Origin of the sequence: Streptomyces sp. 142MFCol3.1, from assembly GCF_000424945.1 — a bacterium.
GTDB lineage: Bacteria > Actinomycetota > Actinomycetes > Streptomycetales > Streptomycetaceae > Streptomyces > Streptomyces siamensis.
Map to the genome: position 1 here is coordinate 171,232 of NZ_AUKV01000015.1, position 57,671 is coordinate 228,902.

The 57,671-nt window shown below is 71.7% G+C and carries 40 protein-coding genes and 2 pseudogenes (1 of these 42 running past the window's edge); 28 read left to right on the forward strand and 14 right to left on the reverse strand.

Annotated features, from left to right (window positions below):
• From H305_RS0123240 to H305_RS0123255, 4 genes are all read left to right on the forward strand, one after another.
• Window positions 1-438: the 3' portion of an ABC transporter permease gene (locus H305_RS0123240; RefSeq protein WP_028802503.1), read on the forward strand. 363 nt of this gene lie to the left of the window's left edge; 438 of the gene's 801 nt are visible here — the last part of the coding sequence; the start codon falls outside the window, past its left edge; its stop codon occupies window positions 436-438.
• Between the two features lie 21 nt (window positions 439-459).
• A complete protein-coding gene (locus H305_RS0123245; protein ID WP_028802504.1) occupies window positions 460-1,887 on the forward strand; it encodes an NAD(P)/FAD-dependent oxidoreductase in 1,428 nt (475 codons plus the stop codon).
• Window positions 1,888-2,072: 185 nt separating this feature from the next.
• Window positions 2,073-2,525: a hypothetical protein gene (locus tag H305_RS0123250; RefSeq protein ID WP_028802505.1), complete on the forward strand. Its 453-nt coding sequence runs from the start codon at window positions 2,073-2,075 to the stop codon at window positions 2,523-2,525.
• A gap of 109 nt (window positions 2,526-2,634) precedes the next feature.
• Entirely contained in the window at window positions 2,635-4,455 is a 1,821-nt protein-coding gene (locus tag H305_RS0123255) for a chitinase (protein WP_028802506.1), read from the forward strand.
• Here the strand turns inward: H305_RS0123255 and H305_RS0123260 are convergent.
• Window positions 4,394-5,248, reverse strand: a complete 855-nt coding sequence (locus tag H305_RS0123260; RefSeq protein WP_078629197.1) for a phosphatase PAP2 family protein — start codon at window positions 5,246-5,248, stop codon at window positions 4,394-4,396. The two genes, H305_RS0123255 and H305_RS0123260, sit on opposite strands and share 62 nt — an antisense overlap.
• A gap of 170 nt (window positions 5,249-5,418) precedes the next feature.
• Window positions 5,419-6,753 carry a 4-aminobutyrate--2-oxoglutarate transaminase gene (gene gabT, locus H305_RS0123265; RefSeq protein ID WP_028802508.1) on the reverse strand — a complete coding sequence of 445 codons (1,335 nt, stop codon included), beginning with the start codon at window positions 6,751-6,753 and terminating at the stop codon, window positions 5,419-5,421.
• A gap of 253 nt (window positions 6,754-7,006) precedes the next feature.
• Between gabT and H305_RS0123270 the strand changes: the two genes are divergently transcribed.
• The 5 genes and pseudogenes from H305_RS0123270 to H305_RS54975 all read left to right on the forward strand — a co-directional run.
• A complete protein-coding gene (locus H305_RS0123270; protein WP_028802509.1) occupies window positions 7,007-9,133 on the forward strand; it encodes an ATP-binding protein in 2,127 nt (708 codons plus the stop codon).
• A 115-nt stretch (window positions 9,134-9,248) separates the two neighbouring features.
• Window positions 9,249-10,907 carry a PucR family transcriptional regulator gene (locus H305_RS0123275; RefSeq protein WP_028802510.1) on the forward strand — a complete coding sequence of 553 codons (1,659 nt, stop codon included), beginning with the start codon at window positions 9,249-9,251 and terminating at the stop codon, window positions 10,905-10,907.
• 310 nt (window positions 10,908-11,217) lie between these two features.
• Entirely contained in the window at window positions 11,218-12,663 is a 1,446-nt protein-coding gene (locus tag H305_RS0123280) for an aldehyde dehydrogenase family protein (RefSeq protein WP_028802511.1), read from the forward strand.
• A 220-nt stretch (window positions 12,664-12,883) separates the two neighbouring features.
• Window positions 12,884-13,330, forward strand: a complete 447-nt coding sequence (locus tag H305_RS0123285; protein ID WP_028802512.1) for an SRPBCC family protein — start codon at window positions 12,884-12,886, stop codon at window positions 13,328-13,330.
• A 233-nt stretch (window positions 13,331-13,563) separates the two neighbouring features.
• Window positions 13,564-13,756 (forward strand): annotated as a pseudogene (locus H305_RS54975) (hypothetical protein); the annotation flags it as partial.
• A 55-nt stretch (window positions 13,757-13,811) separates the two neighbouring features.
• On the opposite strand, the gene H305_RS0123290 reads toward H305_RS54975, so the two are convergent.
• Complete coding sequence (locus H305_RS0123290; RefSeq protein WP_028802513.1) at window positions 13,812-15,863, reverse strand: TIM-barrel domain-containing protein; 2,052 nt, start codon at window positions 15,861-15,863, stop codon at window positions 13,812-13,814.
• 596 nt (window positions 15,864-16,459) lie between these two features.
• Window positions 16,460-17,473 (reverse strand): LacI family DNA-binding transcriptional regulator, encoded by a 1,014-nt coding sequence (locus tag H305_RS0123295; RefSeq protein ID WP_028802514.1) that lies wholly within the window; start codon window positions 17,471-17,473, stop codon window positions 16,460-16,462.
• Between the two features lie 613 nt (window positions 17,474-18,086).
• Here H305_RS0123295 and H305_RS0123300 point away from each other — a divergent pair.
• The 9 genes from H305_RS0123300 (at window position 18,087) to H305_RS0123340 (ending at window position 30,906) form a co-directional block, all read left to right on the forward strand.
• The gene (locus H305_RS0123300) at window positions 18,087-20,018 is read left to right on the forward strand and encodes an acyl-CoA dehydrogenase family protein (RefSeq protein ID WP_028802515.1); all 1,932 of its coding nucleotides are present in this window, start codon (window positions 18,087-18,089) and stop codon (window positions 20,016-20,018) included.
• 103 nt (window positions 20,019-20,121) lie between these two features.
• Window positions 20,122-20,607 (forward strand): hypothetical protein, encoded by a 486-nt coding sequence (locus H305_RS0123305; RefSeq protein ID WP_158690565.1) that lies wholly within the window; start codon window positions 20,122-20,124, stop codon window positions 20,605-20,607.
• A 16-nt stretch (window positions 20,608-20,623) separates the two neighbouring features.
• Window positions 20,624-23,419 carry a preprotein translocase subunit SecA gene (gene secA, locus H305_RS0123310; RefSeq protein WP_028802517.1) on the forward strand — a complete coding sequence of 932 codons (2,796 nt, stop codon included), beginning with the start codon at window positions 20,624-20,626 and terminating at the stop codon, window positions 23,417-23,419.
• A gap of 117 nt (window positions 23,420-23,536) precedes the next feature.
• Window positions 23,537-24,793 (forward strand): 1-deoxy-D-xylulose-5-phosphate reductoisomerase, encoded by a 1,257-nt coding sequence (dxr, locus tag H305_RS0123315; protein ID WP_028802518.1) that lies wholly within the window; start codon window positions 23,537-23,539, stop codon window positions 24,791-24,793.
• Window positions 24,790-26,094 carry a M50 family metallopeptidase gene (locus tag H305_RS0123320; protein ID WP_028802519.1) on the forward strand — a complete coding sequence of 435 codons (1,305 nt, stop codon included), beginning with the start codon at window positions 24,790-24,792 and terminating at the stop codon, window positions 26,092-26,094. The genes dxr and H305_RS0123320 overlap by 4 nt, the downstream gene beginning before the upstream one ends.
• Window positions 26,095-26,257: 163 nt before the next feature.
• Window positions 26,258-27,415: a flavodoxin-dependent (E)-4-hydroxy-3-methylbut-2-enyl-diphosphate synthase gene (ispG, locus tag H305_RS0123325; RefSeq protein ID WP_028802520.1), complete on the forward strand. Its 1,158-nt coding sequence runs from the start codon at window positions 26,258-26,260 to the stop codon at window positions 27,413-27,415.
• 248 nt (window positions 27,416-27,663) lie between these two features.
• Window positions 27,664-28,512 (forward strand): GNAT family N-acetyltransferase, encoded by an 849-nt coding sequence (locus H305_RS0123330; protein ID WP_028802521.1) that lies wholly within the window; start codon window positions 27,664-27,666, stop codon window positions 28,510-28,512.
• Window positions 28,513-28,573: 61 nt separating this feature from the next.
• On the forward strand, window positions 28,574-29,143 hold the full coding sequence (locus H305_RS0123335; RefSeq protein ID WP_051370852.1) for a GNAT family N-acetyltransferase: 570 nt from the start codon (window positions 28,574-28,576) through the stop codon (window positions 29,141-29,143).
• Window positions 29,144-29,214: 71 nt separating this feature from the next.
• Window positions 29,215-30,906 carry a proline--tRNA ligase gene (locus tag H305_RS0123340; protein ID WP_028802523.1) on the forward strand — a complete coding sequence of 564 codons (1,692 nt, stop codon included), beginning with the start codon at window positions 29,215-29,217 and terminating at the stop codon, window positions 30,904-30,906.
• A 269-nt stretch (window positions 30,907-31,175) separates the two neighbouring features.
• Here the strand turns inward: H305_RS0123340 and H305_RS0123345 are convergent, their stop codons facing one another.
• Genes H305_RS0123345 through H305_RS0123355 form a run of 3 tightly spaced genes read right to left on the reverse strand, consistent with a single transcriptional unit; the run spans window position 31,176 to window position 33,166 of the window.
• Window positions 31,176-32,096: an aminoglycoside phosphotransferase family protein gene (locus H305_RS0123345; protein ID WP_028802524.1), complete on the reverse strand. Its 921-nt coding sequence runs from the start codon at window positions 32,094-32,096 to the stop codon at window positions 31,176-31,178.
• 27 nt (window positions 32,097-32,123) lie between these two features.
• Window positions 32,124-32,624: a ferritin-like domain-containing protein gene (locus tag H305_RS0123350; protein WP_051370854.1), complete on the reverse strand. Its 501-nt coding sequence runs from the start codon at window positions 32,622-32,624 to the stop codon at window positions 32,124-32,126.
• Window positions 32,621-33,166: a hypothetical protein gene (locus H305_RS0123355; protein ID WP_028802526.1), complete on the reverse strand. Its 546-nt coding sequence runs from the start codon at window positions 33,164-33,166 to the stop codon at window positions 32,621-32,623. The genes H305_RS0123350 and H305_RS0123355 overlap by 4 nt, the downstream gene beginning before the upstream one ends.
• Window positions 33,167-33,441: 275 nt before the next feature.
• On the opposite strand from H305_RS0123355, the gene rimP reads away from it, so the two are divergent.
• The 9 genes from rimP (at window position 33,442) to H305_RS0123400 (ending at window position 45,722) form a co-directional block, all read left to right on the forward strand.
• Window positions 33,442-33,939, forward strand: a complete 498-nt coding sequence (rimP, locus tag H305_RS0123360) for a ribosome maturation factor RimP (RefSeq protein WP_028802527.1) — start codon at window positions 33,442-33,444, stop codon at window positions 33,937-33,939.
• A 2-nt stretch (window positions 33,940-33,941) separates the two neighbouring features.
• A complete protein-coding gene (gene nusA, locus H305_RS0123365) occupies window positions 33,942-34,940 on the forward strand; it encodes a transcription termination factor NusA (protein ID WP_028802528.1) in 999 nt (332 codons plus the stop codon).
• A 102-nt stretch (window positions 34,941-35,042) separates the two neighbouring features.
• Complete coding sequence (locus H305_RS0123370; protein ID WP_078629199.1) at window positions 35,043-35,321, forward strand: YlxR family protein; 279 nt, start codon at window positions 35,043-35,045, stop codon at window positions 35,319-35,321.
• 148 nt (window positions 35,322-35,469) lie between these two features.
• Window positions 35,470-38,571: a translation initiation factor IF-2 gene (gene infB / locus H305_RS50945; RefSeq protein WP_078629200.1), complete on the forward strand. Its 3,102-nt coding sequence runs from the start codon at window positions 35,470-35,472 to the stop codon at window positions 38,569-38,571.
• Window positions 38,572-38,721: 150 nt separating this feature from the next.
• Window positions 38,722-39,018 carry a DUF503 domain-containing protein gene (locus H305_RS0123380; RefSeq protein WP_028802531.1) on the forward strand — a complete coding sequence of 99 codons (297 nt, stop codon included), beginning with the start codon at window positions 38,722-38,724 and terminating at the stop codon, window positions 39,016-39,018.
• A 47-nt stretch (window positions 39,019-39,065) separates the two neighbouring features.
• Window positions 39,066-39,518, forward strand: coding sequence for a 30S ribosome-binding factor RbfA (gene rbfA / locus H305_RS0123385; protein WP_028802532.1), 453 nt, complete (start codon window positions 39,066-39,068; stop codon window positions 39,516-39,518).
• The gene (truB, locus tag H305_RS0123390; protein ID WP_028802533.1) at window positions 39,515-40,423 is read left to right on the forward strand and encodes a tRNA pseudouridine(55) synthase TruB; all 909 of its coding nucleotides are present in this window, start codon (window positions 39,515-39,517) and stop codon (window positions 40,421-40,423) included. The genes rbfA and truB overlap by 4 nt, the downstream gene beginning before the upstream one ends.
• Window positions 40,424-40,697: 274 nt before the next feature.
• On the forward strand, window positions 40,698-44,609 hold the full coding sequence (locus H305_RS0123395) for a trypsin-like peptidase domain-containing protein (protein WP_028802534.1): 3,912 nt from the start codon (window positions 40,698-40,700) through the stop codon (window positions 44,607-44,609).
• 144 nt (window positions 44,610-44,753) lie between these two features.
• On the forward strand, window positions 44,754-45,722 hold the full coding sequence (locus H305_RS0123400) for a bifunctional riboflavin kinase/FAD synthetase (protein ID WP_028802535.1): 969 nt from the start codon (window positions 44,754-44,756) through the stop codon (window positions 45,720-45,722).
• A 73-nt stretch (window positions 45,723-45,795) separates the two neighbouring features.
• Here H305_RS0123400 and H305_RS0123405 read toward each other — a convergent pair whose 3' ends face one another.
• The 7 genes and pseudogenes from H305_RS0123405 to H305_RS56430 form a co-directional block, all read right to left on the reverse strand.
• Window positions 45,796-46,800, reverse strand: a complete 1,005-nt coding sequence (locus H305_RS0123405; protein WP_028802536.1) for an ABC transporter ATP-binding protein — start codon at window positions 46,798-46,800, stop codon at window positions 45,796-45,798.
• Window positions 46,797-47,798: an ABC transporter ATP-binding protein gene (locus H305_RS0123410; RefSeq protein ID WP_028802537.1), complete on the reverse strand. Its 1,002-nt coding sequence runs from the start codon at window positions 47,796-47,798 to the stop codon at window positions 46,797-46,799. The genes H305_RS0123405 and H305_RS0123410 overlap by 4 nt, the downstream gene beginning before the upstream one ends.
• A complete protein-coding gene (locus H305_RS0123415) occupies window positions 47,795-48,736 on the reverse strand; it encodes an ABC transporter permease (RefSeq protein ID WP_028802538.1) in 942 nt (313 codons plus the stop codon). Before H305_RS0123415 ends, H305_RS0123410 begins: the two co-directional genes overlap by 4 nt.
• Before the next feature lie 23 nt (window positions 48,737-48,759).
• A complete protein-coding gene (locus H305_RS0123420; protein ID WP_028802539.1) occupies window positions 48,760-49,827 on the reverse strand; it encodes an ABC transporter permease in 1,068 nt (355 codons plus the stop codon).
• Window positions 49,828-49,902: 75 nt separating this feature from the next.
• Window positions 49,903-51,747 (reverse strand): ABC transporter substrate-binding protein, encoded by a 1,845-nt coding sequence (locus tag H305_RS0123425; RefSeq protein WP_028802540.1) that lies wholly within the window; start codon window positions 51,745-51,747, stop codon window positions 49,903-49,905.
• A 309-nt stretch (window positions 51,748-52,056) separates the two neighbouring features.
• Window positions 52,057-55,293, reverse strand: a complete 3,237-nt coding sequence (locus H305_RS46830; protein ID WP_107440081.1) for an AAA family ATPase — start codon at window positions 55,291-55,293, stop codon at window positions 52,057-52,059.
• A 378-nt stretch (window positions 55,294-55,671) separates the two neighbouring features.
• A pseudogene (locus H305_RS56430) lies at window positions 55,672-55,752 on the reverse strand (SCO5717 family growth-regulating ATPase); the annotation flags it as partial.
• A gap of 412 nt (window positions 55,753-56,164) precedes the next feature.
• On the opposite strand from H305_RS56430, the gene H305_RS0123435 reads away from it, so the two are divergent.
• On the forward strand, window positions 56,165-57,646 hold the full coding sequence (locus H305_RS0123435) for a PQQ-binding-like beta-propeller repeat protein (RefSeq protein ID WP_028802541.1): 1,482 nt from the start codon (window positions 56,165-56,167) through the stop codon (window positions 57,644-57,646).
• The last annotated feature ends 25 nt before the right edge of the window (window positions 57,647-57,671 follow it).

The following is a 57,671-nucleotide window of genomic DNA, read 5'->3' on the forward strand; positions in this document are numbered from 1 at the left end:
CTGCTCACGCTCTTCCTCAACCTCGGTGCCCAGCTGGGCTTCTGGACGATCCTGATCGCCCACATCATGTTCTGCCTCAGCTTCGTCGTCACCGCGGTCAAGGCACGGGTGATGTCGATGGACCCGCGCCTGGAACAGGCGGCGCAGGACCTGTACGCCGGTCCCGTGCAGACCTTCCTCCGGGTCACCCTGCCCATCGCGGCGCCCGGTATCGCGGCGGGCGCGCTGCTGTCCTTCGCGCTCTCCTTCGACGACTTCATCATCACCAATTTCAACGCGGGTTCGACCGTCACCTTCCCCATGTTCGTGTGGGGATCGGCGCAGCGCGGAACACCCGTTCAGATCAATGTCATCGGTACGGCCATGTTCCTCGTCGCCGTACTGTTCGTCCTGGCCGGCATGGTCGCAGGGAATCGCCGGAACAAGCAAAAGGCATAACGCTCGTAGGGAGTTGAAATCATGGCCCCCAGCGCCATGACCCGTGGTAATCAGTGGACGAAGTCTCTTTCCGACGTCCAGCCGGTCTCGTACTGGCTGGACGACCCCGGCAAGCCCCACCCCGAGCCCGCGCTCACCGGCGCCGAGACCTGTGATCTGCTCGTCGTCGGCGGCGGCTACAGCGGACTGTGGACCGCGCTGCTCGCCAAGGAGCGCGATCCCGGGCGCGAGGTGGTCCTCGTCGAGGGCCGCGAGGTGGGCTGGGCCGCCTCCGGCCGCAACGGCGGCTTCTGTGCCGCTTCCCTCACGCACGGCCTGGCCAACGGTCTCGCCCGCTGGCCGGACGAGATCGGCAGGCTGGAGGAGCTGGGCGCCCGCAACCTCGACGAGATCGAGGCGACGGTCGCCCGCTACTCCCTCGACTGCGACTTCGAGCGCACCGGCGAGATCGACGTCGCCACCGAGCCGCACCAGGCGTCCGAGCTGCGCGACTGGCACGAGGAACTGGAGCGGGCCGGCCTCGCCGACGGCATCGAGTTCCTGGACACCGACGCGGTGAGGGAACAGGTCGACTCACCGACCTTCCTGGCCGGTCTGTACGACCGGCGGGGCGTCGCCATGCTCCACCCGGCCAAGCTGGTCTGGGGCCTGAAGGAGGCGTGCCTCCGGCTCGGCGTGCGGGTGTACGAGCACACACCCGCGCTCCAGCTGAAGGCGTACGCCGCGGGGATGGCCGTCCGCACCCCGTACGGCTCGGTCCGCGCCCGCCGGGTCGCCCTCGGCACCAACATCTTCCCGAACCTGGTCAAGCGCGTCCGCTCCTACACCGTCCCGGTCTACGACTACGCCATGATGACCGAGCCGCTGACGGCGGACCAGCTGGCGTCCGTCGGGTGGAGGAACCGCCAGGGCCTCGGCGACTCGGCCAACCAGTTCCACTACTTCCGGCTGTCGGCCGACAACCGCATCCTGTGGGGCGGCTACGACGCGATCTACCCGTACGGCGGCCGGGTGCGCGCCGAGTACGACGACCGCCCGGAGACGTACGCGAAGCTCGCGGAGCACTTCTTCACCTGCTTCCCGCAGTTGGAGGGCGTCCGCTTCACGCACGCCTGGGGCGGCGCCATCGACACCTGCTCGCGCTTCTCGGCCTTCTTCGGCACCGCCCACCAGGGCAAGGTCGCGTACGCGGCCGGGTACACGGGCCTCGGCGTGGGGGCGACACGGTTCGGTGCGGACGTGATGCTCGACCTGCTGGCGGGGGAGCGCACGGAGCGCACCGAACTGGACATGGTCCGCAGAAAGCCGCTGCCCTTCCCACCCGAGCCCTTCGCCTGGACCGGGATCGCCCTGACCAAGTGGTCGCTGGCGCAGGCGGACGCGCGCGGCGGCCGGCGCAATCTGTGGCTGCGGACGATGGACAGGCTGGGGCTCGGCTTCGACAGCTGACCGGCGGACGGGCGAGCCGACCGAGCGGGGCGCGTGGAAGCGTTCCTGATCCATCGGCGTACGCCCTGCCGGCACGGTGTGCCCCGTTCACTGCCCACAAGGAGCCGAAACCCGCGTAATGCCCGGCCCGAACCTCCCTCTCCCCTGTGACGCGACCGGCGTCCAGCGGAGAGGGAGGTTCCGTCATGACAGGGGCGAAGGCGGCGGTCCAGTGGCTGACGTCGGTGGCACCGGACCCCGAGGCCTGCCGATGGGAGTGGGAGCGCAATCCGACGGGGGTCGCGCTGCTGCCCGCGGGCCGGGCCTGGGACGTGCTCATCCTGCCGGGCGAACTCGGCGGCCCGACGCTCGACGTGCTCACCCGGGTGATCGGCCGGCCGGGGCCCGTGCTCGCCGACTTCGGTGACGTCCGGATGGGGTTCTTCGTGCCCGCGGGCACCGCGGCGCGATGGCTCGGCACCGGGGTGCGTACGGCGGGCAGCGGCACGTGGATCGTGGTGCCGTACCCGGGCCGGTCGACCGGCGGGGTCCGCTGGCTGGTCCCGCCGGACGGCTCGGGCACGCTCACCGATCCGGCGCTGCTCGAACTGGCCATGCACGAGGCGGCGGCGGGGCCGGCCGGGAACGAGGGCCGCTGACGGCGCGCGGGCGGGTTCCGGCACCTGTCAGAGGTCTTGACAACCGAATTGGTCTGGACCAAGTTGGGCGCGCTCCACCCTCCCCTTTCCCCCATGCCCGGAGGCAGTTGTGGATCGCACCGGACGCACCGGACCGTTCTCGCGTCGCAGACTCGTCGCCGTGTGCACGGCGACCGCCCTGGCCGTGCCCGGCCTTGCCGCGCTCTCGCCGGCCGCCCGCGCGGCCGACGCGGACCTCGCCCGCAACGGCGGGTTCGAATCGGGCCTGGACGGCTGGACCTGCACGGCGGGCGGCACGGTCACCTCACCCGTCAGGAGCGGCGGTTCGGCGCTGCAGGCGACCCCGGCCGGCAGCGACCACGCGCAGTGCTCGCAGACCGTGACCGTCAAACCCGACGCGCAGTACACCCTCTCCGGCTACGTCCGGGGCAGTTACGTCTACCTCGGTGCCACCGGCACCGGCACCACCGACGTCTCCACCTGGACCCAGTCGGCCGCCGACTGGCAGAAGCTCGCCACGACCTTCCGCACCGGCCCCTCCACCACCGAGGTCACGATCTACACCCACGGCTGGTACGGCACCGGCACCTACTACGCCGACGACGTCTCCCTGGTAGGCCCCGGTGCCGACGCGGGGCAGCCGCCCGCCGCGCCCACCGGTCTGACCGTCGGCACCGTCAACTCCTCCTCCGTCGCCTTGTCCTGGTCCGCGGTGGCCGGCGCGACCGGGTACGCCGTCTACCGCGACGGCGTCAAGGTCCGGACCGTCACCGGCACCTCGGCAACCGTGAGCGGACTGACGCCGTCCACCGCGTACTCCTTCCAGGTCGCCGCGACGAACGACGCCGGCGAGTCCGCGAAGTCCTCGACGGTAACCGCCACCACCTCGGCGGGCTCCGGCGGCGGCTCCTCGGACCTCCCCCCGCACGCCCTCGTCGGCTACCTTCACGCCGGCTTCGCCAACGGCGCCGGCTACACCCGCATGGCGGATGTGCCCGACAGCTGGGACGTCATCGACCTCGCCTTCGGCGAACCGACCTCCGTCACCTCCGGAGACATCCGCTTCGACCGCTGCCCGGCCACCGAGTGCCCCACCGTCGAGAGCGACGCCGACTTCAAGGCGGCGATCAAGGCGAAGCAGGCCGCGGGCAAGAAGGTGCTGATCTCGATCGGCGGTCAGAACGGCCAGGTCCAGCTCACCACCACGGCCGCCCGCGACACCTTCGTCTCCTCGGTCTCGAAGATCATCGACACCTACGGCCTGGACGGTCTCGACATCGACTTCGAGGGCCACTCGCTCTCCCTCGACGCGAGCGACGCCGACTTCAAGCACCCGACCACACCGGTGGTCGTCAACCTCATCTCGGCGCTGAAGACCCTGAAGGCCGAGTACGGCGCGAAATTCGTCCTGAGCATGGCCCCCGAGACCTTCTTCGTGCAGCTCGGCTACCAGTACTACGGCACGGGCAAGTGGGGCGGCCAGGACCCGCGCGCCGGTGCGTACCTGCCGGTCATCCACGCGCTGCGCGACGACCTGACCCTGTTGCACGTCCAGGACTACAACTCCGGCCCGATCATGGGCCTCGACAACCAGTACCACTCCATGGGCGGCGCGGACTTCCACATCGCCATGACGGACATGCTCCTCACCGGCTTCCCGGTCGCGGGGGACGCGAACAACGTCTTCCCGCCGCTGCGCCCCGACCAGATCGCCATCGGCATGCCCGCCTCCACCAACGCGGGCAACGGCTACGTCGCGCCGGCGGAGGTGACCAAGGCCCTCGACTGCCTCACCAAGAAGACGAACTGCGGCTCGTACGCCACCCACGGCACCTGGCCGGGGCTGCGCGGCCTGATGACCTGGTCGGTCAACTGGGACCGGTTCGGGAGCTGGGAGTTCTCGACGAACTTCGACCGCTACTTCGGCTGAGGAACATCCACAGCCCCGTCAGCAGCACCGTGCACAGGCACCAGCTCGCCACCACGTCCAGCGGCCAGTGATAGCCGCGGCGGACCAGGCCGCAGGCGACCAGGGCGTTGAGGACGAGACAGGCGGCGACCAGGGCGCGACGGGCGTCCGGGGTGCGCAGACGGGGGAGGAGGAGCAGCGTGGCGGCACCGTAGGCGATGGCGGCCGTGGCCGTGTGGCCGGAGGGGAAGAATCCCGTGCCGGGACCCATGACCGGGGGTCCCGGACGGGCCACGAGCTCCTTCAGCGGGACGATCAGTGCCGGTACGGCCGCCATCAGCACCGCCGCGGCGGTGGGCGCGAGCCACCAGCGGGCCTCGCCGGCGCGGCGGGCCTGGACGGCCACACCGACGAGGACGACGGCCAGGACCGGGACTGCGACGGCGATCTCCCCGAGGTCGGCGAGAAGCTCGGCCGTGCGGCCCGGGCGGACCAGCCGGCCGCTGAGGCGCTCGTCCGCCCGGGCGAGCGTGCCATGGGCGGCCACCTGCCAGGTGATCAGCACGAAGAGGAGAACCGGAAGGCCGAGGAGGAAGGTCGGCCGCCCCGGAACAGGGGGGGTGGTTCCGGGGCGGCCGTCCTGATCGGATTGCCGCGCGCCCCGGGGGGTTTGGGGCGGGCGACTGTCCGATCGGTGAGGAGATCCGGAGCCGGAAGCCCCGGGTGTGTGCGCGAGGGCACGACCAGGCTGAAGCTGGGGAAGCCCCGACCCGGTGTCACCCACAGTCCCCTGTGGGCGGGGTGTATCTCTCATCTGGGTAGAACCTACGACAGGGGGTGCGGCTCCGACAGACGGAATCGCGTCCCGTCATGCACCTCGCACACGTTCTTCACACGCTCTCACGCCGAGTGCCCCGGCACCGGAACCGACCGGAACCCGGCGGGGCCGGTGGACCGTGTTCCGGTGCCGGGGCGGGTGGGGCGTCAGATGCGGGCGAAGGCCTGCTCGATGATGTCGAGACCCTCGTTCAGGAGGTCCTCGCCGATGACCAGCGGGGGGAGGAAGCGGAGGACGTTGCCGTAGGTGCCACAGGTCAGGACCAGCAGGCCCTCCTGGTGGCAGGCCTTGGCCAGCGCGGCGGTCGCCTCCGGGTTCGGCTCCTTGGTCGCCGGGTCCTTGACCAGCTCGATGGCGATCATGGCGCCACGGCCACGGATGTCGCCGATGATGTCGAACTTCTCCTGCATGGCGGACAGGCGCGACTTCATCGTCGCCTCGATCGCCTTCGCCTTGGCGTTGAGGTCGAGCTCCTTCATCGTCTCGATCGCGCCGAGCGCGCCCGCGCAGGCCACCGGGTTGCCGCCGTAGGTGCCGCCGAGGCCACCCGCGTGCGCGGCGTCCATGATCTCGGCGCGGCCGGTGACGGCGGCGAGCGGCAGGCCGCCCGCGATGCCCTTGGCGGTGGTGATCAGGTCCGGGACGATGCCCTCGTCCTCGCAGGCGAACCACTGGCCGGTGCGGCAGAAGCCGGACTGGATCTCGTCCGCGACGAAGACGATGCCGTTGTCCTGGGCGAACTTGCTGATGGCCGGGAGGAAGCCCTTGGCGGGCTCGATGAAGCCGCCCTCGCCGAGGACCGGCTCGATGATGATCGCGGCGACGTTCTCGGCACCGACCTGCTTGTTGATCATGTCGATGGCCTGGGCGGACGCCTCGGCGCCGGCGTTCTCCGGGCCGGTCAGCCAGCGGTAGCCGTACGCCACCGGAACGCGGTAGACCTCGGGCGCGAAGGGACCGAAGCCGTGCTTGTACGGCATGTTCTTCGCGGTCAGCGCCATCGTGAGGTTGGTGCGGCCGTGGTAGCCGTGGTCGAAGACGACGACGGCCTGGCGCTTGGTGTACGCGCGGGCGATCTTGACGGCGTTCTCGACGGCCTCGGCGCCGGAGTTGAACAGGGCGCTCTTCTTGGCGTGGTCACCGGGGGTCAGCTCGGCCAGCGCCTCGGCGACGGCGACGTAGCCCTCGTACGGCGTGACCATGAAACAGGTGTGGGTGAAGTCCTGGAGCTGGGCGGAAGCCCGGCGTACGACGGCCTCCGCGCTGGCGCCGACGCTGGTCACGGCGATGCCGGAGCCGAAGTCGATCAGCCGGTTGCCGTCGACGTCCTCGACGATGCCGCCGCCCGCGCGCGTGGTGAACACGGGGAGCACGGAGCCCACACCGGCCGCGACCGCGGCGGTACGGCGGGCCTGAAGCTCCTGCGACTTCGGGCCGGGGATGGCGGTGACGACGCGGCGCTCCTGCGGAAGTGCGGTCATGAGGGGCTCCCTGATGATCTTGCGTGGGGGTGTTTCGGACGCTTGCCTTCTTTTCTCGCAGGCTAGGACGGCAGGTGAGGACTGGGCATGCTCCATGTGGGCGTTGTCCGGGAGGACGCTTGTCCGCGGTGGACATAGCGGAGCAACCGTGCATCCCCGCGAGCCCGGCCGCGTATGCGGTGAACTCCCCTTGCGGGGGCGTTAGATTGACTCGCTGATGGTGGACGGAACGGCTGGTCGGGGGGCAAGGGCGATGAACAGCGACGGGACGCAGGACGCGCGGGGCACGCATGCCGATGCCGTGCCGCGTCCGGCACGGCCGCCCGAGGCGCCCGCGATGCCGCCCCGGCCCGCCCGGGCACCCGGCATGCCGCCACCGCCGGACGGATCCGCCTTCCTGACCTGGCTGCGGGCGCCGCGCCCGGAGGCCGCACCGGGAGTGTGGCGCTTCGGACACCGTCCGCGACCGGAGCAGGAGCCCGAGCAGATCCCGGCCCGTCAGCTGCTGAGCGGCGCCGTGATCGCGTTCCTGGTCGGATGGCTGGTCTGGTCGCTGCTGTGGAACGGCTACCTGGGCGGCTGGTGGGTCCTGCCGCTGGAACTGTTCACCCCCGACTCCTGGCGGCACAGCGACGACCGCGTCGGCAACGCCTTCCTCTGGTACGGCTACTACACGCTGATCGCCCTCGTCATCATGATCGCCGTGGGCCGGATGGGCCGATGGGGTGAGGTGTGGCGGCGCTACGGACTGCCGGCCTGGCGGCGTGCCGCACCCGTGAGCGAGCGCCCGCCGGCCCCCGAGGAGGATCCCGCCCAGTGGAACCAGCTGCGCGCGGCCGGGGCCGGCGAGGCCGCCGACCGGCTCGCCACGGAGGCCGGCGCCGGGCTGATGCGCGACGTCGACCACGCGCGGATCGCCCGGGCCTGGCAGGGCGTAGCGAGCGGACGGCACAGCCTCGCCACCTTCACCGGTGCGGTTCTCAAGGACGGTGCCGCCGCGTGCCTGCACCCCTCCGGGGAGCGTGACCTGCCCGGACGGCTCGCCCGACACGACCTCGTCACCGGACAGGTGCGGCTCGGCACGACCGCCGACGATCCGCGCAATCCGTACGCCTACCGGGGCACCGGACTCGCCCTCGGCCCCGAACTGCTCGGCACCTCGCTGCTCGCCGTCGGGCCCGCCGGGTCCGGCAAGACCGCTGACGTGGTCTGGCCGCTCGCCGAGTCGCTGTGCCTGCACGCGCTCGCCGGGCGGGCGGCGGTCGTCGTGGTCGGTGCCGCGGGCGCCGGGCTCGGACCCGCCGACGCCTACGACGTCGTCGTACGGATCGGGAAGCCCGAGTCCGTGTACGACCTCGACCTGTACGGCGGCACCACCGACCCCGACGAAGCCGCCGCAGTCCTCGCCGAGGCGCTCGTCGGCGACCTCGCAGACCCGCACCCCGGGAGCGACAGCCGCCGGTCGACCACCGTGCTCGCCCAGCTGCTCGGGCCCTTCCAGGCCGTCCACGGCCGCTTCCCGTCCGTGCCGGAACTGCGCCAGCTCCTCGACGGCACCCCGGGCCCACTCGCCGCCCTGCGCAAGGGACTCCAGGACACCGGACACGAGTCCCTGCTGCGGGAGCTGGACGCACGGGAGCGGCAGCTCGGACACCCCGGCGACGTGGGGGTCGTCCTCGCGGACCGGGTCGCCCTGCTCGACCGGCCCGCCTTCGCCGGGTTCTTCGACACCTCCGGGCAGTCGCGGCCCTTCTCGCTGCGCGCCCTCGACCACCCCGTACGGGTGCGGATCGACCTGCCCGCGCGCGGCCACGCCGACGCCTCGCGGATCCTCGCCCGGCTGGTGCTCGCCCAGTTCACGGCGAGCGTGGCCATCCGGGAGGACCGGTCGCTGTTCGCCTGCCTGGTGCTCGACGACGCCACCGGCGTCGTGACCCCGGAAGCCGTACGCGGCGTCCAGCGGCTGCGGTCCGGCAACGCCGGGGCCGTCCTGACGCTCCGCACCCTCGACGACGTAGCCCGGCCGCTGCGCGGCCCCCTGCTCGGCGCCATCGGCTGCCGCATGGCGCTGTCGGGGCTCACCCCCTGGGACGGGCAGGACTTCGCCGAGGTGTGGGGCAAGGAGTGGATCGAGGCCCGCGACGTCACCGACCGCCAGATCATCGCCGAGACCCCGGCGGGCAAGGTCCTGCACATGGTGCGCAGGGTGATCACGGGGCACGCGCCCACCGCCCGCGCCGTGACCGTGCGCCAGGTCGAGCGGGAGCGCTGGTCCGCGTCCGAACTGGCCCACGCGGTGCCGCCGGGGCACGCGGTGCTGTCGCTGACCAATGTGAAGGGGGAGCACGCGCCACCCCTCCTGGTGGATCTACGCGGCTGAGCAGGACGAAGGGGCATCGGGTCACACGGCGACCGTACGGTGAGGCAGAATCGACACAGGCCGTTCATACGCCGCGGCCAAAAGATCACAGAGATCACACAGACCTGAAGGCCTCATGCCCCCCACGCTCGCCTCGCTCGTCCACCACTCCGCGCTCAAGCTGACCGTGCGCGCGGGCGAGGACCGCCTGGACGTGCCCGTCCGCTGGGCGCACGTCAGCGAGCTCGCCGACCCCGTGCCGTACATGGAGGGCGGGGAGCTGCTCCTGATCACCGCGCTCAAGCTGGACGCGGAGGACCCGGAGGCCATGCGGCGCTATGTGAAGCGCCTGGTGGGGGCGGGGGTCGTCGGACTCGGCTTCGCCGTCGGCGTCAACTACGAGGAGATCCCCAAGGCACTCGTCGACGCCGCCGAGGAGGAGGGGCTGCCGCTCCTCGAAGTGCCCCGGCGCACGCCCTTCCTCGCCATCAGCAAGGCGGTCTCCGCCGCGATCGCCGCCGACCAGTACCGGGCCGTCACCGCCGGGTTCGCGGCGCAGCGCGAGCTCACCAAGCAAACCCTGAACGACGGACCCGAGGGGCTCCTCGCCGCGCTCGCCGGACAGGTCGACGGATGGGCGGCGCTCTACGACGCCTCCGGCGCCGTCGTCGCCACCGCACCCGAGTGGGCGGGCCGCCGGGCCGCACGGCTCACCCCGGACGTGGAGCGGCTGCAGGAGCGGCCCGCACCCGCCAGCTCCGTCGTCGGCGGCGACGACCGGGTCGAGCTCCACTCCCTGGGCACCGGGCGACGGCCGCGCGCCGCGCTCGCCGTGGGCACCGCGGCCGCCCTCGGCACGGCGGAGCGTTACGCCGTGCACTCGGCGATCGCCCTGCTCACGCTGACCACGGAGCGGTCGCGGTCGCTGCACGCGGCCGAACAGCGGATCGGCGCCGCCGTGCTGCGCATGCTGCTCGCCGGGGAGCCCGACCACGCCCGCGCCGTCGCCGGGGACCTGTACGGGGAGCTGCTGGACGCCCCGTTCCGGCTGATCCTCGCCGAATCGGCGTCCGCGTCGGCCGCGCGGGCGCACGCCGACGGGCACGCGCGCGTGGGCGCGGCGGCGCCCGCGCAGACCGCCGTCACCGTGCCCGACACCAACGGCGACCCGCTCGGCGGGCTCGCCGAGGTCGTCGAGTCCGCCGCCGCGCGCTCCGGGGAGTCCGTGCTCGTCGTGCCCGACGGCGAACGGCTCGTCGTGCTCGCCGTGGACGGGGGCGCCGCGGTCGCCGCGTGCGGGGAGTACGCCGCCGCACTGGAGGCCTCGCGCGCCGCCGCGCGGGAACAGCCCGCCGGGGACGAGGACGAACTGGTGGTCGGACTGTCGGCGCCCGCCGGCCCGATCGCCGCGGCGGCCGCCTACAAACAGGCCGAGCAGGGCCTGTCGGTGGCGCGGCGACGCGGACGGTTCCTCGTCGAGCACGAGGAGCTGGCGGCCGGCTCGGTCCTGCCGCTGCTCGCGGACGACGCGGTGCGGGCCTTCGCGGACGGCCTGCTGCGCGCGCTGCACGAGCACGACGCGACCGGGCGGGGTGACCTGGTGGCCTCACTCCGGGCCTGGCTGTCCCGCCACGGTCAGTGGGACGCCGCGGCCGCCGACCTCGGAGTGCACCGGCACACCCTCCGCTACCGCATGCGCCGTGTCGAGGAGATCCTCGGCCGCTCCCTGGACGACCCCGACGTACGCATGGAACTCTGGCTGGCCCTGAAGGCCACGTCGGCACCGGGCGAGTAGTCCCCTGCGGCCCGCCCGACGAGCGGGTCGCTCCGGTCAGTCCGGGGCGGCGGGGCTGTGACCGGTCCGGCAGAGAGGCCGCAGCCCGTCCGGCGCTTGAGCACGAGGCCGTCCAGGCCGACCCGGAGGGCCGGGGCCGGAACCCCTGGGGGAGGGGCACATTCCACCCACCGTGCCAAAGCGGAGCATCCCACCGGCTGACTGCTACGACTCGGACAAGCGACCGCCCCGCGCCCCGGCCCTACCGTGGACCGGGAAAGCGCAGGACCATCCAGCGACACCCCCAACACGGAAGGGCCGGGACTCGACAATGACTTCCACCCACGCCTTCTGGCTCGCCGGCCGCCAGGCCACCGGTGAGACCACGTTCGACGTCACCTCGCCGTGGGACGGCCGGATCGTCGGCCAGGTCAGCGTGCCGACCGAGGCGCAGGTCGAGGAGGCCGTGGCCGCCGCGTACGCCGTGCGGGACGAGTTCGCCGCCACCCCGGCCCACGTGCGCGCCGCCGCCCTCGACCACGTCAGCAAGCGCCTGGCCGAGCGCACCGAGGAGATCGCACAGCTCATCTCCGCCGAGAACGGCAAGCCGATCAAGTGGGCGCGCGGCGAGGTCGGCCGTGCGGTGTCGGTCTTCCGGTTCGCGGCCGAGGAGGCCCGTCGCTTCAACGGCGGCGAGGCCCAGCGCCTCGACACCGACCTCGGTGGCCAGGGGCGCCTCGCCCTCACCCGTCGCTTCCCCAAGGGCGTCGTCCTCGGCATCGCGCCGTTCAACTTCCCCCTGAACCTGTGCGCCCACAAGATCGCCCCGGCCATCGCCGCCGGCGCGCCGATCATCCTGAAGCCGGCGCCCGCGACCCCGCTGTCCGGCCTGATCATCGGTGACCTGCTCGCCGAGACGGAGCTCCCGGCCGGTTCGTGGAGCATCCTGCCGGTGTCGAACGAGCGGATGCCCGCTCTGGTCCAGGACGAGCGCCTGCCCGTCATCTCGTTCACCGGCTCCGAGAAGGTCGGCTACGCGATCATGGACTCGGTACCGCGCAAGCACTGCACCCTGGAGCTCGGCGGCAACGGCGCGGCCGTCGTCCTGGCCGACTTCGCGAGCGACGAGGACCTCGACTGGGCCGCGACCCGCATCGCGACCTTCTCGAACTACCAGGGCGGCCAGTCCTGCATCTCCGTGCAGCGCGTGATCGCCGACGCGTCGGTCTACGACCGGCTCCTGCCCCGCATCGTCGCCGCCGTCGAGGCCCAGGTCACCGGTGACCCCTCCGACGACAAGACCGACGTCGGCCCGCTGGTCAGCGAGGACGCGGCCAAGCGCGTCGAGGCGTGGGTGGACGAGGCCGCCGCGGCCGGCGCCCGTGTGCTCACCGGCGGCAAGCGGGACGGCGCCTCCTACGCGCCGACCGTGCTCGCCGATGTCCCGGCGGACACCACGGTCTCCTGCGAGGAGGTCTTCGGCCCGGTCCTCACCGTGCGCAAGGTGGACGGCGAGGCCGCTGCCTTCGCCGCGGTCAACGACTCCAAGTACGGCCTCCAGGCGGGTGTGTTCACGCACGACCTGCAGACGGCCTTCCGCGCCCACCGTGCGCTGGAGGTGGGCGGCGTCATCGTCGGTGACGTGCCGTCCTACCGTGCCGACCAGATGCCGTACGGCGGTGTGAAGCAGTCCGGCGTGGGCCGCGAGGGCGTGCGCTTCGCGATGGAGGACTACACCTACGAGCGCGTGATGGTTCTGACGGGTCTCGCCCTCTGACCCACACGTCCCGAGCCGACGGCCGGAGCCCGCTGTGCGGGGGCTCCGGCCGTCGGCGTATGCCCGCATGTCGTGACCTGGGGACGGCCGGCCCCCGGGTGCCCGACGGGTGGAATCGGCAACAGGGCGCGGTGGCGCGGTGCGGCTCGTAGGCTGAAGGCGCCTGGCACGGACGCGTGCCCTCGCACGGAGATCAAGCGATCGCATCACAGGAGGAACCGTGGCCGGTCAGTTCGAGGCGACAACCGAGGTCGACCGCCCCATCGACGAGGTCTTCGCCTTTCTCGCCGCGGGCACGAACGATCCCCGGTTCAGCCCGCGGGTCCTGAAGATCACGAAGACTCCGGAGGGCCCCACGGGCGTGGGCACGGTCTTCACCAGCACGGTCAAGGACGCCGGCATGAAGACGGGCCGGCAGTTCCGGATCACCGAGTTCGAGGCGCCGCACCGGATCCGCTGGGCGGAGATCTCGAAGAACGTCGTGACGGCCGACGAGGGCGGCTACGACCTGGAGTCCACCGGTGAGGGCAGGACGCGCGTCAGGATCTTCAACGTGCTCGAAGGCCATGGCTTCGGCAAGCTCCTGGTCGGGTTCGCGCTGAGTGCGGCGCGCAAGGACGCGGACGCCTTCGGCCGGCGCATCAAGGCGGCGGTGGAGGCCTCCTGAGGCGGGCCCGACCCCGTCGGCAGCCGTCCCGGCACCGGACGGCGACGGCCGGGGCGTGAGCCCCGTAGCCGGAGGCCCGACACCGACACCTCCCCCTGCCGGCCCGCCCCCCGCCTGAAAAGGGCTGCACCCGTGTCCCGGTGCCGGGCCCCCATCGGCTTCCGCGGGCCCTCAACCGGAGAAGCCGACGCGCGCGAGCCGCGGCGGCCCGCGCAGCCCGAGGTGGACGTCGCGCGTTCCTGCGCAGTTCGGACTCCACCTCCGGCACCATCGACATCCTCCCGATCCGGAAGTGGATCGCGAACACCAAGGGCTGGATGTCGAGCAGCGAGACCATCGGCGACGTGCGGTTCGGCCTTCGAGATCACCTCGTCCTCGGGCGGCCTGGACTTCGCCGCCGACAATCTGACGGTCAGCAGCAGCTGACCGCTCATGGGAGTGCGGCCGGTCCCCCGGGGACCGGCCGCACTCGGCTGCCGGACTACCCGGCCACGGGCAGCCGCGCCCCGTCCCGCAGGAACAGTGGGATGCGGTCCAGCGGCGCGTCGACCGTCACGGCCGCGCCGCCTTCGTACGTCTCGCCCGTCCACGCGTCCGTCCAGCGGGCCCCGGCCGGCAGGTACGCCGTACGGGCGGTCGCCCCCGCCGTGAGCACCGGCGCGACCAGCAGATCGGGGCCGAGGAGGTACGCGTCGTCCACCGACCAGGCGGCCTGGTCGTCGGGGAACTCCAGGAACAGCGGGCGCATCACCGGCAGCCCCTCCTCGTGCGCCTGCCGCATGACGTCCAGCACGTACGGCTTCAGGCGCTCCCGCAGCAGCAGGTACTTCTCCATGATCGCGCCGGCCTCCTCCCCGTACGACCAGACCTCGTTCGGGCCGCCGGTCATGTCCGGGCCCAGCGGCATGCCCGGGTCGCGGAAGCCGTGCAGACGCATCAGCGGAGACAGCGCGCCGAACTGGAACCAGCGGACCATGACCTCGCGGTACGCGGGGTCGTCCGGATCCCCGCCGTGGAAACCGCCGATGTCGGTGTTCCACCACGGGATCCCGGACAGCGCGGTGTTGAGGCCCGCCGCGATCTGGCGGCGCAGGGTCGGGAAGTCCGTGCCGATGTCGCCCGACCACAGGGCCGCCCCGTAGCGCTGACTGCCCGCCCACGCCGAGCGGTTGAGGGTGACGATCTCCGTCCGGCCGGCGGCGAGCAGGCCCTCGAAGAAGGTGCGGGAGTTCTCCCGCGGATAGAGGTTGCCGACCTCCAGGCCGGGCCCCGCGTGATAGCGCAGGTTCTCCTGGAAGCCGGGCTTCAGCTCCGGCTCGCAGGCGTCCAGCCAGAAGGCCTTGATCCCGTAAGGCTCCAGGTAGTTGTCCCTCACCCGCGACCAGAGGAAGTCCCGCGCGCCGGGGTTCGTCGCGTCGTAGAACGCCACCTGGACGGTGGACGCGACCCCCTTGTCCGGCCAGTCCGCGTGCGCCATCGGCCCGTACTGGGTGCCGATGAGATGGCCCCGCTGCTCCATGAGCTGGTGGTTCTCGGAGAGCGGCGAGACCGAGGGCCACACGCTGACCACCAGTTCGACGCCCAGCTCGGACAGCTCCCGCTGCATCGCGGCCGGATCGGGCCACTCGGCCGGGTCGAACTTCCACTCGCCGAGGTGCGTCCAGTGGAAGAAGTCGCACACGATGACGTCCAGGGGCAGCCCGCGGCGCTTGTACTCCCGTGCCACGGCGAGAAGTTCGTCCTGCGTGCGGTAGCGCAGCTTGCACTGCCAGAACCCGGCCGCCCACTCGGGCAGCATCGGTGTGCGGCCGGTGGCGGCACTGTAACGGCGCTGGGCGTCGGCCGGGGTGCCCGCCGTGATCCAGTAGTCGATCTGGCGGGCCGAGTCGGCCACCCATCGGGTGCCGTTGCCCGCGAGCTCCACACGGCCGATCGCCGGACTGTTCCACAGCAGGGTGTAGCCGCGGCTGGAGGTGAGCACGGGGATGGTGACCTCGGCGTTGCGCTGGACGAGGTCCAGGACCGCGCCCTTCTGGTCCAGCAGCCCGTGTTGATGCTGTCCGAGGCCGTACAGCTTCTCGCCCTCGTACGCGGCGAACCGCTGCTCCAAGCGGTGGTGGCCGTTCCCGGTCGGGGTGTACAGGCGGGAGCCGGGCCACCAGAAGTGGGCGCGCTCCTCGGCGAGCAGCTCGACCCCGTCCGCGGTGCGCACGAAGCGGATCAGGCCCTCTGCGTCGACCTCGACGGTCAGCGCGCCCACCGTCAGCCGGCCCTCACCGTCGAGGATCTTCACGGTGTTCTCGGTTGCCGGCGGCTCGTCGAGCAGAGCGCCGGGGAGGCCTTCGAGGAGCGGTCCGCCGAGGCGCGCACGGACCCGGACGGCGTCAGGCCCCCATGGTTCGATGCGGACGGTCTCCTGGCGTCCGCTCCACTCCAGCGCGCCGTCCCGCTCGCGGAACGTGCCGACGGTCGGGGAGGACTGCGCGAGGCTGACCGAGCTCGACTGGGTCTGGTTTTCGGCAGGCTGATTCACGTGGAGTGCTCCTGAAGGAAGGGGTGACGAAGAATCCGGCGCGGCCGTGACGGCCGCCGGGGCAGACGGGGCTACCGCAACGCCCCTGCGGACCGGGGCCGTTGCGCGGTAGGTGGACTCGGGGAGCGGCCGGAGCCGTCCGGTGCCTTCGGGAACCGGCTGCTGCCGGTCCCGTTCTTCGGGGACGCGGCCGGAGCCACGGCCCCGTGCCCTGACGGGCGTGGTCGGTGCGGTGGCGCCTCGGTCGCCGGCCGGGGGCGGGCCGGTTGCCCACTCGGTGGCCCCGGCCGCGCCGCCGGCGCCTGTCCGTCCGTCTCCGGGGGACGGACGGACACACTCCGCGACCGAAGCCGACGACGAGCCCGGCCCGGACCCGGGGGCTTCCGGGTCTCGGCCTCGGCCCGGAGCCCGGTCCCGGTCCGGGAGCCCGGTTCCGGTCCGGAGCCCGGTCCCGGTCCAGGAGCCCCGTCCCGGTGCTGCGCCCGAACCGGTGAGCCGTCCGGGACCGACGCCGGGGCCCCTTCGTGCGGGGAGGGGACCCCCGTGCCGGGGGCCGCCCGGTGCCCGGACGCCGTCCCGGGCCGGCCCGGGCGGAGTCAGGAAGCGGACGGCGCCGGACCCGTACTCGCCCGTACCGTCAACTCCGGTGAGATCAGGGCGACTTCGTCCCCACCGTGTCCGTCGAGCTTGGCGATCAGCTGCTCGACGGCGTGCCGGCCCATCTCCTGTGCGGGGACGGCGACCGAGGTCAGCCGCACCGAGGCCTGCGTCGCGACCTGGTCCGGGCAGATCGCGATCACCGACACGTCCTCGGGCACGGCCCGGCCCTGCTGGCGCAGCAGGGCGAGCAGCGGTTCCACCGCGGACTCGTTCTGCACGACGAAGCCCGTGGTGGCCGGGCGCTCGTCGAGGATCCGGGCGAGTGTCACGGCCATCGCGTCGTACCCGCCCTCGCAGGGGCGGTGCAGCACGCGCAGGCCCAGCTCCCGCGACCGGGACCGGAGTCCGTCGAGGGTGCGTTCGGCGAAGCCGGTGTGCCGTTCGTAGACGGCGGGCGCCTCGCCGATGACAGCGATGTCACGGTGTCCCAGCATCGCCAGATGCTCGGCGCACAGTGCACCGGTGGCACCGAAGTCGAGGTCGACGCAGGTCAGCCCCGAGGTGTCGGCGGGCAGACCGATGAGCACGGACGGCTGGTCGGTCTCGCGCAGCAGCGGCAGCCGCTCGTCGTCGAGTTCGACGTCCATCAGGATCATCGCGTCGGCGAGCCCGCTGCCGGTGACCCGGCGGACCGCGTCGGCGCCCTCCTCGCCGGTGAGCAGCAGGACGTCGTACCCGTGGATGCGGGCGGTGGTCGCCACCGCGATGGCGATCTCCATCATCACGGGTACGTACATGTCGGTGCGGAGCGGAACCATCAGCGCGATGATGTTGGACCGGCTGCTCGCCAGGGCACGGGCGCCCGCGTTCGGGTGGTAGCCGAGCTCCTGGATGCTCCGCTCGACCCGCTGCCGGGTGTTCGCGGAGATGGACCGCTTGCCGCTGAGGACATAGCTCACCGTGCTCGCCGAGACTCCGGCGTGCTGGGCGACCTCGGCGAGGGTGACCATCCAGCTCTCCAAGCTTTGTGAAGCGCTTCGACAGTGCGCGTGTTGCGGACAGGGGAGTGGGGGTGGCTCGACAGTAGCCCGGTGGAGATTGTGTGTCCATAGGTTGTCGAAGCGCTTCGATAACACCCAAGCTCCGGCGACGCGAATCCCTGGCGCTCCCCAGCAGGCCGAGGGGCGGGCCCGGCCGCTCCCCGACCCCCTTGCGGGGCGCGATCCCGGGCGCGCCCCCCAAGGCCCGCGGGGCGCGTTCCCGGACGCTCTTGGCGGTCCGCGAGGTCTGTCGTCCCGCGAGCGCCCCGGCGGTCTTCGCGACGGGGATCCCGGCAGGCTCCTCGGCAGCCCGGGAAGGACGCGGTGGCCGCTCGGTGGCCCATGCAGACGTTCCCCCGAATGGCCCCCTCGGCGCAACACCGCGGACAGCCCCCCTCCAGGGCGGCACGGACACGGCGCACCGGCCCCGAATCCGGGGGCGCGTACCGGCCGAACGCCGCGCGAGGACTGGTGGGGTCACCCCGGATCGGGTACATACGATCGAGTAGCACCGGTCGGTAATGATCGATGCTGATCAGCGATGAACGGCCCCAAGATCCCTATTCGCGGCGAGGTGAGCCTCATGTCCGCAACACCCCATAAGCCCACGGTCACTGAGCGTGAGGCCCGACAGGTCGCCGAGGCCGCGCGTGAGCAGGACTGGCGCAAGCCGAGCTTCGCCAAGGAGCTGTTCCTCGGGCGCTTCCGGCTCGACCTGATCCATCCGCACCCCATGCCGTCCGACGAGGCCTCGCAGCGCGGCGAGGAGTTCCTCGCCAAACTGCGCGACTTCTGCGAGACGAAGATCGACTCCGCCCGCATCGAGCGTGAGGCGCGGATCCCGGACGAGACGATCGACGGGCTCAAGGAGCTCGGTGCCCTCGGCATGAAGATCGACACCAAGTACGGCGGCCTCGGGCTGACGCAGGTGTACTACAACAAGGCGCTGGCCCTGGCCGGTTCGGCGAACCCGGCGATCGGCGCGCTGCTCTCCGCGCACCAGTCGATCGGCGTCCCGCAGCCGCTGAAGATCTTCGGCACCCAGGAACAGAAGGACGTCTTCCTGCCGCGCTGCGCCCGCACCGACATCTCGGCGTTCCTGCTCACCGAGCCCGACGTGGGCTCCGACCCGGCGCGGCTCGCCACGACCGCCGTGCCGGACGGCGACGACTACGTCCTCGACGGCGTGAAGCTGTGGACGACCAACGGTGTCGTCGCCGATCTGCTCGTCGTCATGGCGCGGGTGCCGAAGTCCGAGGGCCACAAGGGCGGCATCACGGCCTTCGTGGTCGAGGCGGGCTCGGAGGGCATCACCGTGGAGAACCGCAACGCCTTCATGGGCCTGCGCGGCCTGGAGAACGGCGTCACCCGCTTCCACCGGGTCCGGGTGCCCGCCGCGAACCGGATCGGCGCCGAGGGCGCCGGCCTCAAGATCGCCCTGACCACCCTGAACACCGGCAGGCTCTCGCTGCCCGCGATGTGCGTCGGCGCGGGCAAGTGGTGCCTGAAGATCGCCCGCGAGTGGTCGGCGGCCCGTGAACAGTGGGGCAAGCCGGTCGCCCTCCACGAGGCCGTCGGTTCCAAGATCTCCTTCATCGCGGCCACCACCTTCGCGCTGGAGGCCGTCGTCGACCTGTCCTCGCAGATGGCCGACGAGGACCGCAACGACATCCGGATCGAGGCGGCCCTCGCCAAGTTGTACGGCTCCGAGATGGGCTGCCTGATGGCGGACGAGCTCGTCCAGATCCGCGGTGGCCGCGGCTTCGAGACGGCCGCCTCGCTCGCCGCCCGCGGCGAACGCGCCGTGCCCGCCGAGCAGATCCTGCGCGACCTGCGCATCAACCGGATCTTCGAGGGCTCGACGGAGATCATGCACCTGCTGATCGCCCGCGAGGCCGTGGACGCCCACCTCTCGGTGGCGGGCGACCTCATCGACCCCGACAAGTCCCTCTCGGACAAGGCGAAGGCGGGCGCGAACGCCGGCGTCTTCTACGCCAAGTGGCTGCCGAAGCTGGTGACGGGACCGGGTCAACTCCCGCGTTCGTACCACGAGTTCAACCAGCAGGTGGACCTGTCGCCGCACCTGCGGTACGTCGAGCGCAGCGCACGCAAGCTCGCCCGCTCCACCTTCTACGCCATGTCCCGCTGGCAGGGCCGCATGGAGACCAAGCAGGGCTTCCTCGGCCGGATCGTCGACATCGGCGCCGAGCTCTTCGCGATGAGCGCGGCCTGCGTCCGCGCCGAGCACCTGCGCGCGACGGGCGAGCACGGCCGCGAGGCCTACCAGCTCGCCGACGCGTTCTGCCGCCAGTCCCGCATCCGCGTCGAGGAACTCTTCGGCCGCCTGTGGTCCAACACCGACGACCTCGACCGCAAGGTGGTCAAGGGAGTCCTGTCCGGCACCTACACCTGGCTGGAGGACGGCGTCGTCGACCCGTCCGGCGAAGGCCCCTGGATCGCCGACGCCACACCCGGACCGTCCCGGAAGGAGAACGTCCGCCGGCCCATTCGCTGACCATTTTCCCCAGGAATTCACTGGGGTCCCGTTCGCCATTCCGCTGCTTGCCGCACCGAACGTATGCGCCGACAATGAACGGAATGGCGAACGGGGACGGCAGATGCGCCAAGGAGTCGGGGAAGAATACAGTCACGGTATTTCCGTACAGCTGACGCGCGCCCGCGGGCAGGCGTGGCGTCAGCTCGACGAGATGGATCTCGTGCGGGCGCTGCGGACGGTGCGCGACGAAGTGCGGCCGCTGGCGCAGAAACTGCGCGAAGGAGCGCCGGAGACTTTCGAGGCCCACCGCGACGCGCTCGCGGTCCTGCTCAACGACTGCGCGCTGGCCGTGGTCGACGTGGAGCCACGGCCGCCCGTGGCCTCCTTCGACGCGGTGCGCATCCGGAGGATCGACCTCCGTGACGTCGACGCTCTGCTCGACGCCGGACGGCCGGGCGAACGGCCCGTGATCCAGCAGCTCTTCCGCGCCGCACTCGACGTCGTCGACGACCCCGTGCTGCGCGAAGTGATCACCGCGAATCAACAGGGCGTCCATATTCTCCAGCGCGCCAATCGCTGGATCCGGATGCTCGCGGATGCCGTTTAGTTGCGGGGGAATTCCCATGTCAGGTAATGGTCTCGACGCCCTGACCGGAAAAATCATGCGGGCGGGTGAGGGCAGGATGCTGCGGCGGCTGGAGCGCACAGCCGCCCAGGTGGGTTCCCTGGAGGAGGAGTTCAAGGCCCTGACCGACGCGGAACTCCAGGCGCTCACACCGGAGTTCAAGACGCGGTACGCCGACGGCGAGAGCCTGGACGACCTGCTGCCCGAAGCCTTCGCCGCGATGCGCGAGGCGGCCCGGCGCACCCTCGGCATGCGCCACTTCGACGTGCAGGTCATGGGCGGCGCGGCGCTCCACCTCGGCAACATCGCCGAGATGCACACGGGAGAAGGCAAGACGCTCGTCGGCACACTGCCCGTCTACCTGAACGCCCTGACCGGCAAGGGGGTCCACCTGGTCACGGTCAACGACTACCTGGCCGAACGGGACGCCGACTGGATGGGCCGGGCCTACCGGTTCATGGGACTGACCGTCGGCGTGATCAAGACCGGGTCGACCCCGGCGGAACGGCGCGCGCAGTACGCCTGCGACATCACCTACGGAACCAACACGGAGTTCGGCTTCGACTACCTGCGCGACAACATGGCGTGGTCGCAGGACGAACTGGTCCAGCGTGGCCACCACTTCGCGATCGTCGACGAGGCCGACTCGATCCTGATCGACGAGGCACGCACCCCGCTGATCATCTCCGGCCCCGCGGACCAGCCCACCCACTGGTACGAGGCCTTCGCGGTCTTCGCACAGCGGATGAAGGGCGTACAGGTCCAGGAGGAGCAGTACACCACCCAGGCGGACAAGGACCGCCTCGCCGAACTGCGCACCCGTTACGACTACGAGTACGACCCGAAGAAGCGCACCGTGGCGATCCTGGACCGGGGCGTCGAGTACCTCCAGGACCAGCTCGGCATCGACAGCCTCTACGAGTCCGACCACACCCCGCTCATCGGCCACCTGAACAACGCCCTCAAGGCCAAGGAACACTTCAAGCGCGACAAGGACTACGTGGTGGTCGACGGCGAGGTCCTCATCGTCGACGAGCACACCGGACGCATCCTCGCCGGACGCCGCTACAACGAGGGTCTGCACCAGGCGATCGAGGCCAAGGAAGGCGTGACGATCAAGGACGAGAACCAGACGCTCGCCACGATCACCCTGCAGAACTTCTTCCGCCTGTACTCGAAGCTCGCCGGGATGACCGGCACCGCCATGACCGAGGCGGCCGAGTTCCACCAGATCTACAAGCTGCACGTCGTCCCGATCCCCACGAACCGGCCCATGGTCCGCCGTGACGACCCCGACCAGATCTACCGCACCGAGGAGGCGAAGTACGCCGCGATCCTCGCGGACATCGCGGAGCGGCACGAGCAGGGCCAGCCGATCCTGGTGGGCACCACCTCCGTGGAGAAGTCCGAGGTGCTGTCGGCTCGGCTGAGGAAGCAGGGCATCCGGCACGAGGTGCTCAACGCCAAGAACCACCAGCGCGAGGCACAGATCGTCGCCCAGGCCGGACGCAAGGGCGCCGTCACCGTGGCCACGAACATGGCGGGACGCGGCACCGACATCATGCTCGGCGGCAACCCCGAGGCGATGGCGCTCGCGGAGATGGGGGACGAAGCGGACCTCGAGGAGCGGCGGCAGGTCCTCGACCGGATCACCGCCACGGTCGCGGCCGAGCACGACGAGGTCAAGGAACTCGGCGGCCTCTACGTCCTCGGCACCGAGCGCCACGAGTCCCGGCGCATCGACAACCAGCTGCGCGGCCGCTCCGGCCGTCAGGGCGACCCCGGCGCCTCCCGCTTCTACCTCTCGCTCCAGGACGACCTGATGCGGCTGTTCCGCGCCAACGTGGTCGACCGGGTCATGGCCATGGCGAACGTGCCCGACGACATCCCCATAGAGAACAAGATGGTCACCCGCGCCATCGCCTCCGCACAGGCGCAGCTGGAGCAGCAGCACTTCGAGTCCCGCAAGGACGTCCTGAAGTTCGACGAGGTACTCAACCGCCAGCGCACCCTCATCTACGCCGAGCGCCGCCGCGTCCTGGCGGGCGAGGACCTGCGCGAGCAGATCGTCCACTTCATGGACGACACCGTCCGCGCGTACGTCGAGGTCGAGACCGGCGAGGGCTTCCCGGAGGAATGGAACCTGGAACGGCTGTGGAGCGCGCTCAGGCAGCTGTACCCGGTGGGCGTCTCGGTCGAGGAACTGGAGGACGCCGCGGGCGGCCGGGACGCCCTCACCACCGAGGGGGTGACCGACGCGATCATCGAGGACGTCCACGCGCGGTACGAGGAGCGGGAGGCCGAACTCGGCGCCGGGGCCCTGCGCGACCTGGAACGCCTGGTCGTGCTCTCCGTCCTGGACCGCAAGTGGCGCGAGCACCTCTATGAGATGGATTACCTCCGCGACGGCATTGGACTGCGCTGGACGCTCGGGCGCGAACCGATCGTCGAGTACGAGCGCGAGGGCTTCGACATGTACATCGCCATGACCGACGCCATCAAGGAGGAGTCCGTCGGCTACGTCTTCAACCTCGACGCGGCGGGCTCCGGCGCCGAGACCCTCGACCGCCAGGACCGTACCGACGGCCTGCACTTCACCGCGCCGACGCTCGACACGGCGGACGGCGTGGTCGAGGGCGCCTTCGCCCCCGCCGACGCCGCGCCGACCGGCACGCCCGCCGACGCGCCCGGGACGGCGCCCGCCCCCGACGGCCCGGGCCCGGCGCCGCGCGACGCCTCCCCGCGGTCCCGCGCCCGCAGCGGGAACCGCAAGCAGCGCAGGCGCAGGCGCTAGGGGCCGCCCACGACCACGAGGGGTGATGCGGCCTCGTCCGGACCCCAGGGGCAGCAGCACGGCGCGAAGTGGGGGAGCACTGTCCTGCCGGGGACGCGTTGCGGCCACAATGGGGGGATGAGCGACAGTCCAGCCCCCCTTGCTGATCCGCACCTTGTCTTCGACCCCGTGGACGGAGTCAGGGATGTCGTGGTCCTCGGCTCCACCGGCTCGGTCGGCACCCAGGCCATCGACCTCGTGCTGCGCAACCCCGACCGGTTCCGGGTCACCGCGCTGTCCGCCGCCGGCGGCAGGGTCGGACTGCTGGCCGAGCAGGCCCACCGGCTCCGGGTCCGGGCGGTCGCCGTCGCCCGCGAGGACGTCGTCCCCGCGCTGCGCGAGGCACTCGCGGCGCAGTACGCCCCCGGAGAGGCCCTTCCCGAGATCCTCGCCGGGCCGGACGCCGCCACCCGGCTGGCCTCCTCCGACTGCCACACCGTGCTCAACGGCATCACCGGTTCGATCGGCCTCGCGCCCACCCTCGCCGCCCTGGAGGCGGGCCGCACCCTCGCGCTCGCCAACAAGGAATCACTCATCGTCGGCGGCCCGCTGGTGAAGGAGCTGGCCAAGCCGGGACAGATCATCCCCGTGGACTCCGAGCACGCGGCGCTGTTCCAGGCGCTGGCCTCCGGCACCCGCGCCGATGTGCGCAAGCTGGTCGTGACCGCCTCCGGCGGCCCCTTCCGCGGCCGTACGAAGGCGGAGCTGGCCGACGTCACCCCGGCCGACGCTCTCGCGCACCCCACCTGGACCATGGGACCGGTCATCACGGTCAACTCCGCGACCCTGGTCAACAAAGGGCTGGAAGTCATCGAGGCGCACCTCCTCTACGACATTCCCTTCGACCGCATTGAGGTCGTCGTGCATCCGCAGTCGTATGTCCACTCGATGGTGGAATTCACTGACGGATCGACGATCGCCCAGGCGACGCCCCCCGACATGCGGGGGCCGATCGCCATCGGCCTCGGCTGGCCCGAACGCGTCCCGGACGCCGCGCCGGCCTTCGACTGGACAAAGGCGTCGAGCTGGGAGTTCTTCCCGCTGGACAACGACGCTTTCCCGTCCGTCGGGCTCGCCCGGCACGTGGGGCAGCTCGCGGGGACGGCCCCGGCGGTGTTCAATGCCGCCAACGAGGAGTGCGTCGACGCGTTCCTGAACGGCACACTGCCGTTCAACGGGATCATGGAGACCGTCACACGGGTGGTCGAGGAACACGGCACCCCGTCCACGGGAACTTCCCTGACCGTCGCGGACGTCCTCGAAGCGGAGACCTGGGCGCGTGCCCGGGCCCGGGAACTGACCGCCCGGACGACAATCGCGGAGGCTCGTGCATGACGACCCTGATGATGATCCTCGGCATAGTCGTCTTCGTGGTCGGCCTGCTCATCTCGATCGCGTGGCACGAGCTGGGGCATCTGTCGACGGCCAAGCTCTTCGGCATCCGCGTGCCGCAGTACATGGTCGGTTTCGGCCCGACCATCTGGTCGCGCAAGAAGGGCGAGACGGAGTACGGGATCAAGGCGGTTCCGCTCGGCGGCTACATCCGCATGATCGGGATGTTCCCGCCCGGCCCGGACGGCCGTATCGAGGCCCGTTCGACGTCACCGTTCCGCGGCATGATCGAGGACGCCAGGTCGGCGGCCTTCGAGGAGCTCAAGCCCGGCGACGACACCCGCCTCTTCTACACGCGCAAGCCGTGGAAGCGCGTGATCGTGATGTTCGCGGGCCCCTTCATGAACCTGATCCTCGCCGTCGTGATCTTCCTCGGCGTGATGATGACGTTCGGCATCCAGACCCAGACCACCACGGTCGGCAAGGTCTCGGACTGCGTCATCCAGCAGAGCGAGAACCGCTCGAAGTGCGAGTCCGGGGACCAGGCGGCGCCCGCCAAGGCCGCCGGGCTGAAGGGCGGCGACAAGATCGTCGCGTTCGACGGCAAGGCCGTCGAGGACTGGTCCGTCCTCCAGTCCGACATCCGCGCCAACCCCGGCAAGGACGTCACGATCACCGTCGAGCGCAAGGGCGAGAAGGTCGACCTGACCGCTCACCTGATCAAGAACCAGGTGAGCAAGACCGACGGCAACGGCGGCTACGTCGAGGGCAAGTACGTCTACGCCGGGTTCCTCGGCTTCACGCCGGCCTCCGGCATCGTCCAGCAGTCCTTCTCACAGTCGGTGGACCGCATGGGCGACATGATGCAGAACGGCGTCGAGTCGCTGGTCGCGCTCCCCGGCAAGGTCCCCGACCTGTGGGACGCCGCCTTCGGCGACGGACCGCGCAAGGCGGACTCCCCGATGGGCGTGGTCGGCGCCGCCCGCATCGGCGGCGACGTCTTCACCCTGGACATCCCCGCCTCGCAGCAGGTCGCGATGATGCTGCTGTTGGTCGCCGGCTTCAACCTCTCCCTGTTCCTCTTCAACATGCTCCCGCTGCTCCCGCTCGACGGCGGGCACATCGCGGGCGCCGTCTGGGAGTCGCTGCGGCGGAACACGGCGAAGGTGCTCCGCCGCCCCGACCCGGGTCCGTTCGACGTCGCGAAGCTCATGCCCGTCGCTTACGTGGTGGCCGGGATCTTCGTCTGCTTCACGCTCCTGGTGTTCATCGCGGACGTCGTCAACCCGGTGAGAATCTCCTAGCGGCACGAGCATTTCGGGTGGCCGGACACACGTCGTGTCCGGCCGCCTTCCATTGAGTGGGTTTGGGGGCGTGATGTGCTCGGCCGCGCGCCGGTGCCGTAATCTCGAAGCCTGGAGCCCACGATTCCGGGACCTTGATCCACAACTTGGGGTTGCACAGCAGATGACTGCGATTTCTCTCGGCATGCCGTCCGTTCCGACCAAGCTGGCCGAGCGCCGCAAGAGCCGGCAGATCCAGGTCGGAACGGTCGCCGTGGGCGGAGACGCACCGGTGTCGGTGCAGTCGATGACGACGACGCGTACGTCGGACATCGGTGCCACGCTCCAGCAGATCGCCGAACTGACCGCGTCCGGCTGCCAGATCGTGCGCGTGGCGTGCCCCACCCAGGACGACGCGGACGCGCTCGCGACGATCGCACGCAAGTCGCAGATCCCGGTCATCGCGGACATTCATTTCCAGCCGAAGTACGTCTTCGCGGCGATCAACGCGGGCTGCGCCGCCGTCCGCGTCAACCCCGGCAACATCAAGCAGTTCGACGACCAGGTCAAGGAGATCGCGCGGGCCGCCAAGGACACCGGCACCCCGATCCGCATCGGCGTCAACGCCGGCTCCCTCGACAAGCGACTGCTCCAGAAGTACGGCAAGGCGACCCCCGAGGCACTGGTCGAGTCGGCGCTGTGGGAGGCCTCCCTCTTCGAGGAGCACGACTTCCGCGACATCAAGATCTCCGTGAAGCACAACGACCCGGTGGTCATGGTCAACGCCTACCGGCAGCTTGCCGCCGCGTGCGACTACCCCCTCCACCTCGGCGTGACAGAGGCCGGCCCCGCCTTCCAGGGCACCATCAAATCGGCCGTCGCCTTCGGCGCCCTGCTGTCCGAGGGCATCGGTGACACGATCCGCGTCTCCCTCTCCGCCCCGCCGGCGGAGGAGGTCAAGGTCGGCCTCCAGATCCTGGAGTCCCTCAACCTCAAGCAGCGCGGCCTGGAGATCGTCTCCTGCCCGTCCTGCGGCCGCGCCCAGGTCGACGTCTACAAGCTGGCCGAGGAGGTCACGGCCGGCCTCACCGGCATGGAGGTCCCGCTCCGCGTCGCCGTCATGGGCTGCGTCGTGAACGGCCCCGGCGAGGCCCGCGAGGCCGACCTCGGCGTCGCCTCCGGCAACGGCAAGGGCCAGATCTTCGTCAAGGGCGAGGTCATCAAGACCGTGCCCGAGTCGAAGATCGTGGAGACCCTCATCGAGGAGGCCATGAAGCTCGCCGAACAGATGGAGGCGGACGGAATCACCTCCGGCGAGCCTTCCGTGTCGGTCGCCGGCTGACCCGCCTTGTGGCGCAACGGACCCGGGTGCCCCTCCGAAGGCGGCCCCGGGTCCCTTGCGTGCGGTGCCGCTCGGCATATCCGGTTAAAGTACGGAGATCAGCAGACCGTGTGACTCCGCTCCGAGGGGGCTTCTCGCATTGATGCGACGGCCAGGTCCTGACCGGCGCACACGAGTGAGCACACGGCGGCGCTAACAGGGTGCGCGACGCGCTGTCGTTGCCCGCAAGGAGTGATGGAGCCGCCTCGTTGTTGACCCAGACCACCACCAGGGTCCTCGAACCGAGCGACCTGGACGCCGCGCTCGCCGTCCTCGACCGCGAGCCGGTCGCGAACGCGTTCGTCGCCTCCCGGGTACAGATCGCCGGCCTCGACCCATGGCGTCTCGGCGGCGAGATGTGGGGCTGGTACGAGGACGGCATGCTCCGGTCCCTGTGCTACGCGGGCGCCAACCTGGTCCCGATCTGCGCCACCCCGAGGGCCGTGCGAGGCTTCGCCGACCGGGCCCGCCGAGCCGGCCGCCGCTGCTCCTCGATCGTCGGCCCCGCCGAGCCCACCGCCCAGCTGTGGCGGCTGCTCGAACCGAGCTGGGGCCCCGCCCGGGAGATCCGCGCCCACCAGCCGTTGATGGTCACCGACCGGCTCCCCGACACCGTCGCACCCGATCCGTACGTCCGCCGCATCCGCAAGGACGAGATGGAGACGATCATGCCGGCGTGCGTGGCGATGTTCACCGAGGAGGTCGGCGTCTCGCCGCTCGCCGGGGACGGCGGCCTGCTCTACCAGGCACGGGTGGCCGAACTCGTCGGTTCCGGAAGGTCGTTCGCCCGCCTCGACCAGCACGGCAAGGTCGTCTTCAAGGCCGAGATCGGCGCCGCGACCACCCAGGCCTGCCAGATCCAGGGCGTCTGGGTGGCCCCCGAGTACCGCGGCCAGGGCCTCGCCGCCCCCGGCATGGCGGCCGTCCTGCGCTACGCCCTCGCGGACGTGGCTCCCGTCGTCAGCCTCTACGTGAACGACTTCAACACGGCGGCCCGCGCCACCTACCGCCGCGTGGGCTTCCACGAGGTCGGCGCGTTCATGAGTGTCCTGTTCTGACGCCCCGCACGGGCCTTACGGCACCTCACACGCCCCACCCTTCGCCAGGTAGTCTCCCGGCATGCTGCGCATTCCCGGTCAGGGCTTCCGCAACCCCGACGACGTGGTCATCGGCCCGCTGGATCTCGCCGCGCGCGTGGACGAGGCGCTCGCCGTTCAGGCCCTCGCCTTCGGACTCGGCGCCGACGAGGTCGCCGTACGCCGCCAGATCGTGCTGCGCCACCTCACCTGCCCGGGAGCCCGCGCGCTGGGTGCCACCACCGCCGACGGACGCCTCGTCGGCTTCGTCTACGGCATGCCCAACCATCGGGCGCACTGGTGGTCCACCGTCGTCGAACCGTATCTGCGCGCCCAGGGCCACGACGGCTGGCTCGACGACTCCTTCGTGATCACCGAACTGCATGTGCACCCCCGCTACCAGAACCGGGGCATCGGCCGCACTCTGATCACCCGGATCACGGACACGGCCGCCGAACCCCGCTCGATCCTGTCCGCGATCGACACGGACAGCCCGGCCCGTGGCCTCTACCACTCACTGGGCTACGAGGACCTCGCGCGCCAGGTCCTGTTCCCCAGCGCACCCAAGCCGTACGCCGTGATGGGCGCCCCTCTGCCGCTGCGCAGGCGTTAACCGATTTCCACCGTCCCGTCCCGCCCGGCTAACCTCCTGCCATCACCCTTACGCAGCAGGAGTCGAGAATCATGCCCCAGGTCCAGCGCATGTCCCGTTTGATGGTCAAGACACTGCGTGACGACCCGGCGGATGCAGAGACGCTCAGCCACAAGCTGCTCGTCCGCGCCGGTTACGTGCGCCGCAACTCCGCGGGCATCTGGACCTGGCTGCCCCTGGGCAAGAAGGTCCTCGACAACATCTCCCGCGTGGTCCGCGAGGAGATGGACGCGATCGGCGCCCAGGAGGTCCTGCTTCCCGCGCTGCTCCCCAAGGAGCCGTACGAGGCGTCGGCACGCTGGGAGGAGTACGGCGACCTGCTGTTCCGCCTCAAGGACCGCAAGGGCGCGGAGTACCTGCTCGGTCCGACCCACGAGGAGATCTTCACCCTGGTGGTGAAGGACCAGGTGGCCTCCTACAAGGACCTGCCGGTCATGCTGTACCAGATCCAGACCAAATACCGGGACGAGGCCCGCCCGCGTTCCGGCGTGCTGCGCGGCCGCGAGTTCCAGATGAAGGACTCGTACTCCTTCGACACGACCGACGAGGGGCTCGCCGAGTCCTACCGGCTGCACCGCGAGGCGTACCAGAAGATCTTCGCGCGTCTCGGGCTCGACTACCGCATCGTCTCGGCCGTCTCCGGCGCGATGGGCGGCTCGGCCTCGGAGGAGTTCCTCGCCCCGGCCGCGGCCGGCGAGGACACCTTCGTGGACTGCCCGTCCTGCGACTACGCGGCCAACACCGAGGCGGTGACCTTCAAGCTCACGCCGGTGTCCGAGGAGCACGGCCCGGTCGAGGAGCTGGACACCCCCGACACCCCGACCATCGAGTCGCTCGCCGAGCACCTCGGCGTCCCCGCCTCCGCGACCCTGAAGAACCTCCTGGTCAAGGTCGACGGCGAGATCGTCGCGGTGGGCGTCCCGGGCGACCGCGAGGTCGACCTCGGCAAGCTGGGCGAGCACCTCGCCCCGGCCGTCGTCGAGCTCGTCACCGCCGAGGACTTCGAGGGCCGCGGCGACCTCGTCCGCGGCTACGTCGGTCCGCAGGGCCTGGAGAAGGTCCGCTACATCGCCGACCCGCGGGTGGCGCCCGGCACTGCCTGGATCACCGGTGCCAACAGGGCCGACACGCACGCGAAGAACGTCGTCGCGGGCCGTGACTTCGAGGTGGACGACTACCTCGACGTCGTCGTGGTCGAGGAGGGCGACCCGTGCCCCGCGTGCGGCACCGGCCTGAAGCTGGACCGCGCCATCGAGATCGGCCACATCTTCCAGCTCGGCCGCAAGTACGCCGACACCTTCCAGCTCGACGTCCTCGGGCAGCAGGGCAAGCCCGTGCGCGTGACGATGGGGTCGTACGGCATCGGTGTCTCCCGTGCGGTGGCCGCGCTGGCCGAGCAGTCGGCGGACGACCAGGGGCTGTGCTGGCCCGAGGAGATCGCTCCCGCCGACGTCCACGTGGTCGCCGCGGGCAAGGCCCTGCAGACCGAGCTGGCGCTCGACGTGTCCGAGAAGCTGAACGCCGCGGGGGTGCGTGTCCTGGTGGACGACCGTGCCGGGGTCTCGCCGGGTGTGAAGTTCACCGACGCGGAGCTCATCGGTGTGCCGAAGATCCTGGTCGCCGGCCGTCGCTCCGCCGAAGGTGTCGTCGAGCTCAAGGACCGGCGGACGGGTGAGCGCGAGGAGCTGACCGTGGACGAGGCGATCGCCCGTCTCACGGCCTAGCCAGCCGGTGTCCGGTGGGCCCGTGAGGCGCTGTGCTGCCGCGCGGGCCCTGGTCGGGCGCGGCCTGTCCGCGGTCTTGTGCGGGTGCACGGTGGCTGGGCGCGCCGTTCCCCGGGCCTCTTTCGGGGCGCTTGGGTGGGCGGCGTTGTCCGGTTGCCGGGGGTGGCCTGTCCGCGGTCTTGTGCGGGTGCACTGTGGCTGGGCGCGCCGTTCCTCGCGCCTCTTTCGGGGTGCTGACCTGCGCTCGGTGCCGTCGGCTGGCGTTGGCGTCAGAGCCAGCCGGCGAATTCGAGGAGGAGTTCTGCGTCCCGGGGGCGGCCGACGCGGCGGGCTCGGACGCCCGACTCGACCGCTCGGAACAGGGTCCAGCCGCGCAGCCGTTCCTGGTCCACGTCGAGGGACTCGGCGAGCCGCTTCACCCGGCGCCGGGTGATCGACGACCCCGACGGGGACGCGATCAGGTCCTCGACCCGGTCGCGGACCAGCCGGGCCAGATCGAAAGCGCACTCGCCGACCACCGGGTCGGGGCCCACGGCCAGCCACGGCATGCGCTCCCCGGCGAGCACCTTGCTCTGCCGGAAGGTGCCGTGCAGCAGCCGTTCCTCCGGCGGCGCGACGAGCAGTTCCTCGCGGGCCGTGAGCGCCGCGTCGACCAGCGGCGCGACCTCCGCGTCGGCGGACGCGGACGCCCGCATCGCCTCCGCCTGCCGGGCCGTCCGCTCGGCGACGGACTCGAAGACGTGCGCCGCGGGCGGCTCGACCCACAGTCGCCGCAGCGTGCCCGCCGCCTCCAACAGGGCCTTCGCCTCAGGCAGCGACCGTACGGACATCTCCGGGTGCAGTCGCTCCAGCAGCAGCACGCCATGGGTGTCGCCGGGATTGAGGAGCCGCACCGCGCCGCGTCCGTCCCAGTGGGCCAGAGCGGCGCGCTCGCTCTCCGGACGGGCCCGCTCGGGCGCGAGTTTCAGCACCGCGGGCGTCCCGTCGGCCTGGCGCACCAGCAGGACCAGGCTGCTCCGGCCGCCCGGCGCCTGCACCCGCTCCACCGTCAACTCGCGTACGTCTGCGGCCTGTTGTGCCAGCTCGGGCAGCTTGGCGAGCCATTCATCGGTCCCGTCGGCGCCCTCGGCGCCACCCTGCTGGATCTCGCCGAGCGCCCGGACGAGACGCTGCGGCGGTTCGAAAGCCATGCCCGAGTTGTTCCCTTCCAGGTCGCGTCACGTCTGCGGGGACGCGGACGCGGAGGCGGTGGCCGCCCGCTCCGCGAGCCCAGGGAAGGCTACGCTCTCGCCGCTCCAGCGCACCGCCCGCACCGCCGCCTCGCGCAGTGCCTCGGCGGCGGCCCGCCGCCGCTCGCCGGTGGCGGCGCGCACGAGGTCCGAGTAGACGCCCGCCACGCGCTCCTCCAGCTCCGCCGCGAGCCGGACCGCCGCGGCCGAGTCCTTGACGGCGAACGGCAGCGCGTACGCGGCCGAGGCGGCCTGGGGTGTGCCGTCCAGGTCCCGTACGGCCCGCGCCAACTCGTCCCGTCGCGCCCGGTGCGCGTCGTAGGCGGCCCGCGCCTCGCCGCGCCGCCCCTTGCCGATCTTGCCGCCGACGACGCCGTATCCGTAGACGGCGGCGTGTTCGGCGCCCAACGCGGCTTGCAGGGCCCCGAGTTCGGCCTTCTCGGCCCGCTCGGTGCGGCCCGAACCCGTGGTGCGGGAGGTCTCGCTCACTTCGTCCCTTCCGACAGCAGGTACGCGTGGGCGGCGCCGGCCGCCGCCACCGACGCCAGCAGCCTGGCCAGTTCGCCCGGCATCTCCGCCAGGGCCTTCGTGCGCGCGTCCGCCAGGGTGCGTTCGGCCGCGGCGAGGTCGCCGACCGCGTCCTTCGGGTCGGCCGGCACGGTGGGGGAGGCACTCGCGGACGCCGGCGCGCCGGCCGCCGTGGCGGAGACGGTCGCGGAGGGCGAGGCGGTGACGTGAGCCCCGTCGCCGAAGGCCTTCGCGTGCCGGACGACCTCGGCCCGCAGCGGGGTCAGCCGCTCCGTCAGCGCCGGATGCGCGGCGATCACGGCGGTGTAGCGGTCGGCGAGCTCCTCGCTGTCGCGCGCGGCACGCGCGCGGGCCCGATCCGCGGCCGAGGGGCTGCCGCCGGCCGTGTCGGCGGACGGTTCGGAAGCGGAACAGCCCGCGAGCGCCAAGGCGCCCGCGGCCGAGGCGAGCAGGGTCCTTCGGCGCGGACCCGACGGGGCGCGCGACGGCAGGGTGAACGGCACGGCAGTCGTCCTTGGAGGGCTCGTACGGAAGGAGAGGGCGAGGCGCCCGTGATCACGGTACCCGTGCCCCGGCCGAACGCGTGCCAGCGGCTCTCCCGAGCCGGTCCCGGCAGGTGGTTTCCGCCCTTGTGCGCAGGGCGCCGGGTAGGCACCGGGCGGCTGAGGGCCGCACCCGGCCGGCTCCCGGTGGACGGCAACACCCCCCGCGACCGGATACCCTTTGACCTGACACACGACCTAACCACAACAGCACACGCGGCCGAGGAGTCACCCGGATGAGCACCACCCAGAGCGAGAGGCTGCGAGAACTTCTGGAACCGCTCGTAGGCTCTCAGGGACTCGATCTCGAAGAGATCGCAGTGGACTCGGTAGGCCGCAAGCGTGTGCTGCGTGTCGTCGTCGACTCGGACTCCGGTGCCGACCTGGACCAGATCGCCGATGTGAGCCGCGCGCTCTCGGCGAAGCTCGACGAGACGGACGCGATGGGCGAGGGCGAGTACACCCTCGAGGTCGGAACCCCCGGTGCCGAGCGTGAGCTCACGGAGCACCGTCATTACGTGCGCGCGACCGACCGCCTGGTGAAGTTCCAGCTGACGGAGGGCGGCGAGCTGGTCGCCCGGATCCTGAAGGCCGACGAGGACGGCCTCGACGTCGAAGTACCGGGTGTCAAGGGCCGCAAGCCCACCGCCCGGCACCTCGCCTTCGAGGACGTCGCCAAGGCGCGTGTCCAGGTCGAGTTCAACCGCAAGAACAAGAACGAAGAGGAGGCGTAGCCGTGGACATCGACATGAGTGCCCTGCGGGGCTTGGTACGGGAGAAGGAGATCTCCTTCGACCTGCTGGTCGAGGCGATCGAGGCGGCCCTCCTCATCGCCTACCACCGCACCGAGGGAAGCCGCCGCCACGCGCGCGTGGAGCTGAACCGGGAAACCGGACATGTGACCGTGTGGGCGAAGGAGGACCCCGAGGACCTGGAGGAGGGGCAGGAGGCGCGCGAGTTCGACGACACCCCCTCGGGGTTCGGGCGGATCGCGGCGACCACCGCCAAGCAGGTCATCCTGCAGCGCCTGCGGGACGCCGAGGACGACGCGACGCTCGGCGAGTACGCCGGACGCGAGGGCGACATCGTCACCGGTGTGGTCCAGCAGGGCCGCGACCCGAAGAACGTGCTCGTCGACATCGGCAAGCTGGAGGCCATCCTGCCGGTGCAGGAGCAGGTCCCCGGCGAGAACTACGAGCACGGCCTGCGCCTGCGCTCGTACGTCGTCCGGGTGGCGAAGGGTGTGCGCGGTCCGTCCGTCACCCTCTCGCGCACGCACCCCAATCTGGTGAAGAAGCTCTTCGCGCTCGAGGTGCCGGAGATCGCCGACGGCTCCGTCGAGATCGCCCACATCGCCCGTGAGGCCGGCCACCGTACGAAGATCGCCGTCCGGTCCACCCGCAGCGGCCTGAACGCCAAGGGCGCCTGCATCGGCCCCATGGGCGGCCGCGTGCGCAATGTCATGGCCGAACTGAACGGCGAGAAGATCGACATCGTCGACTGGTCGGACGACCCCGCCGAGATGGTGGCGAACGCCCTCTCCCCGGCCCGCGTCTCGAAGGTCGAGGTCGTCGACCTCGCAGCCCGCTCCGCGCGCGTGACCGTCCCCGACTACCAGTTGTCGCTGGCCATCGGCAAGGAAGGGCAGAACGCCCGGCTCGCCGCCCGGCTCACCGGCTGGCGGATCGACATCCGTCCGGACACCGAGCAGCAGGCCGAGCAGGGCGGGGAATAGATCCAGGCCGCGGGTGGCTCAGATCACGACAGTTCCCGTCGAAGCAACTGTTCGATTCTTGCCCCAAAGGGGTGGGGTCGCTACGGGGAGGTAGACTTAAGAGTGTCTGGCCGGACGCGAGCCCGCGCATGCCCTGAGCGCACCTGTGTGGGGTGCCGGGAGCGAGCGGCCAAGAAGGACTTGCTGCGCATCGTGGCGGTCGAGGGCGAATGTGTCCCCGATCATCGCGGTACGCTGCCCGGCCGGGGTGCATATGTGCACCCCGCCCTGGTCTGTTTCGACCTGGCGGTCCGCCGCCGGGCGTTCCCGCGGGCGCTGCGCGTCCCGGGACCGCTCGACACCGCGGCGTTGCGCCTCTCCGTCGAGCAGGCAACACCGTAAGACGCGTCGTACGGAACCCCCGTGCGGCCCTGGTACCCCGCGAGTTGGAAGTAGGTCGAGATTGCGATGAGCACTCGATGAGCACGCGATGAGTACGCCCATGAAGTAGCGACGGTCCGGACGCAAACCCGGACCTAAAAGGAGCGAAGTGGCTAAGGTCCGGGTATACGAACTCGCCAAGGAGTTCGGCGTGGAGAGCAAGGTCGTCATGGCCAAGCTCCAAGAACTCGGTGAATTCGTCCGTTCGGCGTCCTCGACGATCGAGGCGCCCGTTGTCCGCAAACTGACTGACGCCCTCCAGCAGGGCAGCGGAGGCGGCAAGTCCGCCCCCGCCCGCAAGGCTGCCCCGGCCAAGCCGGCAGCCCCCTCTCCCGCGCAGGCGGCCCGTCCGGCTGCCCCGCGCCCGCCGGCTCCCAAGCCGCCCACGGCCGAGCGCCCCGCGGCTGCCCCGGTCACGCCGGCGGCCCCCGGTCCGCGCCCGACGCCGGGCCCCAAGCCCGCGCCGCGGCCCGCTCCGGCGACCCCGGCTCCGGCGGCGCCCGAGTTCACCGCGCCCCCGGCGGCCTCCCCGGCTCCGGCCGCAGGCCCCCGCCCGGGTTCCCGCCCCGGCGGGCCGAAGCCCGGCGCCCGTCCGGCCGGTCCCGGCCAGGGCGGCCAGCCCCGTGGTGACCGTCCCGAGCGCGGCGACCGTCAGGGCGCCCCGCGTCCCGGCGGCCAGGCCCCGCGTCCCGGTGCTCGTCCGGCCGGCCCGCGTCCGGGCAACAACCCCTTCACCTCCGGCGGCTCCACCGGCATGGCGCGCCCGCAGGCGCCCCGTCCCGGTGGCGGGCGTCCCGGTCCCGGCGGTCCCGGTGGCGCCGGCGCCCCGGGTGGCCCGCGTCCGCAGGGCGCCGGTCAGGGTGGTCCCCGTCCGCAGGGCGGTCCCGGCGGCGCTCCGCGTCCGCAGGGCGGTCCGGGCGGCGCCCGTCCGACCCCGGGCGGCATGCCCCGTCCGCAGGCCCCGCGTCCCGGCGGCGGCCCCGGCGGCAACCGTCCGAACCCCGGCATGATGCCGCAGCGTCCGGCTGCCGGCCCGCGTCCCGGCGGCGGCCCCGGTGGCCGCGGTCCCGGTGGCGGCGGTCGTCCCGGTGCCGGTGGCGGCGGTCGTCCCGGTGGCGGCGGCTTCGCCGGTCGTCCCGGTGGTGGCGGTGGCGGCTTCGCCGGTCGTCCCGGTGGTCCCGGTGGCGGTGGCGGCGGCTTCGCCGGTCGTCCCGGTGGTCCCGGTGGCGGCGGTGGCCGTCCCGGCTTCGGCGGTCGTCCGGGTGGTCCCGGTGGCCGTGGTGGCACGCAGGGCGCCTTCGGCCGTCCCGGCGGTCCGGCGCGTCGTGGCCGCAAGTCGAAGCGGCAGAGGCGCCAGGAGTACGAGGCCATGCAGGCCCCGTCCGTCGGCGGCGTGATGCTGCCTCGCGGCAACGGACAGACCGTCCGCCTGTCGCGCGGTGCGTCCCTCACCGACTTCGCGGAGAAGATCAACGCCAACCCGGCGTCGCTCGTCGCCGTGATGATGAACCTCGGCGAGATGGTCACTGCCACGCAGTCCGTCTCCGACGAGACCCTCCAGCTGCTCGCCGGCGAGATGAACTACGTCGTCGAGATCGTCAGCCCGGAGGAGGAGGACCGCGAGCTGCTCGAGTCCTTCGACATCGAGTTCGGCGAGGACGAGGGCGGCGAGGAATTCCTCATGCCGCGTCCGCCGGTCGTGACCGTCATGGGTCACGTCGACCACGGTAAGACCCGACTGCTGGACACCATCCGCAAGACGAACGTCGTCGCGGGCGAGGCCGGCGGTATCACGCAGCACATCGGTGCGTACCAGGTCGCCACCGAGGTCAACGACGAAGAGCGCAGGATCACCTTCATCGACACCCCGGGTCACGAGGCGTTCACCGCCATGCGTGCCCGTGGTGCGAAGTCGACCGACATCGCGATCCTCGTGGTGGCGGCCAACGACGGTGTGATGCCCCAGACGATCGAGGCGCTGAACCACGCCAAGGCGGCCGACGTGCCGATCGTGGTCGCGGTCAACAAGATCGACGTCGAAGGTGCCGACCCGACGAAGGTGCGCGGTCAGCTCACCGAGTTCGGTCTGGTGGCCGAGGAGTACGGCGGCGACACGATGTTCGTCGACATCTCCGCCAAGCAGGGTCTGAACATCGACCAGCTGCTCGAGGCCGTGGTCCTGACCGCGGACGCCTCGCTCGACCTGCGGGCCAACCCGGAGCAGGACGCGCAGGGCATCGCGATCGAGTCCCACCTCGACCGTGGCCGCGGTGCCGTGTCGACCGTGCTCGTCCAGCGCGGCACGCTGCGCATCGGCGACACGATGGTCGTCGGCGACGCGTACGGCCGTGTCCGCGCGATGCTCGACGACAACGGCAACAACGTCGAGGAAGCGGGTCCCTCGACCCCCGTCCTCGTGCTCGGTCTCACCAACGTCCCGGGTGCCGGCGACAACTTCCTGGTTGTCGACGAGGACCGCACGGCACGTCAGATCGCCGAGAAGCGCGCGGCGCGTGAGCGCAACGCCAACTTCGCCCGCCGGGGTGTCCGGTTCTCCCTGGAGAACCTGGACGAGGCCCTCAAGGCCGGTCTGGTGCAGGAACTCAACCTCATCATCAAGGGCGACGCGTCCGGTTCGGTGGAGGCTCTCGAGTCCTCGCTGCTCCAGCTCGACGTCGGCGAAGAGGTCGACATCCGCGTCCTGCACCGCGGTGTGGGTGCGGTCACCGAGTCGGACATCGACCTGGCGACCGGCTCCGACGCCATCGTCATCGGCTTCAACGTCCGCGCTGCGGGCCGCGCGGCGCAGATGGCGGAGCGCGAGGGCGTCGACGTCCGGTACTACTCGGTGATCTACCAGGCCATCGAGGAGATCGAGGCGGCCCTCAAGGGCATGCTCAAGCCGGAGTACGAGGAGGTCGAGCTCGGCACGGCGGAGATCCGTGAGGTCTTCAAGTCGTCCAAGCTGGGCAACATCGCCGGTGTCCTGGTCCGCTCGGGCGAGGTCAAGCGCAACACGAAGGCGCGCCTCGTCCGCGACGGCAAGGTCATCGCGGAGAACCTCACCATCTCCGGTCTGCGTCGCTTCAAGGACGACGTCACCGAGATCCGCGAAGGCTTCGAGGGTGGTATCAACCTCGGAAACTTCAACGACATCAAGGTCGACGACGTCATCGCGACGTACGAGATGCGGGAGAAGCCGCGCTCGTAACAGCAGTACCTCTTGGTGCGACCCGGGGCCGGTCGGCGGCAGTAAATGCCGTCGATCGGCCCCGGCCGTTCGTTGTACGGTTCTTGATGTCCCGGGCAAGCATCTGGCCGGGCCATCTACCCCGTACCGGCGGGACATCCGGATACACATATGTACGTGGGGACTCTGTCCTTCGACCTCCTGCTCGGCGACGTACGGTCGCTGAAGGAGAAGCGCTCCGTCGTCCGTCCGATCGTGGCCGAGCTCCAGCGCAAGTACGCGGTGAGTGCGGCGGAGGTCGACCACATGGACCTGCACCGCAGGGCCGGCATCGGCCTCGCGGTGGTGTCCGGGGACGCCGGCCATCTGACCGATGTGCTGGACCGGTGCGAACGACTGGTCGCCGGGCGTCCCGAGGTGGAGCTGCTGTCCGTGAGGCGGCGCTTCCACGGCGACGACGACGAGTGACACACAAGCTTGAAACGCAGAACAGGAAGAACGAGGGAGACGGACCAGTGGCCGACAACGCGCGGGCGAAGAGGCTGGCGGACCTCATCCGAGAGGTGGTGGCCCAGAAGCTGCAGCGCGGGATCAAGGACCCGCGGCTCGGTTCGCATGTGACCATCACGGACACCCGGGTCACCGGGGACCTCCGGGAGGCGACCGTCTTCTACACGGTGTACGGGGACGACGAGGAGCGCGCGGCGGCCGCCGCGGGCCTGGAGAGCGCCAAGGGCGTGCTCCGCTCCGCGGTCGGCGCGGCGGCCGGCGTGAAGTTCACGCCGACGCTGACGTTCGTCGCGGACGCCCTTCCCGACACCGCCCGGACCATCGAGGACCTGCTCGACAAGGCACGCGCCTCGGACGCGAAGGTGCGCGAGGTCTCGGCGGGCGCCACCTTCGCCGGTGACGCCGACCCGTACAAGAAGCCGGGCGAGGACGAGGACGAGGACGACGCCGCCGAATGACCGAGAAGCACCGGACGCCCGACGGGCTTGTCATCGTGGACAAGCCGTCGGGCTTCACTTCGCACGACGTGGTCGCCAAGATGCGCGGGATCGCCAGGACCCGCCGCGTCGGACACGCCGGAACCCTCGACCCCATGGCGACGGGTGTGCTCGTCCTCGGCGTAGAGAAGGCGACCAAGCTCCTCGGGCACCTCGCGCTGACCGAGAAGGAGTACCTCGGCACGATCAGGCTCGGCCAGAACACGCTGACGGACGACGCGGAGGGCGAGATCACGTCGTCCACCGACGCCTCCGGCGTGAAGCGTGACGCGGTCGACGCCGGGATCGCCAAGCTGACCGGCGCCATCATGCAGGTGCCGTCCAAGGTCAGCGCCATCAAGATCGACGGAGTGCGCTCGTACAAGCGGGCACGCGAGGGTGAGGAGTTCGAGATCCCGGCCCGGCCGGTGACGATCTCGTCGTTCGCCGTGTACGACGTCCGTGACGCCGTCGCCGAGGACGGTACGCCCGTGCTCGACCTGGTCGTCTCCGTCGTCTGCTCGTCCGGCACCTACATCCGGGCGCTCGCCCGCGACCTGGGCGCGGATCTCGGCGTCGGCGGTCACCTGACCGCCCTGCGCCGCACCCGCGTCGGCCCGTACAAGCTCGACTCGGCGCGCACCCTCGACCAGCTCCAGGAGGAGCTGACCGTGATGCCGATCGCCGAGGCCGCCGCGGCCGCGTTCCCGCGCTGGGACGTGGACGCCAAGCGGGCACGGCTGCTCCTGAACGGCGTGCGGCTGGAGATGCCCGAGGAGTACGCGGGCAAGGGCGCCGTGGCGGTCTTCGACCGCGACGGAGTCTTCCTGGCCCTCGTCGAGGAACAGCGGGGCAAGGCGAAGAGCCTGGCGGTGTTCGGCGCCTAGCCCTTCCGGACCCCGGCCGGGGCGTGTGGGGCGTGGTGCGGGGAGTGCTGCCCGAGGAGCGGCGGTCACGGGGTCTCGTGTCCGCCGCTCCACGGTCCCCCCTCGGTTCCCCCACCCAAGGGTGTATCCACCCACCCCCGCCTGTTCACCCCTTCGGGCGGGCGCTCGGAGTGAACCGAGGGTGTGGAAGGGGGCGCGTTCGCCGCGCGATCTGTCCCGCTGATCACCTCACGCCTACCTTCAGAAGTAAGGAGCACGGCGGGGAGGTTCGAGCATGGCGGGACGGGGCCCGCGGACCGTGGGCCGGCAACCGGCGGACGACCGCGGCGATGCGCGCGACACGGCCCTGGTGCGCATCTGCGATCCGGCGGGCCGCCCCCGCGGCACGGGTTTCGCCGCCGACCACCACGGCACGGTGATCACCAGCCACGAGGCCGTCGACGGTCTGGCCCGCCTCGTCCTGCACGCCCCCGGCGACCGCACCTGCGTCGTCACCGCCGACGCCGTGACCCCGCTCCCCGACGCGGATCTGGCACTCGTACGCACCGAAGGTCTCGGCCTCGACCCGCTCCCCGTCACCGTGCGGGACAGGATCGCGACCGGTACGTACGTCCGGATCGCCGCCGGCGGCTGGCGCGAGGCGCGCCTGCTCGGCACCTCCACCGCCACGTACACGGCCACGGACCGTTTCCACCTCCTCGGCGACGTCCAGGAGCTGGCCATCGGCACCGCGGGCGCGGACGCGCTCAGACCGGGCGGGGGAGCGGCCGGGGGGCCGGTCCTCGACGCCGCGACCGGCGCGGTCGTCGCGGTGCTCGGTACCGCCCTGCACACCGGGCACCGGGCCGTCGGCTTCGCGGTCCCGCTGCGCGGCGTCCCGGGTCTGGCCGCGCTGCTCGCGCGGAACGCGGCCTCCGTACCGGCCTACGGCGCGGACCTGAACCTGGCGGGCGCTCTGGAAATCACCGCGACCTCGGTGGGATCGGACGCTCCGGGCGCGGCGACGGCCGCCGGCTCCAGCGGCACCGGGCGCGGTCCGGTCGAACGAGCCGACGTCGTCCGGGAGTTCACCGCTTTCGAGTACGGCCCGGCCGCCGTCCTCGGCCTCGTCGGCCGGCCCGGCAGCGGCCGTACGACGGAACTGGCGGCCCTGGCCGCCCGCCGCGCCTCGGGCGCCGAACCGGCCCCCACGCTGTATCTGCGCGGCGCCGACCTGCTCGGCACCGACACCTCGGTGGCCGACGCGGCGAGGCGGGCGCTGGAGAGGGCGGCCCGCATCGTGGCGGCGCCGGGGGAGGAACAGGAAGCCGCCGGGGGCCCGTCTCCGGGAGATCTGGCGGACGACTCACCGGCCACCGGCCCGGCGACGGTCCAGGGGATCCTGCCCGATGCCGGTCTCCTGCCACCCGGCAGGTACGAGGGAGAGCTGGGCGACATCGGGCCCGAGCGGCTGGCCCGGCTGGCGCGCGAGGCGGGGCGGTCCCTGCTGCTCCTCCTCGACGGCCCCGAGGAAATGCCCTCCGACCTCGCCCACCGGCTGCCCGAGTGGACCGCCGCAACCGCCGACTGGCTGCGCGAGACCGGAGCCCGACTCGTCGTCGGGTGCCGGGCCGAGTACTGGGAGCAGGCGGGCGCCGGCTTCCCCGCCGACCTGGTGCACGGCGCGGCCCCGGGGACCGCATCCCCGGAAGGGCGGCCACCCGCCTGCGTACGCCTGGGGGACCTGACCGAGGACGAGGCACGGCTCGCCCGGGCCCGCGCCGAAATCGCCGAAGGCGCGCTCGCCGGGGCCGACGCACGTCACCCGCTCGTCCTGCGGCTGTTCTCCGAAGTGCGGGCCGCGCTGCCCGCCCATCCGGCCGGGCGACCCGGCCGGGACGAGGTGTTCGCCGCCTACCTCGACCTGATGTGCCTGCGCGTCGCGGTGCGCCTCGCCGCGGCGAACGGCCTGCGCGGCAACGCGGTGCGCAGACTCGCCGCCCTCGTCTCCGGCCAGGTCCACGAGGCGGCGCGGCGCTGCCTGGGCCCGGGACAGGGCGAGCTGGACCGCGTGTCCTTCGAAACCGTCTTCCCCTGGGGCCCCGCCCCCTCAGGACGCCTCGCCGGGACCTGCGGCTGGGCCTCCGCCGTCCTCACCGAGGGCCTCCTCGTCCCCGCGGGCGACGGCTACCGCTTCGCCCACGAGGAGCTAGCCGACTGGATCCAGGGCACCCACCTCGACCTGGGGGCCGCCCTGCACGACCTCGTGCACCGCACGCGCCCACCGGCGTCGCCGCAGGTGCCCGCCCAGCGAACGGCAACCTCGCGCCGCCCCTGGCCCTCCCGGACCGCCGACGCCCGCACGGTCCCCGTACCCCGTCACCGCATCGGTCCCGTCGTGGAGACACTGCTCCTCCTGGCCCGGCAGCAGGGCGCTGCCGAACTGGCCCGCAGGCTGGACGATCTGGCCGACGCCGCGGACGACCTGCTGCCGAAGACCCCCGGACCGCTCGGCGACCCCGCCTGGTGGGCGACCCGGCTCTGCGCCGAGGTCCTGCTGCGGGTGCCCGACGCGATGCCGTACATCGGCGTGCTGCGACGGCTCGCCGAGCGGATCGTGACCTGGCGGGGGACCGGGCGGGGCGTACCCGCAGAGTTCGGGCCCGCCTTCTGGGAGGCGCTGCCCGTCCCCGACACCGAGCGGTTCGACCTGTTGAGGCGACTGGTGGTCGCGGACGAGATGCGCCGTCCGGGGTCTGCCGGGGGTACGGAGGAACCAAGCGGCCCCGGGGCCTCCGGGGGCGCCGACGAGACAGCCCTGCCGACTGCGCGTCCGACGGCATCGCGGGCCGGTTTCCCGGGGACCGCGGACGTCGAGAGCGCCGGGGGCACGGGGGACGTCGGGGGCGCCACGGATCTCGGGCGTACCTGGGACGCCGGGGTCGCTGCCAAGAGGGGCGCGCGCGAGAGCGGGTTCCGCGCCGCCCCGACGGCCCCGCGCTGCCTGGACGCCGTCGCCCGGCTGCTCGCCGCCGACCCCACCGCCGTACAGCGACATCTGACGGGCTGGTTCGACGACGAGCGGCCCCTGCCCGCGGCCCCGCACGCGACCGTGGCGACCGCCGCACAGGCCCTGCTGTACGCGTACCGGGGACGGGCACTGGACGACCTGGCCGAGGCGCTGGTCGACAGCGCGCACCGACGAGGCGACGAACTGCTCGCCGTGCTGGCGGAGGAGGAGCCGTCGGCCGTGTGCCGGGCAGTGGACCGCTGGGCGCACGACGAGCGGCCCGCACGTCGCGTGGCGGCGGTGACGTACGGACTGCGGGCCTCGCCCTTCGTGCGGACCGAGGCCGACCGCGAACTCCTGCGGTACGCGGCGCTCGCCCTGCTGTCCCGCCCCGCGGACTGCACCCTGCACGGCGGCGCGCTCGGCCTCCTCGTGCGGGACCCGCGCACCCGCGCCCGGTACCTCCCGCAGGCCCTGGACCGCTTCACCGCCGGCGACCCGAGCCTCCCCGCGGCCGCGCTGGTCGCGGCGCTCACCACCCACCCGGACCCCGTGCTCGACGCGATCCGGACCCGGCTGCGCAGTCCGGGCCCCGGCACCGGCGAGACGCTGCGCACCCTCGCCGACGTCGCCACGCCCGCCCTCGCGCGCCGCGTCGCCGCACTCGTGCGGGAAGCCGTGGAGCTGCGCCCCGACGCCGCCGCCCACGTCGCCGCGTACGTGGACCGGCGGCTGGAACAGGGGCCCGCGGTACGCGCCGTGCTGGTGCCGCTGGTCGGCGGTCTGCTGGACGGCTGCCCCACTCCGGTGCGCGCGGCGCTCGCCGGGGTCCTCGCGGCGCCCGGCAGCCGCAGGTCGCGCCCCCTGCGCCGGGAGCTGCTTGATCTGCTCCTCGCGCGGGAACACGACCCTGCCGTCCTCGGCAGCCTGCTCAAGGCCGCCGCGGACGGAGCGGACCGCCGGGGCGAGGAGCCCACCCGGGAGCTGGTGCACCGGGCGGGCCTCCTCCTCGTGCGCACCCCGGCCGGAGCCACCGACTTCGACCGCGGCCTCGTCGACCTGGCCCGGCACGTCCCGGGGTTCGCCGTCCTGCTGTCCCGCTGGCTGACCGGTTCCCCCGAGGAATGGGCCGCGGTGGTCGGCCCGAGCACCCGCCGCATGATCGAGAACCTGGCCGGAGTCCGGGTCCCCGCGTGACCCCGAGCCCCGCCGGCTGCCCGCTCCGTGTCCGTGCTCCTCGTCACAGCTCGATGCCGATGCAAGCCGAGCGCACACGGCATGGCACCCTTAGAGCTGCGAACGAGGCAATCACGGACACGGGTTCGACAAGGAGCGGTCACAGTGCAGCGCTGGCGTGGCTTGGAGGACATCCCCCAGGACTGGGGGCGCAGCGTCGTCACCATCGGCTCCTACGACGGAGTGCACCGCGGGCACCAGCTGATCATCAAGCATGCCGTGGACCGCGCCCGGGAGCTGGGCGTGCCGTCCGTCGTCGTGACGTTCGACCCCCACCCGAGCGAGGTCGTGCGCCCCGGCAGCCACCCCCCACTGCTCGCCCCGCACCACCGCCGCGCGGAGCTGATGGCCGAGCTGGGCGTGGACGCCCTGCTCATCCTCCCCTTCACCAGCGAGTTCTCGAAGCTGTCGCCCGCCGACTTCGTCGTGAAGGTCCTGGTCGACAAGCTCCACGCGAAGGCCGTCGTCGAGGGCCCGAACTTCCGCTTCGGCCACAAGGCCGCGGGCAACGTCGACTTCCTGCGCGAGCAGGGCGAGACGTACGACTTCGAGGTCGAGGTCGTCGACCTGTACGTCACGGGTGAGGCGGGCGGCGGAGAGCCGTTCTCCTCGACCTTGACCCGGCGGCTCGTAGCCGAGGGCGACGTCGAGGGCGCCCGGGAGATCCTCGGCCGCCCGCACCGCGTAGAGGGCGTCGTCGTCCGTGGCGCCCAGCGCGGCCGGGAGCTCGGCTTCCCGACGGCCAACGTCGAGACCCTCCCGCACACGGCCATCCCCGCGGACGGCGTGTACGCCGGCTGGCTGCACGTCGCGGACGAGGCGATGCCCGCCGCGATCTCCGTCGGCACGAACCCGCAGTTCGACGGCACCGAGCGCACGGTCGAGGCCTACGCCATCGACCGCGTCGGCCTCGACCTCTACGGCCTCCACGTCGCCGTCGACTTCCTCGCCTTCGTGCGCGGCCAGGCCAGGTTCGACTCGATCGAGGCGCTGCTGGAAGCCATCGGGGACGACGTGAAGCGGTCGCGCGAGCTCATCGAGGCCTACGAGGCCGACTCCGCCCCTCCGGCGTAGTCGCCCAGTCCTCTTCGGTACGACGACGGGGGCGGCCGGTGCTCCGAAGCACCGGCCGCCCCCGTCGTCGTGGTCAGCCGGCGACCGTGGCCCGGGCCCAGTGGCAGGCCACCTGCGTCCCGCCGGCGCCGTCCAGTACCTCCAGCTCCCGGCCACGGCAGGCGTCCGCCACACCGGCCCGCTCGGCCTCGCCGCTCGCGAGGATCTGGCAGCGGGCGTGGAAGCGGCAGCCCGCCGGGATGCGGGACGGGTCCGGGGGCTCGCCCGTCAGCACGACCGGATCGCCCGGTGCCTCCGGCAGCACGGAGAGCAGGGCCTGGGTGTAGGGGTGCCGGGGCGTCGTCAGGACCTGCTCGACCTCGCCCGTCTCGACGATGCGGCCGAGGTACATCACCGCGACCCGGTCGGCGATGTTCCATGCCAGACCCAGATCGTGCGTCACCACCAGGGCGGACAGGCCGAGTTCGGTGCGCAGACGCAGCAGCAGGGCGAGGATCTCGCCGCGCACCGACGCGTCGAGCGAGGCCACCGGCTCGTCGGCGACGATGAGTTCGGGCTCCAGGACGAGGGCTCCGGCGATCACCACGCGCTGGCGCTGACCGCCGGACAGCTCGTGCGGGTACCGCAGGAAGAAGCGCTCCGGCGGGCGCAGTCCGGCCCGGGAGAGGGCCTCCGCGACCGCCGCCCGCTCGTCCCCGCCGTACCCGTGGATGCGCAGACCCTCCGCGACCGCGTCGTACACGGTGTGCCGGGGGTTGAGTGAGCCGCTCGGGTCCTGGAGGACGAGCTGGACGCGCTTGCGGTACGCCTTCAGGGCGCGCGAGGAGTAGTCGAGCGGCTTCCCGTCGAAGGTGACGTGCCCGCCGGTCGGCGGGACGAGACCGAGGAGCGAGCGCGCGAGTGTCGTCTTGCCGCAGCCCGACTCGCCGACCAGGGCGACGATCTCGCCGCGCCGGATGTCGAGGTCGACGCCGTCGACCGCCCGCGCGCGGGCGGCGCCGTTGCGTCCGGCGAACGAGACGTGCAGGTCCTGCGCGCGCAGCAGCGGAGCGGCCGGCACGGGGGTGTCAGTGGTCATGGCGTGCTGCTCCTGGCTTCTTCCGCCGGGCTGCCCGGCTGGGGGACCGACGCGCCCGCGTGCACACAGGCAGCCCACCTCGCCGTGCCCGCGCCGCGGAGCTCCTGGTCCTCGGTCATGCAGGAGTCCAGGGCCACCGGGCACCTCGGGTGGAACGTGCATCCGGACGGCAGCGCGGACGGGTCCGGCGGATCGCCCGGCAGTCCGCGCGGCGCGAACCGCGACGCCGTGTCGCCGATACGGGGGAAGGCGGCCGACAGCGCCTTGCCGTAAGGGTGCCGGGCGTCCTCGTACACCTGCCGGGCCGGGCCCTCCTCGACGACTCGGCCCGCGTACATCACGGCGAGGCGATCGCAGGTGTCGGCCAGCACCGCGAGGTCGTGGCTGATCATGACGAGACCCAGGTCCTGCTCGCTGACCAGCTGCTCGATCAGACGGAGGATCTGCGCCTGGATCATCACGTCGAGCGCCGTGGTCGGTTCGTCGGCGATGACCAGCCGCGGGTCGCAGGCCAGCGCCATGGCGATCATGACGCGCTGGCGCTGACCGCCGGACAGCTCGTGCGGGTAGGCGCTCGCGCGGGCGGCGGGCAGGCCGACGTGTTCGAGCAGTTCCCCGGTCTTCCTCCGGGCGCCCGCGGGCGTCGCCTTCTTGTGCAGCAGGATCGGCTCGGCGATCTGGTCGCCGATGCGGTGGACCGCGTTCAGCGAGTGCATGGCGCCCTGGAAGACGATCGAGGCGCCCGCCCAGCGGACCGCCCGCACCTGCCCCCACTTCATCTTCAGGACGTCCTCGCCGTCGAGCAGGATCTCCCCGCTCGTGCGCGTCCCCGCGGGGAGCAGCCGCAGCAGTGCGAGCGCCAGGGTGGACTTGCCGCAGCCGGACTCGCCCGCGACACCGAGCTTCTGGCCCGCGTCGAGCGACAGGTCCACGCCGCGGACGGCGGCCGCGCCGCCCGCGTAGGTCACTTCGAGGTTCCTGACCTCCAGCAGGGTCAACGTGCCACTCCCAGCTTGGGGTTGAGGACGGACTCGACGGCGCGCCCGCACAGCGTGAACGCCAGCGCGACCACGGCGATCGCGACACCGGGCGGTACCAGGTACCACCATTTCCCGGCGCTGACCGCGCCGGCCTCCCGCGCGTCCTGGAGCAGCCCGCCCCACGACACCACCGTGGGATCACCGAGCCCGAGGAAGGCGAGGGTCGCCTCCGCGAGGATTGCGGAGGAGATGATCAGGGTCGTCTGTGCCAGCACCAGCGGCATCACATTGGGCAGCACGTGCCGGGTCATGATGTGCCAGTGTCCGCCGCCGAGCGCCTTGGCCCGTTCGATGTACGGCCGCGACTCCACCGCGAGGGTCTGCGCGCGCACCAGACGCGCCGTCGTCGGCCAGGTCGTCACGCCGATCGCCAGGATGATCGTGCCGAGCGACCGGCTCATGACGGTGGCCAGCGCGATCGCGAGGACCAGTGTGGGCATCACCAGGAACCAGTCCGTGATCCGCATCATCACGGTCGCGTACCAGCCCTTGAAGTGTCCGGCGGTGATGCCGATGAGCGCGCCGATCGCGACCGAGAGCACGGCGGCGAGCAGCCCCACGAGCAGCGAGACCCGGGCGCCCCACACCACGAGCCCGAGCAGGTTGCGCCCGAACTGGTCGGTTCCCAGGGGGAATTCGGTGCTCGGGCTCTCCATGGGATCGCCCGGCGCGTCGGTCACGCTCTGCACGTCGGAGCCGACGGTCAGCGGCGCGGTCAGCGCGATGAGCGCGCAGAGCCCGAGGGCGGCCAGCCCGAAGACTCCGGCGTGGTGGGTGCGGTACTGCTTCCAGAAACGGGCGGCGGAATGACGGCGGCGCTGCCAGGCGAGGGCGCGGGGGCTCCTCGCCGTCGCGGGTCCGCTGCCCTTCGAAGCCGCCGTGGGTTCGGTCGTCATCGGCCCGTCCGACTCGGTTGTGGTCATCGGCCCACCCGTGGGTCCAGCAGCGGATAGATCAGGTCGGCGAGCGTGTTCATCACGATCACGGCTGCCGCGAAGACGAAGAACAGCCCCTGCACCAAGGGCAGGTCCGGCACGCTCAGCGCCTGGTAGAAGAGCCCGCCGAGGCCCGGCCAGGAGAAGACGGTCTCGACGAGGATCACGCCCGCGACCGTCCGGCCGAGGTTGATGAAGATCAGCGTCACGGTCGGCAGCAGCGCGTTGGGCGCGGCGTGCCGACGGCGTACGAGGTCGTCCCGCAGCCCCTTCGCCCTGGCGGTCGTCAGATAGTCGCTGCCCATCTCGTCCAGCAGGGCCGACCGCGTGACGAGCAGGGTCTGCCCGTACTCCACCGCGACCAGCGTCACCACCGGGAGGATCAGATGGTGGGCCACGTCCATGACGTACGCGAAACCCTCCTTGCCTCCCGACTCCATGCCCCCGGTGGGGAACAGTCCGGGGATGGGGCCCATGCCCACCGAGAACACGATGATGAGCAGCAGACCCAGCCAGAAGGACGGAATGGAGTAAAGGGTCAGTGCCAGGCCGGTGTTGACCCGGTCGCTCAGCCCGCCGTTGCGCCACGCGGAGCGCGTGCCGATGAAGATGCCGAGCGCGGTGTAGAGCACGAACGCCGTGCCGGTGAGCAGCAGGGTGTTCGGCAGCGCCTCGGTGATCTTGTCGATGACGGGGGCCCGGAACTGGTACGAGGTGCCGAGATCGCCGGTGAGCGCCTTGCCGCAGTAGTCCGTGAACTGCTCCCACATCGGCAGGTCGAGCCCGAACTCCTTGCGGTAGTTGGCGAGTTGCTCGGCGGACACCTGGCGGCCGCCCGTCATGTACTTGACCGGGTCGCCGGGGATGAGCCGGAACAGGAAGAAGCTGGTGACGAGGACGGCCAGCAGTGAGACGGCCGCGCCGCCCAACTTGCCCGCCACATATCGCAGATACGCGGTTCTGGTACGCGCCCTGGGCCCGCGGACCGACGGCCCGGCCTCCGCCGGACCGTCGGTCGCCTCGACCAGCGAGGGTGTTGCCTCAGCGGTCATGAACTACTCATTCGCTCGTGCGTTCTTGGGGACCCCGCATGCCTTCCCGGAGGTTCCCTCGGGGCGGTGCGGGTCCTACTCACGGTCCTCGGCCGTCGAGCGCCTGCGCATCGCGAAGAACGCCCCGATGCCCGCGAGGACGACGACGCCCGCGACGATGCCGATGATGACGCCCGTCGAGCTCGAACTGTCGGAGGACTCACCGGAGGACCCCGCCGGGACGGCCGACCACCAGCTCCAGTAACCGTCCTGGCCGTAGATGTTGCCCGCGGCCTTCGGCATCGTCTCGATCGACTTGATCTGGTCGGTGCGGTAGGCCTCGACCGCGTTCGGGTACGCCATGACGTTCATGTACCCGGTGTCGTACAGCCGCGACTCCATCTGCTTGACGATGTCCGCCCGCTTGGCGGTGTCGTACTCGGCGAGCTGCTGGTCGTACAGCTCGTCGTACTTCTTGTCGCAGATGAAGTTGTCCGTGGCCCCGGTGTCCTTGGGGGTGGCGGGCAGCGCTCCGCAGGTGTGGATCGACAGGACGAAGTCGGGGTCGGGGTTGACGGACCAGCCGTCGAACGCCAGGTCGTAGGTGCCCGCCAGCCAGGGGTCGGTCACGTTGTCCAGGCAGTTGAGGGTGACACCGATGCCCAGCTTGCCGTACCACTCCTTCAGGTACTGTCCGACCGCCTTGTCGTTGGGGTCGGTGGCATGGCAGAGGACCCGGTAGTTGATCGGCTTGCCGTTCTTCTCGACGCGATTGCCGTCACCGTTCTTCTTGTAGCCCGCCTCGTCGAGGAGCTTGGCGGCCCTGACCGGGGCGTACGCCAGCCGCTGGCTCGCCTCCGGCTTCCAGAAGTACGTCGAGAAGCGCGGCGGGATGTAGCCCTCGCCCTCCACGGCGTGGCCCTGGAAGACCTTGTCGATGAGGGCCTTCCGGTCGATCGCGAGGAAGAGCGCCTGTCGCACCTTCTGGTCGAGCAGCGACTCGGCGCCGTCACCGAACTTCTTGCCGTTCTTCGCCTGGGCGCCGGGGTTGGTGGCGAGGGCGTAGAAGCGGCGGCCGGGGGCGTCGTTCACCTTGATGTTCTGCTGGCTCTTGAGCGCCGTCGACTGGGCCGGTGTGAGGCCGGAGACGAAGGACACCTCGCCCTTCTGGAGGGCGGCGACGGCCGCGTCGCCGTCCTTGTAGTACTTGAAGACCAGCTCGTCGAACTTGGGGGCACCCCGCCAGAAGCTCTTGTTGGGCTTCAGCCGAACGTAGCTGTCCGGCTTGTAGTCCGTCAGGATGAACGGTCCGTTGCCGACGATCGGGAACTGCTTGTCGTTGTTGAACTTGGTGAAGTCCCCGACCTTCTCCCAGACGTGCTTGGGCACGATCGGCACGTCGAGCGCGGCCATCGTGGCCTGCGGCTTCTTCAGCTCGATGACGAGCTTGGTGGCGCTCGGGGCGGTGACCTTCTTGAAGTTGCCGACGAAGCTGCCGTTCGCGGTGGCCGCGCCCTCGTCGGTCATCATCTTGTTGAACGTCCAGGCCGCGTCCTCGGCGGTGGCCTGCTGACCGTCCGACCACTTCGAGTTCGACCGGATCGTGTAGGTCCAGGTGAGCTTGTCGGCGGACGGCTCCCACTTGGTGGCGAGGCCGGGGATCGCGTGGTTGTCCGCCGGGTCGTAGTTGGTCAGGTACTCGTACATGAGCCGGTGGATGCTCGTACTGACCAGCCGTGACGCCAGGAACGGACTCAGCGAGTCGACGCTCTGCGCGACCGCGACGGTGAGGACCTTCTTGTTCTCCTTGGCCTGGGCCTGGTGCGGTGCCGGGTTGAGCGGGGTCGCCAGACCGGCGGTGAGGGTGAGCGCTGCGGCACCTGCGGCGGCGACGAGCCGCGGACGCAGGAGCCCTCTGTGGTGCTGATCCTGTGTGTTCATGGGTCGGTGACCTCACGTCATCGCTTGCGCAGAGGTGGCTGGTTGAACGACTTGATCGGGATGGCGCCGGCGGGGTTGATGTGTGTGTCTATCAGCGGCGGTCGACGCGAGTCAACGGCACATGAACCCCATGTGGCCTGCGGAAATAACGAGTTGGCGCGGATTTTTCGCTCATTGGTTCAGACCGGTGAAGCCGCCCTGGTGACGGCTTGACGGCTCAAGACGTCCCTGGACACACGAAGGGCCCGCACCGTCCGTGGACGGTGCGGGCCCGAGCGCGAATCGGTCCCTCAGGAGGGGCCGATCGAGTTACTGCTGAGGCGGCGGGGGCGGCGTCTGGCCCTGGTTCGGCTGGTACGGCTGCCCGGGCTGTGCGTAAGGCTGTCCCGGCTGCGGCTGCGGCTGCGGCTGCGGCTGCGGGGCCTGGCCCTGGGGGGTCTGCGGGTACGCCTGACCGGGCTGCGGCGGGTAGGGCTGTCCCGGCTGCGGGTAGGGCCAGCCGTACGGCTGTCCGGGAACCGGCTGCCCGGGCACGTACTGGCCCGGCATCGGCGGGGCGGCCACCGGGGGCGGATTGCCGTCGTTCGTCCACAGCCCGTGCGACTGCTGGTGCCGCGCGAAGTCCTCGGCCACCATCGCCGAGAGGTTGAAGTAGGCCTCCCGCACCTTGGGCCGCATCATGTCGAGGTCCACCTCGGCACCCGCGGACAGGTGCTCGTCGAACGGCACGACCACGACGCCGCGGCAGCGCGTCTCGAAGTGGCTGACGATGTCGTCGACCTTGATCATCTTGCCGGTCTCGCGCACTCCGGAGATCACCGTGATGGACCGGGACACGAGGTCCGCGTACCCGTGCGCGGACAGCCAGTCCAGCGTCGTACTGGCGCTGCTCGCACCGTCGACGGACGGCGTCGAGATGATGATGAGCTGGTCGGCGAGGTCGAGTACACCGCGCATGGCGCTGTACAGCAGGCCGGTACCCGAGTCGGTCAGGATGATCGGGTACTGCTTGCCCAGTATGTCGATCGCGCGCCGGTAGTCCTCGTCGTTGAAGGTCGTGGACACGGCCGGGTCGACGTCATTGGCGATGATCTCCAGCCCGGAGGGGGCCTGGGAGGTGAACCGCCTGATGTCCATGTACGAGTTGATGTACGGGATCGCCTGGACGAGGTCACGGATCGTGGCGCCGGTCTCGCGGCGCACGCGGCGGCCGAGCGTGCCGGCGTCCGGGTTGGCGTCGATCGCGAGGATCTTGTCCTGACGCTCGCTGGCGAGCGTCGCACCGAGCGCGGTGGTCGTGGTCGTCTTGCCGACACCGCCCTTGAGGCTGATCACGGCGATGCGATAGCACGACAGCACCGGCGTACGGATCAGCTCCAGCTTCCGCTGCCGCTCGGCCTCCTCCTTCTTGCCGCCCAGCTTGAACCGCGACGACGCGGCGGCGGGACGACCGCTCTTGGGCTTCTGCTTCTTGTTGTTGAGCAGTCGGTCGGAGGAGAGCTCCACCGCGGCGGTGTAGCCGAGCGGGGCCGCGCCCGGGTTGGTGGGCTGGCGCTGGTCGTGCTGCATGGGCTGCGGCCAGGCCGTCCCCGTACGGGGATCGACGGGAGCGGCACCCGTGGGCTGCTGCGGCACGTGCGGGGCGGCTGGTTGCGGCTGCTGCTGCGCCGGTCCCGGAGGGGCCGGGTAGTGAGGAGCCACCTGCGCCGACGGAAGCGGTGGCTGCGCCGCGCCGGGCGCCTCCGACTGCGCGGGCTCCGAGGCCGGCCGGGGAAGGTCGTAGCCGGGCTGCGGGACGGGCGTGGCGGGGGCCTGCGGGAATCCGTAGCCCTGCTGCGCACCCTGAGCCTGCGGTGCCGCCGGGGGCGTGGTCGGCTGCGGGAAGCCGTAACCGGGCGCCGGGGCAGGCGGGTTGGGCGCCGTCGCGTCCTGGGCCGGGGCGCTCCGCTGCGGGAAGCCGCGACCGGAACCGGGAGCGGGCGGGTTGGCGGCAGCGGGGGCCGGCGGTTCAGGGGTGGCGGCCGGCGTCTGCGCGGGGGCCGGAGCGCCCGGCTGCGGGAAGCCGTAGCTGCCCTGCGACGTGGGGTTCGGGGCCGGAGTGCTCGGCTGGGGGAAGCCGTAGCTGCCCTGCGGCGGGACCGGCGCGGAGGCCGCGGCGGGTGCTTCGGGGGCAGGGGCGCCCGGCGCCGGTGCGTGACTCGGCGGCGGGACCGGAACGGGGTTGTCGTGGACGGGCGGCGTCACCGACACGGCTCCCTGCGCCGGTGGCGTCGACGCGGGCCCACCGGGGGAGGGCCACGCGGGAGGCGCGGGTTGCGGGGCCGGCGGCTGGAAGGCCTGGCCGGGAGCGGGAGCCGGAGCGGGCGGCTGGAAGGCCTGGCCGGGAGCCGGAGCGGGCGCGGGGGGCTGGAAGGGCTGCCCGGGTGCCGGCGCCGGCGGCTGGAACGGCCGGCCCGGGGCGGGTGCCGACGGCTGGATCTGCGGCGGCGTCCGTGCCTGCGCGGGCTCGGCCGCCGAGGGCTCGGGCTTCGCGGGCTCGTCGGACGCCGGCCACTGGGCCGCGGGAGCGGGAGCGGCGGGCTGGTACGCGGGCGGCAGGGGTGGCAGCCCGCCCTGCGGCAGCGGCGGGGGAGCCCAGGCGGGAGGCGCGTCCTGCACGCCCTCGGGAGCGCCGGGTCGGTCGACGGGCACGGCGTCCTGCGGCTCGTCCATCGGCCGGGCGTCCTCGGGCTCCGCGTCGGCCGCGTCGGCACCCTGCGGCACCGCGTCGCTCACGTCGTCACGGGTCTCGTCGCCCGCCTCGTCACGTACGCCGTCATGGACGGCGTCGCTCACGGTGCCGTCGGCCGCGTCGGAGGGGACCGCCCCGTGCGGTACGGCGTCGGCGACCTCGCCGGTCCCGTCGCCCGCGTCGGAGGACACCGGCGCCACGATGTCCGCGACGACATCAGGCTCTCCGGAAGCGTCGGAACGGTCCGAGGCCTCGGAGGTGCCGGGGGCATCGGCGACACCAGGCGCGTCGGCGACCTCAGGCCCGTCGGCGACATCGGAGGCGTCGACGGAGTCGGCGGTGCCGGCCGTGGCGTCCACGGCCCCGGTAGCCTCCGCCGCCGGCTCGTCCGCCGCGGCGTCCTCGGCGCCCACGTCAAAACCGCCGTCCACGACGCCCTCGGTCTGCCCAGCGGCGTCCGCCTCACTCACCGTCCCCGGTGTGTCCTCCTGCGCGTCGACCACGTGCCGCACGTCGTCGCCGACGTGGGCCTCCGCTGATTCGGGGGCCTTGGAAGCGTCCGCGACGGAGTCGGCGTCCGACGCGGTGGAGCCGGGTCCGGACGTGACGTCGGCCGCTCCGGCCGCGGCCGGAGCGGCCGGATCCGGCTCGGACCCGGCCCCGGCCCCGGCCGCGTCCTCGGTCTCGGGCCGCTCCTGGCCCACGGCGCCGGCACGTTCCGCGAACTCCCGCTTCAGCGCGACAGGAGAGATCCGCATGGTGGCGCCGCTCTCCAGGTCCCCGTCGCCGGGCTCGATGTCGTCGGAGGCGCCCATGGGAGAGACCGGTGCCACCGGAGCGGCCGGAGGCGTCGCCCACCGGCTCTGGTATTCGCCCAGGGGAACGTTCGGCAGCGCCGTCGGACTGCCTGCGTCCGCGACGGGCGCACCCGGAGTCTGCGAGGCAGCTGCCTCCGCCGTCTCCGGCACCGCTGAAAGCGCCTCAGAAGTCGCTGAAAGAGTCTCAGGAGCAATGGGGGGCGAAGGGGCCTCGAACACCGGGGGAGTTGGCGGGGCCGAGGAGTCCGCAGCGGTCGGGGGAGCCGGGGCCGCCTCCGCTTCCTCCTCCGTACCACCGGAGTTCGCCGGAGTCCCCGACGCGTTCTGCGTGTACCAGGCGGGCGGCGCGTAGTCGATGGTGAACTCGCCCGTCGTCTCGACGGCGGACTCCGCGTCGGACTGGTCATCGCCGGGTGTGGCCCAGCCCCCGCGGATCCCGTCCCGATCGCTGTTCACAGTTCCTCCTGGTGTGGTCGAGCACCCTCAAGCCGTGCCGGGGCGACCGATTTCTTGTCGTCCGCCGGCGTCCGTTGACGCTTTTGGTCGTCCGAAGTCGTACGAGGTCGTCCGAATTGACCCGGCTCCCCCTGAGACGCGAGCGGCCCCTCCACGGGTTCTGGCGTCGCGCCCTGTCCCAGCCTAATCACCATGACTGTCACAAGGGCAGGCCCGTCCACCCCACCGCGGCCGCCCGCTACGTCACACCCTGCCCAGAAGTGGCTTGCGCACGCTCACTATTGACCTTCAATGCGGACAAACGAAGCCATCGCGACAGACCCGCTGCCCGCTGTATGTACACGATCAAGCGGCATGCATAGTAGGGGGTTCCCCCGCCACCGAACGATTCCCTCCGAAAGGACTTCTCCGCGTGAGCTTCGGCCCACCCCCCTCCCCGTACACCCAGTCCGCGTTGACGGCCGACAACGAGCGAAGACGGCGCCGCACAAGGCTGTTCGGCATCGTGGCCGCCGTACTCGTCGTGGCGCTGTGCGCGGGCGGCTGGCTCCTCATGCACGCGAACGGTGACGACGGTCCGTCGAAGAAGGCGGTGGCCGTCCCGCAGGCTCCCGACGAGATCAGGGAGACGGTCGAGCGGGTCCCGCGCACCCCGGAGGGTGAACTCGTCGTCGACTACGACGAGGAGAAGTTCAAGGACGACGAGACGCGCTACGCCCCCGGCACCTGGGCGACCGGCAAGATCTTCGCCAAGGGCATCAAGAACCAGCTCATGGGCTTCAAGTTCGGCGAGTGGGACAAGAAGGCCTGGACCATCGAGCTGGACGGGCACATCTGCGCGACGACGAAGCACGTCACCGCGGACGGGCGTACCGCCGTCGTCGTCCAGCCGGCCAAGCGCAAGGGCACCAAGGACGCCGGTGTCTGCGACGAGGTCGTCTTCTTCGACCTCGACAACGGCAAGAAGCTGTGGACGGCGACGATGCCCGACGCGAAGAGCGCGTACGTCACCAACACGAACCTCACCATGGCGCGCGGCACGGTCGCGGTGGCGTGGGGCGACGGCTCCGTCGCCTACGGCATGGCCGACGGCAAGCAGCTGTGGAAGAGCACCGGTGTCACCACGTGCGAGGACAAGGGGTTCGCGGGCGGTCGCAGCCTGCTGGTCCTGCTGCGCTGTGGAGACGAGTCCGAGCACGCGTACCGGGTGCAGAAGATCGACCCGCGCACCGGGAAGCCGCAGTGGACCTACAAGATGACGAAGAACATCTCGGAGGTCTACCTGCCGTCCTCCGATCCACCGGTCATCGCCGTCGGCGCGGGGGCCTACACGGTGACCGACCTGATCACCCTGGACGACCAGGGCCGCCACAGCGCCACCATCTCCATGAAGGGCGGCCGTTTCGCCCCGATGTGCGGCAGCTCCTTCGACGGGACGCAGTACTTCGGAGCCATGGAGAACTGCTACGCGCTGGTCGTGGGCAAGGACGCGCTGTTCGTCGCGAGCAAGGACGACGGCGAGCTCGACCAGCCGGAGAACTGGATCGTGGCCTACGACGTGCACACGGGCAAGAGCCTGCGGAAGTTCGACGGACGGCCGTTCCAGCCGCTGTGGCCCGTGAAGATGAACGGAAACCAGCTCCTGGCCTACCGGCCGAGTGCCGACACCGTCGGACCCGCGGCCATCGTGAGCATCGATCCCGCCACCGGGAAGCAGACGCCGTTCCTCTTCTTCAATCTGCCGGGCGGCACCACGCGCATGGAGACCCCCGAGTGGTCCGACATCCTCTTCGAGCACGGCAGGGCGTTCTTCTCGCCCCGCCAGCTCTCGGCGTCCGCCGCGCACCCCGACGACCCGGTGCCGGCCGCGGTCGGCATCGGAAACGTGCGCTGATCCGTCACGGCGTGGGCCGACCCGT

Bases quoted from the DNA above. Each gene is read 5' to 3' on its own strand.
- gabT (WP_028802508.1), bottom strand. From the start codon at position 6,753: ATGACCGCACTTCCGCAGGAGCGCCGCGTCGTCACCGCCATCCCCGGC.
- H305_RS0123345 (WP_028802524.1), bottom strand. From the start codon at position 32,096: ATGGCTTTCGAACCGCCGCAGCGTCTCGTCCGGGCGCTCGGCGAGATC.
- H305_RS46830 (WP_107440081.1), bottom strand. From the start codon at position 55,293: ATGGGCGCCTCCGACGACATCGAGCCCGGCGACGGGGACCTGGAGAGC.
- H305_RS0123280 (WP_028802511.1), top strand. From the start codon at position 11,218: ATGACTTCCACCCACGCCTTCTGGCTCGCCGGCCGCCAGGCCACCGGT.
- H305_RS0123260 (WP_078629197.1), bottom strand. From the start codon at position 5,248: ATGAGAGATACACCCCGCCCACAGGGGACTGTGGGTGACACCGGGTCG.
- H305_RS0123295 (WP_028802514.1), bottom strand. From the start codon at position 17,473: ATGGTCACCCTCGCCGAGGTCGCCCAGCACGCCGGAGTCTCGGCGAGC.
- ispG (WP_028802520.1), top strand. From the start codon at position 26,258: ATGACTGCGATTTCTCTCGGCATGCCGTCCGTTCCGACCAAGCTGGCC.
- H305_RS0123300 (WP_028802515.1), top strand. From the start codon at position 18,087: ATGTCCGCAACACCCCATAAGCCCACGGTCACTGAGCGTGAGGCCCGA.
- H305_RS0123320 (WP_028802519.1), top strand. From the start codon at position 24,790: ATGACGACCCTGATGATGATCCTCGGCATAGTCGTCTTCGTGGTCGGC.
- H305_RS0123340 (WP_028802523.1), top strand. From the start codon at position 29,215: ATGCCCCAGGTCCAGCGCATGTCCCGTTTGATGGTCAAGACACTGCGT.
- H305_RS0123275 (WP_028802510.1), top strand. From the start codon at position 9,249: ATGCCCCCCACGCTCGCCTCGCTCGTCCACCACTCCGCGCTCAAGCTG.
- H305_RS0123380 (WP_028802531.1), top strand. From the start codon at position 38,722: ATGTACGTGGGGACTCTGTCCTTCGACCTCCTGCTCGGCGACGTACGG.
- H305_RS0123335 (WP_051370852.1), top strand. From the start codon at position 28,574: ATGCTGCGCATTCCCGGTCAGGGCTTCCGCAACCCCGACGACGTGGTC.
- truB (WP_028802533.1), top strand. From the start codon at position 39,515: ATGACCGAGAAGCACCGGACGCCCGACGGGCTTGTCATCGTGGACAAG.
- rimP (WP_028802527.1), top strand. From the start codon at position 33,442: ATGAGCACCACCCAGAGCGAGAGGCTGCGAGAACTTCTGGAACCGCTC.
- H305_RS0123270 (WP_028802509.1), top strand. From the start codon at position 7,007: ATGAACAGCGACGGGACGCAGGACGCGCGGGGCACGCATGCCGATGCC.
- H305_RS0123395 (WP_028802534.1), top strand. From the start codon at position 40,698: ATGGCGGGACGGGGCCCGCGGACCGTGGGCCGGCAACCGGCGGACGAC.
- H305_RS0123420 (WP_028802539.1), bottom strand. From the start codon at position 49,827: ATGACCGCTGAGGCAACACCCTCGCTGGTCGAGGCGACCGACGGTCCG.
- H305_RS0123250 (WP_028802505.1), top strand. From the start codon at position 2,073: ATGACAGGGGCGAAGGCGGCGGTCCAGTGGCTGACGTCGGTGGCACCG.
- H305_RS0123405 (WP_028802536.1), bottom strand. From the start codon at position 46,800: ATGACCACTGACACCCCCGTGCCGGCCGCTCCGCTGCTGCGCGCGCAG.
- H305_RS0123245 (WP_028802504.1), top strand. From the start codon at position 460: ATGGCCCCCAGCGCCATGACCCGTGGTAATCAGTGGACGAAGTCTCTT.
- secA (WP_028802517.1), top strand. From the start codon at position 20,624: ATGTCAGGTAATGGTCTCGACGCCCTGACCGGAAAAATCATGCGGGCG.
- dxr (WP_028802518.1), top strand. From the start codon at position 23,537: ATGAGCGACAGTCCAGCCCCCCTTGCTGATCCGCACCTTGTCTTCGAC.
- H305_RS0123415 (WP_028802538.1), bottom strand. From the start codon at position 48,736: ATGACGACCGAACCCACGGCGGCTTCGAAGGGCAGCGGACCCGCGACG.
- H305_RS0123305 (WP_158690565.1), top strand. From the start codon at position 20,122: ATGCGCCAAGGAGTCGGGGAAGAATACAGTCACGGTATTTCCGTACAG.
- H305_RS0123425 (WP_028802540.1), bottom strand. From the start codon at position 51,747: ATGAACACACAGGATCAGCACCACAGAGGGCTCCTGCGTCCGCGGCTC.